General features: G+C 65.0%; 48 protein-coding genes (2 of these 48 cut by a window edge). 27 read left to right on the top strand and 21 right to left on the bottom strand.

Annotated elements, in window-relative coordinates; genetic code table 11:
- From ACMG4O_RS02990 to serA, 6 genes are all read right to left on the bottom strand, one after another.
- Positions 1-1,696, bottom strand: the 5' portion of a protein-coding gene (locus ACMG4O_RS02990) for a monovalent cation:proton antiporter-2 (CPA2) family protein (RefSeq protein ID WP_414434415.1). It extends 86 nt beyond the left edge of the window; 1,696 of the gene's 1,782 nt are visible here — the first part of the coding sequence; the start codon lies at positions 1,694-1,696; its stop codon lies beyond the left edge, outside the window.
- A gap of 42 nt (positions 1,697-1,738) precedes the next feature.
- Positions 1,739-3,037, bottom strand: a complete 1,299-nt coding sequence (locus ACMG4O_RS02995; RefSeq protein ID WP_414434416.1) for a CsgG/HfaB family protein — start codon at positions 3,035-3,037, stop codon at positions 1,739-1,741.
- Between the two features lie 26 nt (positions 3,038-3,063).
- Positions 3,064-3,657, bottom strand: coding sequence for a penicillin-binding protein activator LpoB (lpoB, locus tag ACMG4O_RS03000; protein ID WP_194855275.1), 594 nt, complete (start codon positions 3,655-3,657; stop codon positions 3,064-3,066).
- Between the two features lie 38 nt (positions 3,658-3,695).
- Positions 3,696-4,085, bottom strand: coding sequence for a YcfL family protein (locus ACMG4O_RS03005; protein ID WP_142947940.1), 390 nt, complete (start codon positions 4,083-4,085; stop codon positions 3,696-3,698).
- On the bottom strand, positions 4,082-5,431 hold the full coding sequence (locus ACMG4O_RS03010; protein ID WP_414434417.1) for a COG3014 family protein: 1,350 nt from the start codon (positions 5,429-5,431) through the stop codon (positions 4,082-4,084). The genes ACMG4O_RS03005 and ACMG4O_RS03010 overlap by 4 nt, the downstream gene beginning before the upstream one ends.
- 90 nt (positions 5,432-5,521) lie before the next feature.
- Positions 5,522-6,751: a phosphoglycerate dehydrogenase gene (serA, locus tag ACMG4O_RS03015; RefSeq protein ID WP_414434418.1), complete on the bottom strand. Its 1,230-nt coding sequence runs from the start codon at positions 6,749-6,751 to the stop codon at positions 5,522-5,524.
- A 127-nt stretch (positions 6,752-6,878) separates the two neighbouring features.
- Between serA and ACMG4O_RS03020 the strand changes: the two genes are divergently transcribed.
- Positions 6,879-8,273, top strand: coding sequence for an FAD-binding oxidoreductase (locus ACMG4O_RS03020; protein WP_214012820.1), 1,395 nt, complete (start codon positions 6,879-6,881; stop codon positions 8,271-8,273).
- Positions 8,266-8,967, top strand: coding sequence for a fumarylacetoacetate hydrolase family protein (locus tag ACMG4O_RS03025; RefSeq protein ID WP_414434419.1), 702 nt, complete (start codon positions 8,266-8,268; stop codon positions 8,965-8,967). The genes ACMG4O_RS03020 and ACMG4O_RS03025 overlap by 8 nt, the downstream gene beginning before the upstream one ends.
- Positions 8,968-9,000: 33 nt before the next feature.
- On the opposite strand, the gene ACMG4O_RS03030 is transcribed toward ACMG4O_RS03025, so the two are convergent.
- Genes ACMG4O_RS03030 through ACMG4O_RS03040 form a run of 3 tightly spaced genes read right to left on the bottom strand, consistent with a single transcriptional unit; the run spans position 9,001 to position 12,127 of the window.
- Positions 9,001-9,558 carry an ATP-dependent zinc protease gene (locus tag ACMG4O_RS03030; RefSeq protein ID WP_335628259.1) on the bottom strand — a complete coding sequence of 186 codons (558 nt, stop codon included), beginning with the start codon at positions 9,556-9,558 and terminating at the stop codon, positions 9,001-9,003.
- 50 nt (positions 9,559-9,608) lie between these two features.
- Positions 9,609-11,480: an MFS transporter gene (locus ACMG4O_RS03035; RefSeq protein WP_414434420.1), complete on the bottom strand. Its 1,872-nt coding sequence runs from the start codon at positions 11,478-11,480 to the stop codon at positions 9,609-9,611.
- Complete coding sequence (locus ACMG4O_RS03040; RefSeq protein ID WP_414434421.1) at positions 11,477-12,127, bottom strand: acyltransferase; 651 nt, start codon at positions 12,125-12,127, stop codon at positions 11,477-11,479. Before ACMG4O_RS03040 ends, ACMG4O_RS03035 begins: the two co-directional genes overlap by 4 nt.
- Positions 12,128-12,199: 72 nt before the next feature.
- Here ACMG4O_RS03040 and ACMG4O_RS03045 point away from each other — a divergent pair, with 72 nt between their 5' ends.
- A complete protein-coding gene (locus ACMG4O_RS03045; RefSeq protein WP_414434422.1) occupies positions 12,200-12,907 on the top strand; it encodes a DUF4197 domain-containing protein in 708 nt (235 codons plus the stop codon).
- A 15-nt stretch (positions 12,908-12,922) separates the two neighbouring features.
- Here ACMG4O_RS03045 and ACMG4O_RS03050 read toward each other — a convergent pair whose 3' ends face one another.
- A complete protein-coding gene (locus tag ACMG4O_RS03050) occupies positions 12,923-13,645 on the bottom strand; it encodes a glutamine amidotransferase (protein ID WP_194855286.1) in 723 nt (240 codons plus the stop codon).
- An 85-nt stretch (positions 13,646-13,730) separates the two neighbouring features.
- Positions 13,731-14,291: a DNA-3-methyladenine glycosylase I gene (locus ACMG4O_RS03055; protein ID WP_286855106.1), complete on the bottom strand. Its 561-nt coding sequence runs from the start codon at positions 14,289-14,291 to the stop codon at positions 13,731-13,733.
- A gap of 114 nt (positions 14,292-14,405) precedes the next feature.
- Between ACMG4O_RS03055 and glyQ the strand changes: the two genes are divergently transcribed.
- The 6 genes from glyQ (at position 14,406) to ACMG4O_RS03085 (ending at position 20,312) form a co-directional block, all read left to right on the top strand.
- Complete coding sequence (gene glyQ / locus ACMG4O_RS03060; RefSeq protein WP_142947954.1) at positions 14,406-15,389, top strand: glycine--tRNA ligase subunit alpha; 984 nt, start codon at positions 14,406-14,408, stop codon at positions 15,387-15,389.
- Positions 15,390-15,391: 2 nt separating this feature from the next.
- Positions 15,392-17,479 carry a glycine--tRNA ligase subunit beta gene (glyS, locus tag ACMG4O_RS03065; RefSeq protein WP_414434423.1) on the top strand — a complete coding sequence of 696 codons (2,088 nt, stop codon included), beginning with the start codon at positions 15,392-15,394 and terminating at the stop codon, positions 17,477-17,479.
- Positions 17,480-17,742: 263 nt separating this feature from the next.
- Positions 17,743-18,537: an SDR family NAD(P)-dependent oxidoreductase gene (locus ACMG4O_RS03070; protein ID WP_414434424.1), complete on the top strand. Its 795-nt coding sequence runs from the start codon at positions 17,743-17,745 to the stop codon at positions 18,535-18,537.
- A 31-nt stretch (positions 18,538-18,568) separates the two neighbouring features.
- Positions 18,569-19,123 (top strand): D-glycero-beta-D-manno-heptose 1,7-bisphosphate 7-phosphatase, encoded by a 555-nt coding sequence (gene gmhB, locus ACMG4O_RS03075; protein ID WP_142947956.1) that lies wholly within the window; start codon positions 18,569-18,571, stop codon positions 19,121-19,123.
- On the top strand, positions 19,120-19,878 hold the full coding sequence (locus ACMG4O_RS03080; RefSeq protein WP_142947957.1) for a lysophospholipid acyltransferase family protein: 759 nt from the start codon (positions 19,120-19,122) through the stop codon (positions 19,876-19,878). The genes gmhB and ACMG4O_RS03080 overlap by 4 nt, the downstream gene beginning before the upstream one ends.
- A 71-nt stretch (positions 19,879-19,949) precedes the next feature.
- Positions 19,950-20,312, top strand: a complete 363-nt coding sequence (locus ACMG4O_RS03085; protein ID WP_142947958.1) for an H-NS family nucleoid-associated regulatory protein — start codon at positions 19,950-19,952, stop codon at positions 20,310-20,312.
- 60 nt (positions 20,313-20,372) lie between these two features.
- On the opposite strand, the gene gyrB is transcribed toward ACMG4O_RS03085, so the two are convergent.
- The 4 genes from gyrB to dnaA all read right to left on the bottom strand — a co-directional run bounded on the left by gyrB (position 20,373) and on the right by dnaA (position 26,500).
- A complete protein-coding gene (gyrB, locus tag ACMG4O_RS03090; RefSeq protein WP_142947959.1) occupies positions 20,373-22,787 on the bottom strand; it encodes a DNA topoisomerase (ATP-hydrolyzing) subunit B in 2,415 nt (804 codons plus the stop codon).
- Positions 22,788-22,796: 9 nt separating this feature from the next.
- A complete protein-coding gene (gene recF / locus ACMG4O_RS03095) occupies positions 22,797-23,897 on the bottom strand; it encodes a DNA replication/repair protein RecF (RefSeq protein ID WP_414434425.1) in 1,101 nt (366 codons plus the stop codon).
- A 72-nt stretch (positions 23,898-23,969) separates the two neighbouring features.
- Positions 23,970-25,070, bottom strand: a complete 1,101-nt coding sequence (dnaN, locus tag ACMG4O_RS03100; protein ID WP_142947961.1) for a DNA polymerase III subunit beta — start codon at positions 25,068-25,070, stop codon at positions 23,970-23,972.
- Between the two features lie 26 nt (positions 25,071-25,096).
- Complete coding sequence (gene dnaA / locus ACMG4O_RS03105; RefSeq protein WP_142947962.1) at positions 25,097-26,500, bottom strand: chromosomal replication initiator protein DnaA; 1,404 nt, start codon at positions 26,498-26,500, stop codon at positions 25,097-25,099.
- 457 nt (positions 26,501-26,957) lie between these two features.
- Between dnaA and rpmH the strand changes: the two genes are divergently transcribed.
- The 11 genes from rpmH (at position 26,958) to gdhA (ending at position 41,572) form a co-directional block, all read left to right on the top strand.
- Complete coding sequence (gene rpmH, locus ACMG4O_RS03110) at positions 26,958-27,092, top strand: 50S ribosomal protein L34 (RefSeq protein WP_083209650.1); 135 nt, start codon at positions 26,958-26,960, stop codon at positions 27,090-27,092.
- A gap of 48 nt (positions 27,093-27,140) precedes the next feature.
- Entirely contained in the window at positions 27,141-27,518 is a 378-nt protein-coding gene (gene rnpA / locus ACMG4O_RS03115) for a ribonuclease P protein component (protein ID WP_255442246.1), read from the top strand.
- Positions 27,519-27,560: 42 nt separating this feature from the next.
- Complete coding sequence (gene yidC, locus ACMG4O_RS03120; RefSeq protein WP_335628250.1) at positions 27,561-29,297, top strand: membrane protein insertase YidC; 1,737 nt, start codon at positions 27,561-27,563, stop codon at positions 29,295-29,297.
- A gap of 105 nt (positions 29,298-29,402) precedes the next feature.
- Positions 29,403-30,779, top strand: a complete 1,377-nt coding sequence (gene mnmE, locus ACMG4O_RS03125; protein WP_335628249.1) for a tRNA uridine-5-carboxymethylaminomethyl(34) synthesis GTPase MnmE — start codon at positions 29,403-29,405, stop codon at positions 30,777-30,779.
- A gap of 110 nt (positions 30,780-30,889) precedes the next feature.
- Positions 30,890-31,930 carry a sensor domain-containing diguanylate cyclase gene (locus tag ACMG4O_RS03130; protein WP_370203457.1) on the top strand — a complete coding sequence of 347 codons (1,041 nt, stop codon included), beginning with the start codon at positions 30,890-30,892 and terminating at the stop codon, positions 31,928-31,930.
- Positions 31,931-32,025: 95 nt separating this feature from the next.
- A complete protein-coding gene (locus ACMG4O_RS03135) occupies positions 32,026-33,390 on the top strand; it encodes a class II fumarate hydratase (protein ID WP_142947967.1) in 1,365 nt (454 codons plus the stop codon).
- 57 nt (positions 33,391-33,447) lie between these two features.
- Complete coding sequence (locus ACMG4O_RS03140; RefSeq protein WP_067606278.1) at positions 33,448-35,082, top strand: fatty acid--CoA ligase; 1,635 nt, start codon at positions 33,448-33,450, stop codon at positions 35,080-35,082.
- Between the two features lie 256 nt (positions 35,083-35,338).
- A complete protein-coding gene (locus tag ACMG4O_RS03145; protein ID WP_370210828.1) occupies positions 35,339-36,427 on the top strand; it encodes an efflux RND transporter periplasmic adaptor subunit in 1,089 nt (362 codons plus the stop codon).
- The gene (locus ACMG4O_RS03150) at positions 36,427-39,531 is read left to right on the top strand and encodes an efflux RND transporter permease subunit (RefSeq protein WP_194855296.1); all 3,105 of its coding nucleotides are present in this window, start codon (positions 36,427-36,429) and stop codon (positions 39,529-39,531) included. Before ACMG4O_RS03145 ends, ACMG4O_RS03150 begins: the two co-directional genes overlap by 1 nt.
- Positions 39,503-40,177, top strand: a complete 675-nt coding sequence (locus tag ACMG4O_RS03155) for a M48 family metallopeptidase (protein ID WP_414434426.1) — start codon at positions 39,503-39,505, stop codon at positions 40,175-40,177. The genes ACMG4O_RS03150 and ACMG4O_RS03155 overlap by 29 nt, the downstream gene beginning before the upstream one ends.
- Positions 40,178-40,240: 63 nt before the next feature.
- The gene (gene gdhA / locus ACMG4O_RS03160) at positions 40,241-41,572 is read left to right on the top strand and encodes an NADP-specific glutamate dehydrogenase (protein WP_414434427.1); all 1,332 of its coding nucleotides are present in this window, start codon (positions 40,241-40,243) and stop codon (positions 41,570-41,572) included.
- A 7-nt stretch (positions 41,573-41,579) separates the two neighbouring features.
- On the opposite strand, the gene ACMG4O_RS03165 is transcribed toward gdhA, so the two are convergent.
- The 3 genes from ACMG4O_RS03165 to ACMG4O_RS03175 all read right to left on the bottom strand — a co-directional run bounded on the left by ACMG4O_RS03165 (position 41,580) and on the right by ACMG4O_RS03175 (position 44,532).
- Positions 41,580-42,671, bottom strand: a complete 1,092-nt coding sequence (locus tag ACMG4O_RS03165; protein ID WP_335628241.1) for a glutathione S-transferase — start codon at positions 42,669-42,671, stop codon at positions 41,580-41,582.
- Positions 42,672-42,752: 81 nt separating this feature from the next.
- Positions 42,753-42,956 carry a cold-shock protein gene (locus ACMG4O_RS03170; RefSeq protein ID WP_142947974.1) on the bottom strand — a complete coding sequence of 68 codons (204 nt, stop codon included), beginning with the start codon at positions 42,954-42,956 and terminating at the stop codon, positions 42,753-42,755.
- Positions 42,957-43,158: 202 nt separating this feature from the next.
- Positions 43,159-44,532 (bottom strand): WS/DGAT/MGAT family O-acyltransferase, encoded by a 1,374-nt coding sequence (locus ACMG4O_RS03175; protein ID WP_142947975.1) that lies wholly within the window; start codon positions 44,530-44,532, stop codon positions 43,159-43,161.
- Positions 44,533-44,748: 216 nt separating this feature from the next.
- Here ACMG4O_RS03175 and ACMG4O_RS03180 point away from each other — a divergent pair, with 216 nt between their 5' ends.
- From ACMG4O_RS03180 to ACMG4O_RS03190, 3 genes are all read left to right on the top strand, one after another.
- Positions 44,749-47,160, top strand: a complete 2,412-nt coding sequence (locus tag ACMG4O_RS03180; RefSeq protein WP_414434428.1) for an ExeM/NucH family extracellular endonuclease — start codon at positions 44,749-44,751, stop codon at positions 47,158-47,160.
- A 66-nt stretch (positions 47,161-47,226) separates the two neighbouring features.
- Entirely contained in the window at positions 47,227-47,604 is a 378-nt protein-coding gene (locus ACMG4O_RS03185; protein ID WP_228547914.1) for a MarR family transcriptional regulator, read from the top strand.
- 35 nt (positions 47,605-47,639) lie between these two features.
- Positions 47,640-48,245 carry an HAD family hydrolase gene (locus tag ACMG4O_RS03190; protein WP_194855299.1) on the top strand — a complete coding sequence of 202 codons (606 nt, stop codon included), beginning with the start codon at positions 47,640-47,642 and terminating at the stop codon, positions 48,243-48,245.
- Here ACMG4O_RS03190 and ACMG4O_RS03195 read toward each other — a convergent pair.
- The 3 genes from ACMG4O_RS03195 to ACMG4O_RS03205 form a co-directional block, all read right to left on the bottom strand.
- Positions 48,236-50,050, bottom strand: a complete 1,815-nt coding sequence (locus tag ACMG4O_RS03195) for an acyl-CoA dehydrogenase C-terminal domain-containing protein (protein ID WP_142947978.1) — start codon at positions 50,048-50,050, stop codon at positions 48,236-48,238. The two genes, ACMG4O_RS03190 and ACMG4O_RS03195, sit on opposite strands and share 10 nt — an antisense overlap.
- Before the next feature lie 188 nt (positions 50,051-50,238).
- Entirely contained in the window at positions 50,239-51,054 is an 816-nt protein-coding gene (locus tag ACMG4O_RS03200) for an SDR family NAD(P)-dependent oxidoreductase (RefSeq protein WP_414434429.1), read from the bottom strand.
- Between the two features lie 26 nt (positions 51,055-51,080).
- Complete coding sequence (locus ACMG4O_RS03205; protein ID WP_142947980.1) at positions 51,081-52,784, bottom strand: potassium/proton antiporter; 1,704 nt, start codon at positions 52,782-52,784, stop codon at positions 51,081-51,083.
- Between the two features lie 204 nt (positions 52,785-52,988).
- Between ACMG4O_RS03205 and mnmG the strand changes: the two genes are divergently transcribed.
- The 4 genes in view from mnmG to ACMG4O_RS03225 are tightly spaced (at most 16 nt apart) and all read left to right on the top strand, a layout consistent with a single transcriptional unit that may run on beyond the window.
- A complete protein-coding gene (gene mnmG, locus ACMG4O_RS03210; RefSeq protein WP_414434430.1) occupies positions 52,989-54,875 on the top strand; it encodes a tRNA uridine-5-carboxymethylaminomethyl(34) synthesis enzyme MnmG in 1,887 nt (628 codons plus the stop codon).
- Positions 54,872-55,504: a 16S rRNA (guanine(527)-N(7))-methyltransferase RsmG gene (gene rsmG / locus ACMG4O_RS03215; RefSeq protein WP_142947982.1), complete on the top strand. Its 633-nt coding sequence runs from the start codon at positions 54,872-54,874 to the stop codon at positions 55,502-55,504. The genes mnmG and rsmG overlap by 4 nt, the downstream gene beginning before the upstream one ends.
- A 10-nt stretch (positions 55,505-55,514) precedes the next feature.
- On the top strand, positions 55,515-56,330 hold the full coding sequence (locus ACMG4O_RS03220; RefSeq protein WP_142947983.1) for a ParA family protein: 816 nt from the start codon (positions 55,515-55,517) through the stop codon (positions 56,328-56,330).
- Between the two features lie 16 nt (positions 56,331-56,346).
- Positions 56,347-57,217, top strand: partial view of a ParB/RepB/Spo0J family partition protein gene (locus ACMG4O_RS03225; RefSeq protein ID WP_142947984.1) — the 5' portion only. 50 nt of this gene lie beyond the right edge of the window; 871 of the gene's 921 nt are visible here — the first part of the coding sequence; its start codon is at positions 56,347-56,349; the stop codon falls past the right edge of the window.

Raw genomic sequence — 57,217 nt, forward strand, 5'->3', positions numbered from 1 at the left:
TCAGTTTGTCGAGCTTGTCGCGGTGGGCGAACTGCTCGCGCAGCAGGCGTTCGTCCACGTCGCGGAAGGTGCGCACCAGGTCGATGGCGGTGGTTTCCGGCATGCCCAGCTGGGCCAGGGTGGTCTGGGCGGCGCGCAGGCTGGAGTCCAGCGTTTCGCGGATGACGTGCTCGACGCCTTCGGCCATCAGGGAATAGGCGTGGTAGCGGTCGCGGGCGCGCACGATCAGGGTGATGTGCGGGAAGTGCTCGCGGATCAGGCGCACGGCGCGCAGCGACGCCTGCACGTCGTCGATCGCCAGCACCATGATGCGGGCGTGCTGCAGCCCGGCGGTGTGCAGCAGGTCGAGCCGGGTGACGTCGCCGAAGTACACCTCGTTGCCGAACCGGCGCACGGTGTCGATGTGGTCCGGGTTGGAGTCCAGCGCGGTGAACGGAATGCGGCGGCTGACCAGGATCCGGCCGATGATCTGCCCGAAGCGGCCGAAGCCGGCCACGATCACCGCCGGCTGGCCGTGCGGCGCGGGCTCGTCCTCGGTGCTGCGGTGGCCGGTCTTGGGCGCCGGCCAGAGCCGCTGGACCAGTTTCAGCAGCAGCGGCGTGGCGGCCATGGAGAGGGCCACCACCAGGTTGAGCCGGGCGATCATCTCCGTCGGCAGCAGGTTGAGCGCCCCGGCCTGGGTGAACAGCACGAAGGCGAATTCGCCGCCCTGGCTGAGCAGCAGGCCGACCCGCAGGGCGTCGCGGCCGCCCACCTTCAAGGCCCGGGCAATGCCGAACAGCACCAGGGTTTTGATCCCCAGCAGGGCCGCGCCCATGGCCAGGATCGACCAGGGGGACGCCGCCAGCAGGCGCAGGTCCATGGTCATGCCGATGGCGATGAAGAACAGCCCCAGCAGCATGCCCTTGAACGGCTGAATATCGGTGTCCAGCTGCTCCCGGTAGGGGGAGTTGGCGAGCAGCATGCCGGCCACGAAGGCGCCCAGACCCATGGAGAGATGCAGGGTTTCCATCAGCTCGGCGGCGCCGAGGACCAGCAGCAGGGCGGTGGCGGTCATCAGCTCCCGGTTGTGCAGCCGCGCCAGCCAGCCCAACCAGGGGTTGAGCAGGTAGCGCCCGGCCAGCCACATCAGGGCCAGCACCAGCACGCCCACCAGCAGGTTGGGCTGGGCGTCGCCGGCGCCACCGCCGGCCAGCACCGGCAGCAGCAACAGCAGCGGAATCACCGCCAGGTCCTGGAACAGCAGAATCGAGAAGGCGTTACGGCCCTGGGGCGTACCCAGCTGATTGGTTTCCACCAGCATCTGTACCGCGAAGGCGGTGGACGACAGCGCCAGGGTGGCGCCGATCGCCAGGGCGGCCGGGCCGGGCTGGCCCAGGGCGAAGAAGAAACCGGTGAGCAGGGCGGCGCTGAACAGCATCTGGCTGGCGCCCAACCCGAGCAACCGCCGCCGCTGCGCCCAGAGCTGCTCCGGGGCCAGCTCCAGGCCGACCAGGAACAGCATCAGCACCACGCCCAGCTCGGCGAAATGCAGCACCGCCTCGGCGCCGGGGATCAGCCCCAGGCCCAGCGGCCCGATGACGATGCCGGCGGCCAGATAGCCGAGAATGCTGCCCAGCCCGAGACGCTGAAACAGCGGCAGCAGCAACACCGCCGCCGCCAGCAACACCAGCGCCTGATTGAAGTAACCACCCATTGTCGATCCCCCACGGCGGGGCGGCGGGTGCCGCCCGCGGTCCTAATCCCAGTTCAGCGGCATGGGTGAAGAGCCGGGGCTCTCCGGTTGCCCGGCGGGCGGCTCCATGTCACCGGTGTCGCCCTGACGGTTGCCCGGCGCGCGCACACGGTCACCGGGGCGCGGTTCGCCGCCGCCCTGGGTGATCCGGGCCACCGCGTAATCCGGGCGCACTTCGATCACCTCCAGGCTGGCCAGGGCGTCGCTTTCCATACGAATGGTGAGCCCGGTCTGCGGGTCTTCCAGGGACTCCACCGGCCGGTACACATTGAGGATAGTGTCCGCTTCCAGGCGGCCCTGGCCGTGGCTCAGGTAGACCCGGTCGCCGTCGCTCTTGAGCACCTGCACCGGGTACAGGGTGTCGGAGGCCGCCGCCGCCAGGGCCCGGGCGATGCGCGGGTAGACCAGGTCGGCGAGCCGCTCCGGATGGTTGCGGTGGTCGAGCTTCTGCCGGCGGGCCAGCTGCCGCACGCTGGCTTCCGACTGCTGCCAGTCGTAGAGGCCGGCCTCCAGCACTTCGCCGCCGGCGGCGTCGATCAGCCGGTAGCGCAGACGCACATAGGGTTCGTACCCCTGGAAGCGGGCGCCGTAGAAGGTGCGCTCGTCGTCGCCGATGTCGAACGCCTCGATGTGACCCACCAGCAGCAGGTCGGCGCCTTTGGTCTTGCCCAGGCGCAGCAGTTCCCGGGGCTCGCCGGCGCCGTCGCGCAGCAGCGCCTGCTCGGCCTCGCGCAGACCCAGGTTGGCGCGGTCGAGCACGCGGAAACGGCCGGACTGGGCGAAGACGTCGATCAGATTGGCGTGCAACTGGCGGCGCACCTCCGCCGCCGGCAGGGTGGTCTCACCCAGGGTGTATTCGCTGGCGTCGCTGGTGAACGGCGCCACCACGATGGCCGGCAGATGGGAGCGGTCCGGGCCCGGCGCCTTCTGGAGCAGCAGCACCGCTTTCACGTCCGCGCGCCACAGGGCGTTGTCTTCCTGGGTGACGGCCGTCACCTCGTAGCTGTCCAGGCTGCCCAGCGTGGGCAGGCGCGGCTCCGCCACCGAGGTGCGGCTGCCGGTCCAGGTGGTGACGTCGCCCTGGCGCTGGATCACCCATTCGCTCACCTGGCGGCGGAAATCCGGGTTCACCGACAGCGTCACGCCGCCGGCCTGGCGCACCGCCGCCACCAGCGCATTGGTGACCGCCTGTTCCGGGTTGTCGCCGTAGCCGCGGGCGGTGACCTCGCGGGTCTGTGCCGCTGAGGCGGTGCCGGCGGCCAGCGCCGCCATCAGCACGAGCAAACAAAAACGCTTGAACATGGTTCCTCTCCCTGGTGCCAGGGTGTTCAGAAGCCGAACAGGCTGCGTTTGCGGGTCTTGCGGATTTCCTTCTCGCCGGACCACTCAATAATGCCGCTCTGGATGTTCAGCAGTTTCAGGGTGAACTTGTAGTAGACATCCTTGGTGCTGTCGTCGCGCTTCACGATCGAGGACAGGTTGCCGTAGAGCATGAACTCGGCGCCGATCTGGCGGCCCATCTGGGCGGCGCTGGCCTGGTCCACCATGCCGGAATCCTGCTGGTACTCCAGTTGTTCGCGTACCCGGTCGACCACGGACATATCCACGAAGCGGAACTTGCCGGAGTTGATCAGCTTGGACTGGATGGTGTCGGTGACGGACTCGGTGTCGATGTGCTCGCTGGTCTTGTTCTTGATGCGATCAACGAACAGTACCGGGCGGCGGTCGCGGGTCATTTCCACGATCGGCGGGAACACCATCATGTCGTCCACCATCTTGGTGGCGATCATCTGCAGATCGGTGGAGCCGAAATCGGCGGTCACCGTTTCACGGGCCTGGGCGTCGCCGTAATCCACCCGGGACGCACAGCCGGAAAGCATCAGCGCCATAGCCAGGGCGAGCAGTGAAAATACGCGAACCATGTGTTTCTCCTTAAGGAACCTGAATGGCGTCCGGGGCGTTATTCGCGCACCCAGATTTCATAACGGACGGCGCTGGGGTTGGGGGCCACCGCCTGGACATTGTTCTGGCTGCGACCGGCCATCACCAGTTGCCGCCAGGGCTGGGATTCCGGAGCCACTTCAAACCCGTCCCGATCGAACCATTTGATCTTGTATTGGAAATCCAGTTCAAATTTCCAGCCGTTTTCCAACGTCGCCTGCACGTACAGCAGGTCGCCGACTTTTTTGTCCTGCAGCGCTTCCACCGAAAGGCGGTTGGCCAGGGTGCTGTTGTTGGAGTACAGGCGCGGTTCGCCGTCGTCGCCGGGGCGGGCCATATTACTGGCGGAACAGCCCGCCAGGACCACCGCCAGCACGACGGCGGCCAGAGCGGTAAACGGAGCTTTCATAACGGGCCCTCCTGAACGGGTAACACGCGGGTTATAAGGCGGCCGGGGGTGGCCACCACGTGAATCACGGTCACGCCCTGTTCCACCACGGGAACCGTCAAACTAGCACCGCCACCGGGTGTGCTCAACTGAAGGCGGTGCTCGCCGAGCGGCAACATCAGGCGGGTGGCCTGGGCGTAGGCGGGCAGGCTCAACCAGCTGCGCAGGTCGGCCTGCTCGCTGACCACATTGAAGATCTGCGTGAGGATGGCGCCCACCGGACCGAAATCGTCGTTGGCTTTCTTCTGCAGATTGTACTTGGTGGTGGCACGCAGCGTCTGCCGCACCAGCATGCCGGGCAGTTGTTCGCGCAAATGGCGCGCGGCCAGCCCGCCCACGTCGGTGAGCACTTCGGTGCGCGCCGTGGTGTCGCCGACGGCCACGGTGAGCGGCGCCGGGCGCGGCTTGTCGGCGGCGCTGTAGGTCGGGAAGGCCACCGCGAAGAGGCCGTGCGGCGTGGGGATCGGCAGGCTCAGCTCGCGGCGGGCGGGCACCAGACCCTGCTCATAGACCACCGCCACCAGGCCCTTGTCGCGTTCCACCCGGCCGTCCTGGGCGCGGGACAGGCGCGCCACATCCTCCTGCAGCATGGCGGAATCCGGGTGGATCTCCAGCGCTTTCTTGTAGTCCACCAGGGCGTCGTTGTATTCGCCGTGGGCCTCCCAGAACAGGGCCGAGAGATAGAAGGTCCAGGCGTTCTGGAAGCTCGCCTTGACCTCGCCGGCGGCGGCGTCCAGGCCGGCGAAGTGGCTGTCGAAATCGGCCGGTTGCACCCCTTCGTCCCGCGCCGCCTCCTGGGCGGCGGCGATCTCGTCATCGCGCCGGTTGGCGGCCGCCCGCTGCTCGTTGGCGGCGGCGCGCAGTTCCACGGCGGTGGCGGTGACGTCGTTCTCACGCCAGTAATTCAGGGCCTGGTAGGCGTGCGCGAAAATGCGCTCGTAGTCCGGCGCCACGTAGGGGCGGGCGTTGTCGTTAACCAGCAGGGCGCCGGTATTGCTCACCAGGCTGGAGGCGCGCAGCCGGGCGGCGGCGTCCGTTTCGTCGTAATGACCGAAGGCGCGGCGAAAGGCGCTCTCGCTGTCTTCGATGGCGCCGCTCAGCTGGCGCACCCGGCCCAGTTCCTGCAGGTAGAGCACGCCGTCCCGGCTGTCGACACCTTTTCTCAGCAACGGGGCGGGCCCGTCCGCCGCCATGTCGGCGGTCCAGGCGCGCGCCTGGGACGGGTAGGGCTGGAACAGGGAGCGGGTGGCGCAGCCGCTCAATAGCACCATGGCCAGCAACAGCGCGACGCCGTTTCTGACCAGCACGTATCCTGGCGGGCTTATTCTCATAGACCGCGGCGCCATAAAAAAACCGGAGCGGGCAAGGTAGCCCGGCTCCGGCTTATTGTCGAGACGCTAGAACAGCACGCGGGTACGGATGGTGCCTTCGATGGTGCGCAGCTTTTCCAGGGCCAGTTGGCTGTAGCCCTTGTTCACGTCGATCACCACGTAGCCGATCTCTTCATTGGTCTGCAGGTACTGGCCGCAGATGTTGATGTCGTTCTCGGAGAACACGGTGTTGATCTGGGTGAGGATGCCGGGAATGTTGCGGTGGATATGCAGCAGACGGTGCATGTCCGGGTGCGACGGCAGGGCCACCTCCGGGAAGTTCACCGCGCTCAGGGTGGAGCCGTTGTCGGAGTAGCGGATCAGCTTCTCGGACACTTCGGTGCCGATGTTTTCCTGGGCCTCATGGGTGGAACCACCGATGTGCGGGGTCAGGATCACGTTGTCGAATTCGCGCAGCGGGCTGATGAACTCGTCGTCGTTGCCCTTGGGCTCTTCCGGGAACACGTCGATGGCGGCGCCGAGCAGGTGCTTGTCGCGCAGCGCGGCGGCCAGCGCCTCGATGTCCACCACCTTGCCCCGGGCGTAGTTGATCAGATAGCTCTTGGGCTTCATGGCGCGAATCTGCTCTTCGCGGATCATCCAGCGGGTGGCGGCGGTGTCCGGCACGTGCAGGCTGACCACGTCGGCCAGGCCGAGCAGGTCATTGAGGCTGCCCACCTGTTCCGCGTTGCCCATCGGCAGCTTGGAGACCACGTCGTAGAAGTACACCTTCATGCCCATGGATTCCGCCAGCACCGAGACCTGGGCGCCGATGTTGCCGTAGCCGACGATGCCCAGCTTCTTGCCGCGGATCTCGTAGCTGTCCTTGGCGGATTTCAGCCAGCCGCCGCGGTGGGCCACCGCGTTCTTTTCGGGAATGCCGCGCATCAGGTTGACGGTGTGAGCGATCACCAACTCCGCCACCGAGCGGGTGTTGGAGTAGGGCGCGTTGAACACCGGAATGCCGCGCTTGAGGGCGGCCTTCAAATCCACCTGGTTGGTGCCGATACAGAAACAGCCCACGCCGATCAACTTTTCGGCGGCCTGGAAGACCTCCTCGGTGAGCTGGGTGCGCGAGCGGATGCCGACAAAATGGGCGTCCTTGATGGCGTCCTTGAGGTCGTCGCCGGTGAGCGCGGTGGGCAGAAGCTCCACGTTGCTGTAGCCGTGCGCCTTCAGATTATCCACCGAGTTCTGGTGGACGCCCTCGAGCAGGAGGATGCGGATCTTGTCCTTCTCAAGAGAAGTGTTGGCCATGGGTGGTCTCTGTAGCGGGTTAAATGGGCGCGTATGGTATCATAGCCCGCCCCGGATGAGACCCATTCCGGAGCCCCCGTGCACATGTTGAATGCTCAAGTTGACTTGAAGACCTTTGGAGTTGCCGATGACCTCCCTCGCCCACGCCGCCCTGGACCAGCTCAGCGCGCTTCTTGGCAAGCGCTGCCTCACCGATCCGGACAGCGCCCAGCGCTACGGGGTGGACTGGACCAAGGTCTGGGCGCCGGCGCCCAGCGCCGTGGTGCTGCCGGAAACCACCGAAGAAGTGCAGCAGATCGTGGAGATCGCCAATGAACACGGCCTGCACCTGGTGCCCTCCGGGGGCCGCACCGGCCTGTCCGCCGGGGCGGTGGCCGCCAACGGCGAGCTGGTGGTGGCGTTCGACCGGATGAACCGGGTGCTCGACTTCAACGAGTACGACCGGTCGGTCACGGTGCAGCCGGGGGTGGTCACCCAGCAGCTGCAGGAATTCGCCGACAGCAAGGAGCTGTTCTACCCGGTGGACTTCGCCTCCGCCGGCTCCAGCCAGATCGGCGGCAACATCAACACCAACGCCGGCGGCATCAAGGTGATCCGCTACGGCATGACCCGGGACTGGATCACCGGCCTCAAGGTGGTCACCGGCCGGGGTGAACTGCTGGACCTCAACAAGGGCCTGATCAAGAACGCCACCGGCTACGACTTCCGCCACCTGTTCATCGGCTCCGAAGGCACCCTGGGCTTCGTGGTGGAAGCCACCGTGAAGCTGGCCCGCCGGCCCAAGGACCTCACCGCCCTGGTGCTGGGCGCGCCCGGTTTCCGCGAAGTCATGAAAGTGCTGCACGCGTTTCAGAAGGACATTGATCTGACCGCGTTTGAGTTCTTTTCCGATAAGGCCATGGCCCATGTGCTCGAGCACGGGGTGGCCAAACCCTTCGACAGCGATTGTCCGTTCTACTGCCTGCTGGAATTCGAGCAGCTTTCCGAACACACCGGCGAACGGGCCATGGAGATTTTCGAGCACTGCGTGGAGCAGGGCTGGGTGCTGGACGGGGTGATGAGCCAGTCGCTGGGCCAGCTGGAACAGCTGTGGCAGTTGCGCGAACGTATCTCCGAATCGATCGCGCCGCACACACCCTATAAAAACGATATTTCCGTGACCGTCTCCAAGGTGCCGGATTTCGTCGAGGACGTGGACAAAGTGGTGCAGGACGCCTACCCGGATTTCGAGATCGTCTGGTTCGGGCATATCGGTGACGGCAACATGCACCTGAATATTCTCAAGCCGGCGGACCTGCCCAAGGAAGATTTTTTCCGCCAATGCGGCGATGTGTCCAAATGGGTGTTCGAGATCGTGCAGAAGTACGACGGCTCGATTTCCGCCGAGCACGGCGTGGGCATGACCAAGAAGCCTTATCTGTCGTATTCCCGCAGTGAAGAGGAAATCGCTTATATGAAAGCGGTGAAAGCGGTTTTCGATCCCAACAACGTGATGAACCCCGGAAAATTGTTCGATGTTTGATGCCCACACGCTGAAAGCGCGACCGGAATCCGCCTACGTTCATCGCTGGATCGACGGCTCGCCCATGGAAATGCCGCTGGGCAAGTGCGTCTGCGTGGGAAGAAACTACGCGGAGCACGCCCGCGAGCTGGGCAATGACGTGCCCGAGGAACCTCTGCTGTTCATGAAACCGGCCACCGCCCTGTGCAGCCTGCACGAACCGCTGGTGCTGCCCCAGGGACAGGGCCCGGTGCACCACGAGGTGGAAATGGTGGTGATGATCGGTGAGCGCCTGAGCGGCGAAACCGACCTGGAAACCATTCGCTTCGCCATCGCCGCCTACGGGGTCGGCCTGGATCTGACCCTGCGTGACTTGCAGAGCCGGCTAAAGGAAAAAGGCCATCCCTGGGAACGGGCAAAGGGTTTCGACGGCGGCGCACCGGTGTCCGGGTTTATCGACGCCCGCGGCATTTCAGTGCGGCAGAATCTGGAAGTGTCTCTGGAAGTGAACGGCGAAAGCCGCCAACACGGCCATACCGGGCAGATGCTGTTCCCGACCTTTGAACTGATCGCACAGATCAATCAGGTGTTCACGCTGGAGCCCGGCGACCTGATCTTTACCGGCACGCCGGCCGGGGTCGGCCCGCTGGCCTCCGGCGACAAGCTCACTGCCCGGCTGGGCAATATCCTGCAGGTGTTCACCCGCGTGGCCTGACGCCGGCCCGTGCCAGTGAGGCGCCTGGTTTACTCAGGCGCCGATGTCTTCGTCGGTGTTGTCCTTGTCGAATTTTTCCACCGGGCTGTCTTCATCGCACTGCGGTTCGTGCATGAAGGTGTTGGTCACGTCCACCACACCCAGATGTTGGATGGTGCGGCGGCCGATCAGCACCGGATAGATCATGTCGCTGCGGTTTTCCAGGCTGAACTGCTCTTCGTGCACGGTATCGCCGAAACAGATTTCCATCAGCACCACCGGACGGCGCTCTTCACCACCGGCACCGCGAATAATCACATCGCGATAGAGCGGGCGCTCGAACTTGCGCGACACTTTTTCGTCTTCGTCCTGGTCTTCCACGTTCACTTCAAAGCGCACCCACTCCTCGCCGTCTTTTTCAAAACGTTCAATGTTGCGGGCGTGCAGGGAAGACGTGAGGGCACCGGTGTCGAGTTTGCTTTTCACTTTCACGCCCCAGGGTTCCAGCGTGGCGTTTTCGATCCAACCGAACACATGCTGAATTTCCACATTGCTCGCGTGGCTGGCCGTGAAGGTGAAAAGCAGACTCAGAGCTATCAGAATACGTCGCATGGTTATCCTCTTTAATCGTATCGGTTCTTGGATCCTGAGACCCGGGCGGATCACGGGCGTTCCCGTAACCCGAGCACCCGACGCCGCATGTCCTGCGACGCCACCTGGTCGGCGGTTACCGCTTCGCCCACGTTGAGCTTCACGCGGGACCAGAAACGCTTCGGCAGCCGGGTCAACGCCGGGCCGCCCTTGTGGCTGAAGAAGCTACCCCATAGACCGGAGAGTGCCATGGGAATTACCGGAACCCGATTTTCATTTACAATTTTTTCCATCCCGGTTTTGAATTCCGCCAGCTCACCGTCCCGGGTCAGCTTGCCTTCCGGGAAGATGCACACCACCTGGCCGTCCGCCAGTTCCTCGTTGATGCGCTCGAACGCCTGCTGGTAAATCTCCGGATTACGCTCCTTGGAATCGATCGGAATCGCCTTGCCGGTCCGGAAGATATAGTTCATCAACGGCAAATCGTAGATCGGCTTGGCCATCACGAAACGCACCGGCCGGCGCACGGCGCCGCCCAGCAGCAACGCATCCACATAGCTGACGTGGTTGCACACCAGCAGGCAGGGGCCTTCGTCCGGAATGTTCTCCATGCCCTGTTCCTTGATGCGGTACAGCACATTGGTGAGCATCCACACCAGCAGGCGGATCAGGAACTCCGGCACCCGGGTGTAGATGTAGGCGGCCACCAGCACATTGGCCAGCGACAGCACCAGGAAGAACTCCGGTACGGTGAGATTGAGCACGCCGACCAGCACGATACCCGCCACCGCCGAACCCACCATGAACAGGGAATTGAGAATATTGTTGGCGGCGATGATGCGCGCCAGATGGCTGGGGTTGGAACGCTGCTGGATCAGCGCGAACAGCGGCACGATATAGAAGCCGCCGAACACCCCGATGCCGAGCAGATCCACCATCACCCGCCAGCCGGCCGGCTGTTGCAGGAAGGCGGCGATGTCCACCGACACATCCTTGGGCAGGCCGGCGTAGGAGAAGAACAGGTCAATGCCGAAGGCGCTCAGGCCGATCGAACCCAGCGGCACCAGGCCCAGCTCCACGCGGTGGCCGGACATTTTCTCGCACAGGTAGGAGCCCAGCCCGATGCCCACGGAAAAGGTGCCCAGCAGCAAGGCATAGAGGCCGTCGGTGCCGAGCAGATAGTCGTCCACGTAGACCTTGAGCTGGGTGGTGTAGGCGGCGCCGAGAAACCAGAACCAGCAAATGCCCAGCACGCACATCCACACCGATTTCACCTCCCGTGCGTAGCCGACGATATGCCAGGTTTCCCGCCACAGATTCCAGTTGATCTTCATCCCCGGGTCGGCGGCCGGCGCCTTGGGAATGCCACGGGCGGCCAGATACCCCAGCGCCGCCAGGCCCACCACCACCGCGGACACGATCAGCGGGTCGGCGGCGTCCATTTTCAGCAGCACCCCGGAAATCGAGCCGAGCAGAATCGCCAGAAAGGTGCCCATTTCCACCAGAGCGTTGCCGGACACCAGCTCCCGGGACGGCAAGTGCTGGGGAATGATCGAGTACTTGATGGGGCCGAAGAAGGTGGACTGCAGGCCCATGCAGAACAGCACCGCCAGAAGGAAATAGACGGCGTTGAAGAAAAAGCCCACCGCCGCGAACGTCATGATGAAGATTTCCACCAGCTTGATGCGCCGCACCAGCATGGCCCGGTCGTACTTGTCGGCGAGCTGCCCGGCCAGCGCCGAGAACAGGAAGAACGGCAGGATGAACAACGCCAGGGCCACGTTGTTCAGGGTGTTCACCTCGGTGCCGGCGACCACCCCGGAGGCGATCAGCAGAATCAGCGCCTGGCGGAACACGTTGTCGTTGAAGGCACCCAGAAACTGGGTAAAGAAAAAAGGCCCGAAGCGGCGTTTTACCAGCAGTGAAAAAACACTGGTACTCATGGCGTCTCTCCGTGTCGCGGGGCACCGCCCCGGTGAATGGGTGCCCCCGGCCGGTGGCCGATCACACGGGCGGGATTGCCGGCGACGATGGTCCAGGCGGGCACGTCGCGGGTGACCACCGCCCCCATGCCCACCACCGCGTGGTCGCCGATGGTGACGCCGTCGACCACGCCCACCCGGGCGCCCAGCCAGACGTCGCGGCCGATGCGGATCCCCCGGGAGCGCACCGGCTGTTCACGCACCAGGGCGGCCGCGTCCATACCGTGGTCGAAGGCGTATAAGGTACAGTAGGCGGCGACGCGGGTATGGTCACCGATCTCAATCCCGGCGGCGCCCCCCTCCAGGGTCACGTGATGGTTGAGGCTGACCGACGCGCCCAGGCGCAGCGGGCCGTGCAGTACACAGTCCGCGGCGATGTGGCTGCCGTCGCCGACGTGGATATCCCGGCCGGGTTCCGCGAACAGCCGTGCCTGGGGCGCCACAAAACAGTGCACGCCGAAGTGCACGGTCTCCAGAATGGACCATTGCCGCTGCAGCTCGGCCTGCCAGGGCACGGCCCAATCGCGGTGGCGGGGCTTGAGACGCGGGTACAGCCAGGGCATGTAAGCGAGCCGCAGTTTGTGCTGCTCACGGTAAAAATCGCTCATTACGGGCTCGTTCTTCTAGCGGCGCGGTCCAGCGGGCATGCTACACCAATTCATCGGAAGGGAAGGAAAGCTATGAAACGGGTTCTACTGGCCAGCGCGGCGTTGTTCACCCTGAGCGCCTGCCAGAACATGGACGCCCTGGCGCCGTGGATCGAGCAGGGCAATCAGGTCGCCAAGGCCGCCGGCTACGACACCGACAGCCGCCTGGCCGGGGCCATCAAGGAGACGCTGTCGATCAGCTCGGACCGGGCCACCAGCAAACTCTCCAGCAGCGGCGCCTTCGACCTGCCGCTCCCCGCCACGGTGGAATCGGTGGCCGGCAATCTCGAGCGTATCGGCCTGGGGCGCTACGTGGACCAGGTCCGCGACGCCATGAACCGGGGCGCCGAGAACGCCGCCGCGGAAGCCGCACCGGTGTTCAAGGACGCGATCCAGGAGATGACGGTGACCGACGCCCTGGGCATCGTGCGCGGCGGCGACACCGCCGCCACCGATTACTTTCGCGGCCGCACCGAAGCCAGCCTCACCGAGCGGTACCGGCCGATCATCGAAAGCAGCCTTCGGGAAACCGGCTTCTACGACCAGTATCAGACGTTGCTGAACGCCTACAACCGCCTGCCGATGGCCGACAAACCGGACCTGAATCTGGAAAACTACGTGATCGACACCAGCCTGGAGCGGCTGTACACGGAGATCGGCACCCAGGAAGCCCTGATCCGGCAGGATCCGGTGAGCCGGGGCAGCGCGCTGATCGGCGCGGTGTTCGGCGGCCAGGACTAAGGCGCCTCTGAACCGCTACGCCGCCGCCGGCACCGCCTGGTTGGCGAAATGCGCCAGCACCGCACCGGCCTGGGGGCACTCGCGGACGCTGGGCAGCAGGTCGTCCACCTGTTGGTCGCTGAGCTGCTGCCCGCGCATCGCCTGCAGATAGGCCCGCGTCACATCGGCGCTGAATTCCGGATGGAACTGGCAGCCCCAGGCGCCGTGACCGTAGCGGAACGCCTGGCAGCTTCCGTGCCCGTTGCTGGCCAGCACCTCGACGCCGGCGGGCGCGGTGAGCACCGATTGGCGGTGCATCATCTGCGCCCAGGGCTGATCGCAGAACGCCGCCAGCAAGGGGTCGCCGCGGGCCGCGCTGGTGGTGCGCAACGCCACGGTCCCCACTTCCATGCCCTGGGGGTGGTCGCCCACTTCGCCGCCCAGGGTGTGGGCGAGAAGCTGGTGCCCGAAGCAGATGCCCAGCAGCGGCGGTGCCTCGGCCAGTTGCAGGGTGGCTTCCAGCCAGTGCATCAGGTGTCGCATCCAGCCGGCTTCGTCCGTGACCATGTGATGGGAACCGGTGATCACCACGCCGCTGAAGCCCGCCGCGCCCGGCAGGGGCTGGCCGTCACGGGCGTCCACCACGGTCACCGGTGCCTGGTCACCGAGACCCTGCCGGATCCAGTCGGGGAAATCGCCGTAATGCCGTTGCAGGGCGGGGTAGGTGCTACCGGTTTGCAGAATCAATAGTGGTTTCATGGGGCCTCCGTTCCCCCGATACACAGCAAGTGCCGTACCAGCTTCGGGCGCCGTTTGTAAAAGTGGGTTGAGGCTGTGACCGGGGTCAAGCCAGCTGGCGGTGCCGGGGGCAGCTGACCAGATGATCGTTGACCAGGCCGGCGGCCTGCATGAAGGCGTACATGATGGTCGGGCCGACGAAACGGAAGCCCTGTTTCTTGAGCGCCTTGCTGAGCGCCTCGGCTTCGGGGGTCACCGCCGGCACCTCGGAGAGGGAGCGGAAGCGGTTGATGCGCGGCTCGCCGTCGACGAAATCCCAGACGAAACTGTCCAGGCTGGTGCCGGCGTCGCGCAGGTCGAGATAGGCGCGGGCGTTGCCCACCGCGGCGCCCATTTTCAGGCGGTTGCGGATCAGGCCGGTGTCCTGGAGCAGGGCGGCGATTTTGGCGTCGTCGTAGCGGGCGATTTTCTCCGGGTCGAAGCCGTCCATCGCCTTGCGGTAGTTTTCCCGCTTTCGCAACACGGTGATCCAGCTCAGACCCGCCTGGGCGCCCTCGAGAATCAGGAACTCAAACAGACGGCGGTCGTCGTGCTCGGGCACGCCCCACTCTTGGTCGTGGTAGGCCACGTAGAGCGGATCCGTGCCGCACCAGGGACAACGCTCCATGGTCAAACCCCCGTGTTTCCAGGCGTATCGGTGGGTAGCACGGTATCACCGGCCCCTGGGGGACGCTATACTTGCCCCTTTATTTTCACAGAGCTTGGAAGAACGGGAACCACCATGGCGGATCAACCGCAAGCGGATACAAGCACCTTCCAGGGCCTGATTCTGGCCCTGCAACAGTACTGGGCGGAGCAGGGCTGCGTGATCGTCCAGCCCCTGGATATGGAAGTGGGGGCCGGCACCTTCCACCCCAGCACCTTCCTGCGCGCGATCGGCCCGGAAAACTGGAACAGCGCCTACGTGCAGCCGTCCCGGCGGCCCACCGACGGCCGCTACGGCGAGAACCCCAACCGGCTGCAGCATTACTACCAGTTCCAGGTGGTGCTCAAGCCGTCGCCGGACAACATCCAGGAGCTGTATCTGGATTCCCTGCGCCGCCTCGGTTTCGATCCGCTCACCCATGACATCCGCTTCGTGGAAGACAACTGGGAATCGCCCACCCTGGGCGCCTGGGGCCTGGGCTGGGAAATCTGGCTGGACGGCATGGAGGTGACCCAGTTCACCTACTTCCAGCAGGTCGGCGGCATCGACTGCTACCCGGTCACCGGCGAGATCACCTACGGCCTGGAACGGCTCGCCATGTACCTGCAGAACGTGGACTCGGTGTACGACCTGGTGTGGTCCGACGGCCCCTTCGGCAAGGTCACCTACGGCGACGTCTTCCTGCAGAACGAGGTGGAGATGTCCACCTTCAACTTCGAACACGCCAACGTGGAAGCGCTGTTCAATCAGTTCGACCTGTTCGAGGCGGAATCCGGCAAGCTGATCGAGGCCGGGCTGCCGCTGCCCGCCTACGAGTACGTGCTCAAGGCCTCCCACACTTTCAATCTGCTGGACGCGCGCAAGGCGATTTCGGTCACCGAGCGGCAGCGCTTCATTCTGCGCGTGCGCACCCTGGCCCGGGCCGTGGCCCAGGCCTATTTCGACGCCCGCCGCGCGCTGGGCTTTCCGATGGCCGCCGACGACATCCGCCAGGAAGTGGAGGCGCAGCTGCAGCAACAGGACGATAAAGCCGCCAAGAAACAGAAAGGGGGCAAGTAATCATGGCGAACGATATGGCCAAGCGGGATTTGTTGATTGAACTGGGTACCGAAGAGCTGCCCCCCAAGGCTCTGCCGGATCTGAGCGCCGCCCTCACCGAGGAACTGGTGCGCCAGCTGGACGACGCCGGCCTGGCGCACGGGGCGGTGGAAAGCTTCGCCGCGCCGCGCCGTCTGGCGGTGCTGGTGCGCGATCTGGCCGACAAACAGGCGGATCGCCAGGTGGAACGCCTGGGCCCGGCCCTGCAGGCCGCCTACGACGCCGACGGCCAACCCACCAAGGCCGCCGAAGGCTTCGCCGCCTCCGTGGGCCTGAGCGTGGACCAGCTGGACCGCCGCGACACCGACAAGGGCGAGCGGCTGTTCGCCCAACTCACCGAAGCCGGCCGGCCCACCGTGGAGCTGGTGCCGGACTTTCTCGCCCAGGCGGTCAACAAGCTGCCGATTCCCAAACGCATGCGCTGGGGGCGCCGCAAGGTGCAGTTCGTGCGCCCGGTGCACTGGCTGGTGGCGCTGTACGGTAGCGACGTGATTGATTTCGAATTGCTCGATCAGCGCGCCGGGCGCACCTCCCGGGGCCACCGCTTCCACGCGCCGGACGCCATCGAGTTGAGCGAAGCGGGCGACTACGCCACCCGCCTGGAGCAGGACGGCAAGGTAATCGCCGACTTCCCGCGCCGCCGGGAAATGATTCGCCAGCAGGCCGAGCAGGCCGGCCGCGACGCCGGCGGCCAGGCCCATCTGGATGAGGATCTGCTCGACGAGGTCACCGCTCTGGTGGAGTGGCCGGTGGCACTTGCCGGCCGGTTCGACGACGACTTCCTGCGCGTGCCCCAGGAAGCCTTGATCACCGCCATGGAAGAGCACCAGAAGTATTTCCCGGTGCTCGACGCCAACGGCAAGCTGACCCCGCATTTCATCACCATCAGCAATATCGAATCCCGCGATCCGCAGAAGGTGATCGCCGGCAACGAGAAGGTGATCCGCCCGCGCCTGGCCGACGCCGCCTTCTTCTACGACAACGACTGCCGCAAGCCCCTGGAACAGCACGCCCAGGGCCTCGCCCAGGTGGTGTTCCAGCAGAAGCTGGGCACTCTGGCGGACAAGTGCGACCGCATCGGCTGGCTGGCCGGCGAGATCGCCGACCGCATCGGCGGCGACGCCAACCTGGCGCGCCGCGCCGGCGCCCTCAGCAAGGCGGATCTGAACAGCGAGATGGTGTACGAGTTCGACACCATGCAGGGCGTGATGGGCTATTACCTGGCCCGCAATGAAGGTCTGCCCGAAGAGCTGGCCCAGGCGCTGCACGAGCAGTATTTGCCGCGCTTCGCCGGCGACGGGCTGCCGCGCACCAAAACCGGCCAGGCGGTGTCCCTGGCGGACAAGATCGACACCCTGGTGGGCATCTTCGGCATCGGCCAGAAGCCCTCCGGCACCAAGGACCCCTACGCGCTGCGCCGCGCCACCCTGGGCATCCTGCGCATCATCATCGACAACCAGCTGCCGCTGGACCTGCGCGACCTGCTCGACCAGGCGGCGGTGGCCCTCGGCCAGCGCATCGACGCCGACCGGGTGGACGAGGCCTTCGACTTCGTCAAAGGCCGCTACCGCGCCATGTACCAGGAGCAGGGCTTCGCCACGCCGGTGATCCTGTCGGTGCTGGCCCTCGACGAAGCCTGCCGCCGACCGCTGGATTTCGACCGCCGGGTGCGGGCGGTGGCGGCGTTCCAGAACCGCGACGAAGCCCAGGCCCTGGCGGCCGCCAACAAGCGCGTGTCCAACATCCTCGCCAAACTGGACAGAGCGCCGCCGGAAGAGATCGACGGTGCCCTGCTGGAGGAAGAGGCGGAGCAGACCCTCACCGACATGGTGGTGGACGCCTACGCCCGCTCCGAGCCGTTGCTGGAAGAGGGCAACTACGAAGCGGTGCTGGCACTGCTCGCCGAACTGCGCGAGCCGGTGGACGCCTTCTTCGACCAGGTGATGGTGATGGCCGAGGACCCGGCGGTGCGCGACAACCGCCTGGCGCTGCTCACCTTCCTGCGTGACCTGTTCCTCAACGTGGCCGACATCAGTCTGCTGCAGGAATAGGAGCGTTCTACCCATTTAGCGGCTTCGTAGCGCGGTTCGCTCTCGGTGCCGGTGTCCAGGACCCGCCGTGAATCCATCCCTGGAGGCTTGTGTTCGGCTCCCTGCCTCACACAGTCCTGGACACCGGCACCGAGATCGAACCTCCATTGGGAGCACACCGCAATGGGCGTCTACGAAGCAAGATTTGTGGGGCTTGGCCCTTGAGAAGTTCTCACCTCGGCGCCACTGCATAGGGTAATTCCGCTTAACTCGAAGGAGTCCCCATGCGCATTGACCTCTCAGGCAAGAAAGCGATCGTTTCCGGCTCCACCGCCGGTATTGGTTTCGGTATCGCCCGCGGCCTGGCCCTGGCCGGCGCGGACGTGGTGATCACCGGCCGCACCCAGGAACGGGTGAACCAGGCGATCGACGCTCTCAAGCAGGAGACCAAGAGCGACGGCATCGAGGGCGTCGCCGCCGATCTGGGCCGGGCCGACGGCTGCCAGGCGCTGATCGACGCCCATCCGGACGCGGATATCCTGGTCAATAACGTGGGCATCTTCGAGCCCAAGGGCTTCTTCGATATCGACGACGACGACTGGGAGCGGTTCTTCCAGATCAACGTGATGAGCGCGGTGCGGCTGTCCCGCCACTATGCCCGGGGCATGCGCGACCGGGGTTGGGGCCGCATTCAGTTCCTGTCCAGCGAATCGGCGCTGAATATTCCCACCGAAATGGTCCACTACGGCATGACCAAAACCGCCGTGCAGTCCATTTCCCGGGGCCTGGCCAAGGTGCTGGCCGGTACCGGTGTCACGGTGAACGCCATCCTGCCCGGGCCGACCCGCTCCGAGGGCGTGCGCAAGATGCTGAAGAGCATGGCGGAGCAGCGCGGCCTGTCCGAGCAGGAAATGGAGAAGCAGTTTATCCAGGAAGCGCGCCCCAGCTCGATCATCCAGCGGGTGGCCGAAGTGGAAGAGGTGGCCAATATGTCGGTGTACGCGGCCTCGCCCCAGGCGTCCGCCACCACCGGGGCGGCCCTGCGGGTGGAAGGCGGAATCGTCGACACCATGGCCTGATACGGTGCCCGGGCCTGATATACTGCCGCCCATGAACGCATCCAAACTGGTTATTCTCGACCGCGACGGGGTGATTAACGAAGACTCCGACGCCTACATCAAAACCCCCGAGGAGTGGCGCCCGCTGCCCGGCAGCGCGGCCGCCATCGCCCGGCTTAACCACGCCGGGTACCGCGTGGTGGTGGCCACCAACCAATCCGGGCTGGCACGGGGCTATTTCGATCAGGCCGGCCTGGACGCCATTCACCGCACCATGGCGGCCCACCTGGAGGGCGCCGGGGCCCGGCTTTCCGGCGTGTTTTTCTGTCCCCACGGTCCGGACGACGGCTGCGCCTGCCGCAAACCGTTGCCGGGACTGATTGACCAAATTGTTGCCGAGTATGGCGATGTCACCGGTGTCCCCATGGTTGGTGATAGTCTGAGGGACCTGGAAGCCGGCGTCGCGCGCGGCTGCCGCCCGGTGCTGGTGCTGACCGGCAAGGGCCGGCGCACCCTCGACAAAGGCTTGCCGGAAACCCTGGGCCCGGTGGATGTTTACGATTCCCTGGCCGGGTTCGTCGATCAGTTTCTCAAGGACCCTTCATGAAAGAACCCGCCGGTGGCCCGCCCAGTTGGGGCATCCGCATTCGCAGTGTGCTGTTTTTCGTTATCTACAACGCGGTGGGCATTGTCCATGGTCTCAACTGCCTGCTGATTGGCTGGTTTCTCCCCCGCGATCAACGTTACCGTTTTGTGAATATCTGGACCCGCTTCGCCATGTGGCTGCTCGGCCGTCTCAACGGCGTGCGTATTCGGGTGGAGGGCCGCGAGCATTTGCAGGACGGGCCGATGGTGATAATCGCCAACCACCAGAGCAGTTGGGAAACCTTTTATCTGCAATTATTGATCTCACCCCAGGCCACGGTGCTGAAACGGGAACTGCTGTGGCTGCCGTTTTTCGGCTGGGGCCTGGCGCTGCTTAATCCGATTCGCATTGATCGCGGCAAGGGCAGGGCGGCACTGAAAGCGGTTTTGGAGCAGGGCGCCGAGCGTCTTAAGGACGGCATTCCGGTGGTGATTTATCCGGAAGGCTCCCGACAGAAACCCGGTACTTTGGGCCATTTTAATCACGGCGGTTCGTTACTCGCCTGCCGTAACAAGGTGCCGGTGGTGGCGATCAGTCATAACAGCGGCGATTGCTGGCCGGCCCGTTCCTGGCTGCGCTTGCCCGGTGAAATTATTTTGCGTATCAGCCCGCCCATTAATACCGAGGATAAAGACGCAAAAACCGTTACCCGGCTGGCGGAACAATGGATTTTTGAACATTATCCCGGTGAACCGGCCAAAACCCCGAAAGCGTAATTGCGTTTTTTTCTAATAATAACTACAGTTTCCCGCACAAGGCCGACCCTATCTATTAAGGACCACCGAAAATGACTATCAATCTTGACGATCTTTCTGTCGCGGAACTGGAAAAACTGATCAAGCAGGCTGAGAAAAAGCTCGAGAAGAAACGTCTCGACGCGGTGAAAAGCGCCCAGGCGGAAATTTCCAAGATCGCCAAGGATCTCGGCGTTTCCGTGGATGACCTGCTGCAGGAAAAAGCCAGCCGGCAGAAGAAGGCGGCTCGCAAAACCACCGCCCGCAAGAAGAAAGCAGGCGTTCGCAAGCCCGCCAAGGTGAAATACCGCAACCCGAACGACAGCTCGCAAACCTGGACCGGCCGTGGCAAGCGCCCGGTGTGGCTGCGCGAAGCCCTGGAAAACGGCGCCAAGCTGGAAGATTTCGCGGTTTAACCCCGCCGGTTTGAGAGCCAGGCAACCGGGCGCCCGCCCGGTTGCTCCCTTCTGTTTTTTCTAGATATCCAGATTGGACACCTGCAGCGCATTGGACTCAATGAACTTGCGGCGCGGGTCCACGTCGTCGCCCATCAGGGTGGTGAAGATCTGATCCGCGGCAATCGCATCCTCCACCGTTACCTGCAGCATCCGACGGGACTCGGGATCCATGGTGGTTTCCCACAGCTGGTCCGCGTTCATCTCCCCCAGACCCTTATAGCGCTGCACACTGGTGCCGCGGCGGGCCTGTTGCATCAGCCAGGCCAGGGCCTCGGCGAAGTGGCGGATCGGTTTGCGGGTTTCACCGCGCTCCACGGCCGCGTCACTGGCCAGCAGCCCCTCGAGCGTCTCGCCCAGGTGCTTGATGCGCCCGTAATCCGGCGATTGCAGGAAGTCCAGTGACACCCGGTACTCCCGGGGCACCCCGTGGGCGATCACCTTCACATGGGGCAGATAGAGGCCTCTCTCGGTGTCCAGCTCCGGGCTCACGGTGAACGTCTGGCTGCCGTCGGTGAGGGCGTCCACGCGGGCGCCCAGATCGGCGCACCACTGCTTCATGAAGGCTTCGTCGGTGAGCTTGCTCTCGTCCACGGACGGCATGTAGATCATCTGCTCGAGCACCAGCGCCGGGAACACCCGGGACTGGCGGTCGACGATGCGCATCACCTGGCGGTATTCGCCGATCAGGTTGCCCAGGGGCTCACCGCTCACCGGCGGGGCGTCGTTACCCGGGTAGAGGGCGGCCTTCTCCAGCGCCAGGTTGGTGAGGTAGTCCTCCAGGGCCGGGTCATCCTTGATGTAGGTTTCCTGCTTGCCCTTCTTGACCTTGTAGAGCGGCGGCTGGGCGATATACACATGGCCGCGGGCAATCAGCTCCGGCATCTGCCGGAAGAAGAAGGTGAGCAGCAGGGTGCGGATGTGGGAGCCGTCCACGTCCGCGTCGGTCATGATGATGATGCGGTGGTAGCGCAGTTTTTCCACGTTGTATTCATCACGGCCGATCCCGCAGCCCAGTGCGGTAATCAAAGTGCCTACCTCTTGGGAGGAGAGCATCTTGTCGAAGCGGGCTTTCTCCACGTTGAGAATCTTACCCTTCAACGGCAGGATCGCCTGGTACTTCCGGTCGCGGCCCTGCTTGGCGGAGCCGCCCGCGGAATCACCCTCCACGATGTAGAGCTCGGAAAGCGCCGGGTCTTTTTCCTGGCAGTCCGCCAGCTTGCCGGGCAGGCCGGCGATATCCAGGGCGCCCTTGCGGCGGGTCATGTCGCGGGCCTTGCGGGCCGCGTCCCGGGCCCGGGCCGCGTCGATGATTTTCTGGACGATCTGCTTGGCTTCCTGGGGATGCTCCAGTAGGTAATCCTGAAATTTCTCGGACATGGTCTGCTCAACGGCGGTCTTCACCTCGGAGGAGACCAGCTTGTCCTTGGTCTGGCTGGAAAACTTGGGATCCGGCACTTTCACGGAAATCACCGCCGTCAGGCCTTCACGGGCGTCGTCGCCGGTGGGGTTGGCTTTTTCCCGCTTGAGGAAGCCTTCCCGGTCCATGTAGTTATTCAGCGAACGGGTCAGCGCGGCACGGAAGCCCGCCAGGTGGGCACCGCCGTCGCGCTGGGGAATATTGTTGGTGAAGCAGAAAATATTCTCCTGGTAGGAGTCATTCCACTGCATGGCCACTTCCACGGCGATGCCGTCTTCCCGGTCGAACTGGAAGTGGAACACCTCATTGAGCGCGGTCTTGCTCCGGTTGAGGTAGGTGACGAAGGCACTCAGACCACCTTCGTACTCAAAGATGTCCTCGTCGCCGGTGCGCTCGTCCTTCAGGTGGATTCGCACGCCGGAGTTCAGGAAGCTCAGCTCGCGCAGCCGCTTCGCCAGGATGTCGTAGTGGAATTCGATATTGGTGAAGGTCTCGGACGACGGCCGGAAGTGAATCGCGGTGCCGGTGCTGTCCGTGGTGCCCACCGTATCCAGCGGCTTTTCCGGCACGCCGTGGCGGTAACTCTGCTCATACACGTTGCCGTGGCGACGGATGGTCAGCTTCAGGGATTCGGACAGGGCGTTGACTACGGAAACGCCCACGCCGTGCAGCCCCCCGGAGACCTTGTAGGAGTTGTCGTCGAACTTACCGCCGGCGTGCAGCACGGTCATGATCACCTGAGCGGCGCTGACACCCTCTTCGGTGTGCATGTCCACGGGGATGCCGCGGCCGTTGTCCGATACGGAGATGGATTCATCCGGATGGATGACCACCCGGATCTCGGAACAGTGCCCGGCCAGGGATTCGTCGATGGAGTTATCGACCACCTCGAAAACCATGTGATGCAAACCGGTGCCGTCATCCGTATCACCGATGTACATGCCGGGACGTTTGCGAACGGCGTCCAGACCCTTCAGCACCTTAATGCTGGATGAATCGTAGTTTTGTTCCGCCATGTCTTTACCTTATGGATCGTCCGATATCCGCTGAACACGGCCATGTTCCACGTGGAACATTCGGGCCGCAGCGCCCTTATGCTCATCAAAAGCGGGGTCCAGGTGCTCCCTGTCCACCGCCGTTATCAATGTTTGGTGTGATCCCGCCGCCAGAAACCCCAGCAACGTGGCCCGGTGGGTCTGATCCAGTTCAGAGCCCAGATCATCCACCAGCAGCGTGCAGACCTTCCCGGCCTCCTGGATCAGGGGAAGCTGGGCCAGCACCAGGCCGTAGGTCATGATCTTGGCCTGGCCTCGGGACACCCGGTCCCGGGCAAGGCTGCCACCCGCCGTGATCTTGAGCTCGGCACGGTGAAAGCCGGTGTGGGTAAACCCGCGACGCAAATCTTCATCGCGGGAGCGGGCCAGGGCGTCCAGATAGGATTCGCCCTCCCGGCGCCCGGTCTGCAAAACCAGCCCGCCTTTGATCTCCGGAGCGAGCAACGCCATCGCTTCCAGCCAGCGGCTTTTCAGCCGCTGCAGATACCCATCACGTAACCGTTCAATACTATCAGAACTGGCCGCCAGTTTCTGGTCCCAATAGCCCAACTCCCGGGGGGTTACCCGGCCGCTGCGCAGCAGGGCATTGCGCTGCTTCAGGGCGGCGCTGGCTTCCTTCCACACCGGCAGGAAGGAATGTTCCACGTGGAACATTCCCCAGTCCAGAAACCGCCGGCGCAGAGCGGAGGGCCCGAAGATCAACTCCACCGACTGGGGGTGCAACGCCAGCACAGGAAGCAGGGCGGCCACATCGCTCAGGGCACCTGGCGTGGCGCCATTGAGCTTCAGCGACTGGATGCCGCCGGGGGCGCGGCGAATGCCAAGCCGGTGATGGTTTTCACCAATCTCCACGCGGGCGAACAGGGTGGCGGCGTCGGCGCCGTCGCGGACCAGCCGGGACAACCGGCCGCCGCGAAAGGAGCGGCCGCCACTGCCGATAAAGTAGATGGCTTCCAGCAGACTGGTTTTGCCGCTGCCGTTGGCGCCGACAATCAGATTCAGTCCCGGCGCCGGCGAAAGCTCCGCCTGCTGATAGTTACGGAAATCCGTGAGTCGCAGATCAGCTAGCATGAAAGGGCAAGAAGGCGGGGAAGAGTGGGCGCCCGCTGAAAGCAGGCGCCGGTGCTTGGCAGGGGGCGCGCCCTAGAGGCGCATCGGCATAACCACATAAATGGCCGCCTCGTGCTCCGGATCGGTGATCAGAGCACTGCTGTTGCTGTCGCCCAGTTCCAGGCGGGCCTGGGTGCCGTCCATGGTGTTGAGGACATCGAGCAGGTAGCTGACATTGAAGCCGATCTCCAGGGGGCCACCCTGGTAGTCCACGGACACTTCCTCTTCCGCTTCTTCCTGCTCCGGGTTGTTGGCGACGATACGCAGGCTGCCTTCGGAAAGCTGCACCCGCACACCGCGATACTTCTCGTTGGAAAGAATCGCCACCCGGCTCAGCGCCTGGCGCAGCGTTTCCCGATCAGCCATCACCACCCGGCTGCCGTCCTTGGGAATCACGCGTTCGTACTCCGGGAACTTGCCGTCCACCAGTTTGGAGGTAAAGGTAATCGATCCGGCTACAATGCGAATGTGGTTACGGCCCAGGGTGAGGCGTGCGTTCTCCGCCGCGTCGGACAGGATCCGCGCCAGCTCCATGACACCCTTGCGGGGCAGGATCACGCCGGCTTCCTCGCTCTGGCCTTCCAGGGCCGCGTCGCACAGCGCCAGGCGGTGACCGTCGGTGGACACCGCCCGCAGCATACCGGAGCGCAGCTCGAACAGCATGCCGTTAAGGTAGTAGCGGACGTCCTGCTGGGCCATGGAGAAAGCGGTATGGTCGATCAACTGACGCAGGGTATGGGGCGCGATCTCCAGCACCGAACCGCTGTTGTCCTCTTCCTGATTGGGAAACTCGGACGCGGGCAGAGTGGCCAGGGAGAAACGGCTGCGGCCGGAGCGCACCAGCATTCTCTCGCCGTCCACCTCGAAGCGGATGTCCGCCTCCGCCGGCAGGCTCTTGGCGATGTCCACCAGCTTGCGGGCCGGCACCGTGGTTTCACCGGCCTGGTGTTCACCTTCCAGCGGCAACCGCGCCACCAGCTCCAGTTCCAGGTCGGTGCCGGTCAAGGAAAGTTGGCCGTCCCCCACTTCCATGAGCACATTGGACAAAACCGGCAGCGTTTGGCGTTTTTCGACCACCGCGGCAACTTGCTGTAGCGGTTTGAGCAGTTGTTCACGGTTGATGGAGAATTTCATGTCGCTTTCCCGTTTCAGTTGATCCGTCAGGACGTCAGGGTCCTCAGGAGGTTTTGATAATCTTCTTCTATTTCCGGATTGGATTCGCGCAGCTCCAGCACCTTCCGGCAGGCATGCAATACCGTGGTGTGGTCCCGGCCGCCGAAGCTTTCCCCGATCTCGGGCAGGCTATGGCTGGTCAACTCCTTGGACAACGCCATCGCCACCTGGCGCGGCCTGGCCACCGAGCGGGTACGCCGCGGTGAGTGCAGGTCCGGCACCTTGATCTTGTAGTACTCCGCCACCGTGCGCTGGATATTGTCGATGCTGATCTGGCGGGCCTGCAGGGCGATCAGATCCTTGAGCGCTTCCTTGATCAGGCCGATATCGATCTGCGCCCCGGTGAAGCGCACATGGGCGATCACACGGCGCAGCGCGCCTTCCAGCTCCCGCACATTGGAACGGATCCGCTGGGCGATAAAGAAGGCCGCGTCATTGGGCAGCTCGACCCGCGCCTCTTCCGCCTTTTTCTTCAGGATCGCGACCCGCGTCTCCAACTCCGGCGGCTCCAGCGGTTGCGACAGCCCCCACCCGAACCGGCTTTTCAGCCGTTCCTCAAGGCCGTCCACTTCCTTAGGGAATTTATCGCATGTCAGGATGATTTGCTGCCCGTTTTCCAACAACGCATTAAAGGTGTGGAAAAACTCCTCCTGGGACTGCTCCTTACCTGCAAAAAACTGAATATCATCAATCAGCAGGGCGTCCACCGAACGGTAGAAGCGCTTGAACTCGTTGATGGTCTTATTCCGCAACGCCGAGATCATGTCCGCCACGAACCGCTCACTGTGCAGATAGACCACCTTGGCGTTGGGGTTGCGGCGCATCAGCTCGTTGCCCACCGCATGCATCAGGTGGGTCTTACCGAGCCCCACACCGCCGTACAGCAGCAGCGGGTTATAGCCGTGGCTGGCCGGGTTCTCCGCCACCTGCTGGGCCGCCGCGCAGGCCATGCGGTTGGACTTGCCTTCCACGAAAGTCAGAAAGGTGAAGCCCGAATTCAGATTGCTGCGGTGTTTGGCGGCACCGCCCAGCTCCGGCGACACCGCCTTGGCGCGGGGCTCGATCACCGGCGCCGCGCGGCTGTCGGCGGGGCGGCCACGGGCGGCACCGGCTTCCGGTTGCCGGGGCGCCGGGGCGGCCCGGGAGCTGCCCACTTCCAACCGTAACTGGGGCAGGGGGCCGCTCTTCAGCTCGCCCAGCACCTCGCTGATACGTTCCACGTATTTGTCGCGAACCCAGTCGACCACGAAGCGATTAGGCGCGAAAAGCGTCAATTCTCCGCCATCCTCGGAAGCCGTCACCTGTAACGGCCGGATCCACATGTTGAATTGCTGGGACGGCAGTTCGTCTTCCAGCCGAGTCAAACAGCGATTCCAAAGCTCCTCGGACACATCCCCGCCTTTACCGTCGATGGTGAATAAGACGTTGCATTCTATACCCCCGTCCGGCCAATTATCCACAGCTCCCGGGACCTTTTTCTTTTCACTTTTCCTGTGGATAACTACGGCGGTAACCCTGTGCGCACCCGGGCTCACAACTCTGGGGATAACCAGGTGGATCAATTCCGTCCCCAATTGACCACCGACTGTCCCCCGTTCGTCCCCGTGACTTACACACAGTTATACGTCAGTTGCCAACAGGCTAAATCATTGCTTTATATGGCTTTTTCCCGCTTATCCACAGAATCGGCCTTCCCTTACTATTACCACTGCTACTAAAAACATATAAATATTTAATTCTTTTAGTAACACCCCGACCCGCTCCGGAAAGCCCGGTTGACAGCCAGCCCCCGCACGACTATTATCCGCGGCCTCTTAAGCCCATGACTTCCTATTTGGGGATGACGCCATGAAACGGACATTCCAGCCGAGCAACATCAAGCGTAAGCGTAACCACGGTTTCCGTGCCCGCATGGCCACCAAAAATGGCCGCAAAATCGTCGCGGCACGTCGCGCCAAAGGTCGTAAACGGCTGACAGCCTGAGTCAGCCGCCGGCGCTGACCGCTGTCTTCCGTTTTCGCCATGGTGCCAGTGTCAGCGCCCGATACCCCGTCCTTCCGCTTCACCCGAGAACAGCGCCTGCTTGACGGCGCCCAGTTCCAGGCCGTGTTCAACGCCCCAGACTGGCGGGTCTCCGACCGCTATTTTCTCATTCTTGCCCGCCGTAACGACCTGCCCCAGGCACGACTGGGTCTGGTGATCGGCCGTCGTAAAGCACGCCACGCCGTGGACCGCGCCGCGATCAAGCGCCGTGCCCGCGAACAGTTCCGTTTGCGCCAGCATGAGCTGGCCGGCCTGGATCTGATCGTGCTCCTGCGGGGCCCTTGTCCCAAGGAAGGGGGGCGTTCGTTGACACCGGCCCTGTCCGAGCTGCTGGACAAGCTGCTTGCCAAGCGTGGGCAAGACTGAGAAACTGCCGTCCGCTTTTTCTCGCCAGAACCCAATCGAATTATGGATATCCCTCGCGCGTTAGTGATCACTGGTATTGCCGTTGTTTCCTACCTGATGATCCAGGCGTGGCAACGGGACTATATGTCCCCGCAGACCACGCCGGTGGCCCAGGAACAAACCCTGGCCGACGACACCGCCCCCGCCAATGACAGCGACCCGCTGCCGCAGCCGGACAGCGCCGAGGGCACCGTGCCGGAACCCGCCGGCGAGCAGCAGGCCGAGGCGCCGGCCCCGGACTCCCAGAGCGGTGACGCCGAGCAGCGCATTGAAGTGAATACCGATGTGCTGGCCCTGGAGATCGATCCCCTGGGCGGCGACATCGTTCGCGTGGCCCTGCCCGAATACCCGCGCCACGCGGACACCCCGGATCAGCCGTTCGTTCTGCTGCAGAACGACGCCGGCCGGACCTATGTGGCGCAAAGCGGGCTGGTCGGCAAGAACGGCACCGACACCGCCGAAGGCCGCCCCACCTGGCAGGCCGGGCAGGACCGCTACCGCCTGCAGGACGGCGAGAAAGAACTCAACGTGGATCTCACCCTGAGCCAGAGCGGCGGGGTGGAGATCATCAAACGCTATACCTTCGAGCGCGGCAGCTACCTGGTCCGGGTCAGCCATATTGTCCGCAACAACAGCGGCGAGGCCTGGCAGGGCGCGCTCTACGGCCAGATCAAACGGGACGGCAGCGAAGACCCGGGCAAAAGCACCCAGGGCTTTATTCCCATGCCCACCTACCTGGGCGCGGCGTACTGGAGCCAGGACAAGCCCTACAACAAGCTGCCGTTCGACGACATGCAGGACGAGCCGCTGCGGCTCACCCAGGAGGGTGGCTGGATTGCCATGCTCCAGCACTATTTCGTGTCCGCCTGGATTCCCGATGCCCAGGGGCGCTACACCTACTCCACCCTGTACCGCGAGAACCGCAACGAATACCTGCTGCGCTTCGTGTCCGCCTCGGCGGAAGTTCAGCCCGGCGAGGAAAAGGTGTTCTACGCGGAGTTCTACACCGGTCCCAAGATCCAGGATCGCCTGGAAGCGATCAGCCCCGGCTTTAACATGACCGTGGACTACGGCTGGCTGTGGTTCCTGGCCCAGCCGATCTTCCACCTGTTGGTGTTCCTGCAGAGCGGCGAGCTGGATATCTTCGGCCTGCAGATGGATCTCGGCTTCGGGGTCGGCAACTGGGGCGTGGCGATCATCCTGCTGACGCTGGTGATCAAGTCCCTGTTCTTCAAGCTCAGCGCCACCAGCTACCGGTCCATGGCCAAGATGCGCAAAGTGGCCCCCGAGATGCAGCGCATCAAGGAAGAGAACAAGGGCGACCGGCAGAAGCAGCAGCAGGAAACCATGAAGCTGTTCCAGCGGGAGAAGATCAACCCCCTGGGCGGCTGTCTGCCGATTCTGGTGCAGATGCCGGTGTTCATCTCGCTCTACTATGTGCTGCTGGAATCGGTGGAACTGCGCCAGGCGCCGTTCTTCCTGTGGATCAACGACCTGTCGGTGATGGACCCGTACTTTGTCCTGCCGATTCTGATGGGCGCGTCCATGTTCCTGCAGACCCGTCTCAACCCGACGCCGGCGGATCCCACCCAGGCCCAGGTAATGAAATGGATGCCGGTGATCTTCTCGGTGTTCATGCTGTGGTTCCCGGCGGGTCTGGTGCTGTACTGGCTGACCAACAACCTGTTGTCGATCGCCCAGCAGTATCTGATCACCCGCAAGATCGAACGCGGCGGGTGATCACCCACCGCGGCGAAGAAACCCAAGCCGGCCCGACAAGGCCGGCTTTTTCTTTTCACCGTCCCTGTCTGGCGTCCCACCGCCAGGGCTCCCTATAATCCCGCCATGTCCGCAGCCAGCTCCGACACCATCGTCGCCATCGCCACCGCCCCCGGCCGGGGAGGCGTGGGTGTGCTGCGTCTGTCCGGTGATCGCGCGCTCGACATTGCCAGATTACTCATTGGTGAGCGCTCACTTTCGCCGAGAAAGGCGCATTTCAGCACCTTCAAGGATCCGGAAGGCCAGGTGATCGACGAGGGGCTGGTGCTCTGGTTCCCGGCACCCGGCTCCTTCACCGGCGAAGAAGTGGTGGAACTGCAGGGCCACGGCGGCCCGGTGATCCTGGATATGCTGGTGGCCGCCTGCGTGCACCACGGCGCCCGCCAGGCCCGCGCCGGGGAGTTCTCCCAGCGGGCCTTCCTCAACGACAAGATGGACCTCACCCAGGCGGAGGCGATCGCCGATCTGATCGACGCCGGCACCCGGGAATCCGCCCGCGCCGCCCTGAACTCCCTGCAGGGCGCGTTCTCCCGGGAAGTGAACACCCTGGTCGAGCAGCTCATTCAGTTGCGCATCTATGTGGAAGCGGCCATCGACTTCCCCGAGGAGGAAATCGATTTCCTCTCCGAAGGCGGGGTGGCCGACGACTTGCGCGGGCTGATCCGTCAGGCGGAGGAGGTGCTGGCCAGCGCCCGCCAGGGGCGCCTGGTCCGGGAGGGCCTGACCCTGGTGATCGCCGGCCGGCCCAACGCGGGGAAATCCTCGCTGATGAACGCCCTGGCCGGTTTCGACGCCGCCATCGTCACCGAGGTGGCCGGCACCACCCGGGACGTGCTGCGCGAAGCGATCCAGCTGGACGGCATGCCGCTCAATCTGATCGACACCGCCGGCCTGCGGGAAAGCGGCGACCAGATCGAGCAGGAGGGCATCCGCCGGGCGTTCGCCGAAATCAAGAAGGCGGACCGCTTGCTGGTGGTGGTGGACGCCCAGGAAACCCCGGACAACCTGGATGATCTGGCCACGCTGCTGCCGCAGAGCCAGCAGCAACTGGACGATCTGGATCTGCCGGTGACCCTGGTGCTCAACAAGGCCGACCTGAGCGGCGACCCGCCGGGCCCCCACCCGGAGCGGCCGGATACCTTCATTCTGTCCGCCGCCAGCGGCGCCGGCATGGACGCGCTGCGCCGGCATCTCAAAGCCGCCGCCGGCTACCAGGGCGAGGCGCAAAGCCGTTTCTCCGCCCGCCGCCGTCATATCACCGCTCTCCAGGACGCCCTCGCCGCCCTGGCCAAGGGCGCCGACCAGCTGCACCGGCACGCCGCCGGCGAGCTGCTCGCCGAGGACCTGCGGGCGGCCCAGCAGGCGCTGGAAGAGATCACCGGCGCCTTTACCGCCGACGACCTGCTGGGACGTATTTTTTCCTCCTTCTGCATCGGTAAATGAACCCGGACGGTATTTTAGGTATCTTGCGTACTGGCTAAATGCCAGCACCGGCCCGGTTCCGGTCGGGGGAACAGGCAGGATGCGCATGCTCGTGGGGGGCGAATGACGCAATGGGGACAAACGAAACGCTTGACGTGCAGGGCGCCCAGGGGCAACGCCGGGCGCTGCTCAAAGCACTGCTGATCATCACCGGGGTGTCCGGTGCTTTATTCTTCGTGATCAACACGCAACGGGGGCTGCACCTGCTGGCCACCATTGAGCTGGTCACCGGCGCGGCGTCGATGATGCTGTACGTGGTGGTCAGCCGTACCCGCAATCTGCGGGTCTGGACGCTGGTTTATCTGATTCCCTTTCTGACCATCATGATGGTGGCGATGTACCTGCCCGGCACCTCACCGACGGTGTTCCTGTGGGTCTACATTATTCCGGTGATCTCCCATCTGTTGTTGGGGCTGCGGCTGGGTTTCGCGGTGGCGGTGTTCTTCATGCTCACCGCCTTCGCCATTTTCGTGCTCAAGCATCCGCGTTTGCTGTACGAATTTCACTTCGCCAGCCTCGCCAATATTCTGATTTCCTGCGCGGTGGCGCTGGCCTTCGCCTACGTCTACGAGCGGGGCAGCGAAAAGGCCCGCGCCGGGCTGATGGTGATCGCTTCCACCGATCCGCTCACGCGGCTGGCCAATCTGTACCGCTTCCGTGAATCCTTCCAGCAGGAGCGGCACCGGGCGCAGCGCTACGACGCCGACCTGACCCTGCTGGTGCTGGATCTGGATTACTTCAAGAAGGTCAACGACACCCACGGCCACGCGGTCGGTGACCAGGTGTTGATTCACGTGGCCAATATCCTGCGCCGGCGGCTGCGCGCTTCCGACCTGGTGTGCCGGGTCGGCGGCGAGGAATTCACCGTGTTACTGCCGGACACCGGGCTCGAGGAAGCGATCAAGGTGGCGGACAGCCTGCGCCGCTTGATCCGCGACACCCCCTACCGGGACCAGGCGGTGACGGTCTCGCTGTCCTGCAGCATCGGCGTGGCCCTGTGGGGCCGCGACGGCGACACCCTGGAACAGCTTATGGAGACCGGCGACAAACGCCTCTACCAGGCCAAGCAGGCCGGGCGGGACCGGGTGGAAAGTGGCCCGGTGGCGGGCTGACGCCGCGGCGAAGGTGGACCCGTCGCACCCGGTTGCCGATACTGAGTGCCGACCAAAACCCGTCGCCGGCCGACACCGGGCCGCAAGGAGAAGTCATGAGCGATACCCGTTTGGAGAAGGATTCCCTGGGAGAGATTGAGGTTCCCGCCGAAGCACTCTGGGGCGCCCAGACGCAGAGGGCGGTGGACAACTTTCCGATCAGCGGCCGGCACCTGCCGGACCGCTTTATCCAGGCGGTGGTGCGTGTGAAGCGCTGCGCCGCCAACGTCAACGCCGACCTGGAGTTGCTTGACGACCAGCGCCGCCGGGCCATCGTCGCCGCCTGCGACGAACTGCTGGGCGGCGCCCACACCGACCAGTTTCCGGTGGACGTGTTTCAAACCGGTTCCGGCACCAGCACCAATATGAACGTCAACGAGGTGATCGCCCGGCTGTGCGGCGACGCCGGCGTGCACCCCAACGATCATGTGAACCTGGGGCAGAGCAGCAACGACACCATTCCCACCGCCATGCACCTGTCCTCGGTGATGGCGGTCAGCGAGCAGCTGCTGCCCGACCTGGAACACCTGATCGCCACCCTGGGCCTGCGCGCGCGGGAGGGGAAGGACCTGGTGAAAACCGGCCGCACCCATCTGATGGACGCCATGCCGGTGACGGTGGAGCAGGAACTGCGCACCTGGGTGCTGCAGCTGCAGGCCGCCAGCGAACGCCTGGCGCGCGCCCGCAACGAGCTGCACGCGCTGCCCCAGGGCGGCACCGCGGTGGGCACCGGCATCAACGCCCATGCGGAATTCGGTGACCGCTTCGCCGCCGCCCTGGCGGACGACACCGGTGAACCCTTCACCGCCTTGCCGTATCCTTCGGTGGCGCAAAGCGCGGTGGACGCGCCCTTGAACCTGTCCGCCGCCCTGCGGGGCCTGGCGGTGGTGCTGATGAAAATCAGCAACGACCTGCGCTGGATGAATTCCGGGCCGATTCACGGGTTGTCGGAGCTGCAACTGCCGGCCACCCAGCCCGGGTCGTCGATCATGCCCGGCAAGGTAAACCCGGTAATCTGCGAGTCCGCCACCATGGTGGCGGCCCAGGTCATGGGGCTGGACCAGGCCAACACCGTGGCGGCCCAGAGCGGCAACTTCCAGCTCAACGTGATGCTGCCGCTGGTGGCCACCAATCTGCTGGATATGACCCGCTGGCTGGCCAACAGCTGCCGTAATCTGGCCGACCAGGCCATCGAAGGGCTGACCTGGAACCAGGAGCACCTGGCGGAAGGCGTGGGCCGCAACCCGATTCTGGTCACCGCCCTGAATCCGGTGATCGGCTACGAAAAGGCCGCCGCCATCGCCAAGGAAGCGTTTTCCACCGGTCAGCCGGTGATTGAGGTGGCGCTTGCGCACACCGATCTGGATCGCCAGCGTCTGGAAGCGCTGCTGGATCCCCTTAAACTGACCGGCCCGGGCTGAACCCGGGACCGTGACCCTGTTTCACTTTTTAATTTTTGTTTGGTGATGGAGAGAGCAATGAGTAACGACCTGACCATTCAGCGCACCGCCGAAGCGGTGGAATCGCCGCTGGTGATCAACAGTATTCTGGAATCCGGCGTGCGTAACGCTCCCGAGCAGGAGATCGTCTACGCGGACCAGCGTCGCATGAGCTACCGGGATCTGGAAGAGCGGGTCAACCGGCTCGCCGGCGCGCTGGCGGAGTGCGGGGTCAAGCCCGGCGACACCGTGGCGGTGATGGACTGGGACACCCACCGTTACCTGGAAGCGTTCTTCGCCATCCCGATGATGGGCGCGGTGCTGCACACGGTGAACGTGCGCCTCAGCCCGGAACAGATTCTCTACACCCTGAACCACGCCGAGGACGACGTGATTCTGGTGAACCGGGAGTTTCTGCCGGTTCTCGAGGAGCTGAAAGACCGCATCGAAACCGTGAAACGCTATGTGCTGCTGGACGACGAAGGCGGCAACCTGGATTCCCAACTGGACATCGCCGGCGAGTACGAAGCCCTGCTGCAACAGGCCCCGGCTGAATTCGATTTCCCGGAGCTGGACGAAAACACCCGCGCCACCACCTTCTACACCACCGGCACCACCGGCCTGCCCAAGGGCGTGTACTTCTCCCACCGGCAGCTGGTGCTGCACACCTTCGCCGGCCGCGCCGCGCTGTCCGGTTCCGGGCACGGACGTTTCAACCAGGACGACGTCTACATGCCGATCACGCCCATGTTCCACGTGCACGCCTGGGGCGTGCCCTATGTGGCGACGCTGCTGGGCGTCAAGCAGGTGTACCCGGGCCGCTACCTGCCGGAGACCCTGCTCAAGCTGCTGGTCACCGAGAAAGTCACCTTCTCCCACTGCGTGCCCACCATCATCCAGATGCTGCTGCAGGCCGAGGCCGCCAAGAACGTGGACCTGAAAGGCTGGAAGGTGATCATCGGCGGCTCGGCGCTGCCCAAGTCCCTGGCCAAGGGTGCCCTGGAGCGAGGCATCGACATCTACACCGGTTACGGCATGAGCGAAACCTGCCCGCTGATTTCCCTGGCGTTGCTGCCCCCGGAGCTGGAAGACGCGGACCTGGAAACCCAGGTGGACTACCGCACCCGCACCGGCCGCCCGGTGCCCATGGCGCAGATGCGGATCGTCGACGACAACATGAACGAAGTACCCCGCGACGGTAAAACCCAGGGCGAGCTGGTGCTGCGCGCGCCCTGGCTGACCCAGGGCTACCTGAAGGACGAGGACAACTCCAAGAAGCTGTGGCACGGCGGCTGGATGCACACCGGGGACATTGGCGTGATCGACGCCGACGGCTGGCTGAAGATCACCGACCGTATCAAGGACGTGATCAAGACCGGCGGCGAGTGGATCTCTTCCCTGGATCTGGAAGGGCTGATTCTGCAGCACGACGGCGTGGCCGAATGCGCGGTGGTCGGCGTGGAGGACCAGAAATGGGGCGAGCGCCCGGTGGCCCTGGTGGTCAAGGGCGGTGAAGTGGACGAAGACGCGATCAAGGAACTGGTCAGCCAGTACGCCGACAAAGGCGTGATCAGCCGCTACGGCATCCCCGACCGGGTGGTGTTCGTGGACGAGCTGCCCCGCACCTCGGTGGGCAAACTGGACAAGAAGAAGATGCGCGCCGAAATGGTGTGACACCCCCTGCCCGGGCCGGCGTCCGCCGGCCCGTTTTTCCTTCCCGTTGATCCGAATTTTCACCCTGCCAGAAGCGGAAACCGTGTAGGCTGCGGGAACCACGCTCACCGGACCGGGTCTGTTACCTGGCAGGCCCGGGGCGTTCGCGCGTGGGCCCGGCCAGGGACGGGCCGATATCCTAATGATAAACCGAGCGCACCTTAAGCCGGGCCGGCCTCAACAGGCACCGGGGTGCCTGTGAGCCTGGAGTAGAATAATGTTGCGAGTGATCGCGGGTCTGGCGGTGATCGCCGTACTGGCCGCCGCCGGTTGGTGGTGGTTGAGTGATGGGGAGAGCGCCGCCGCGCCGCAGCGTCCCGCCACGACGGTGAACGTGGTGCCCGCCATCAGCCGGCCGCTGAGTGACAACCTGGAAGTGGTGGGCACCGCCCGCGCCACCCGCGCCATTGTCCTGGTCACCCAGGTGGACGGCCGGGTCGACAAGATCCATTTCCAGGAAAGCCAGGAAGTGGAAGCCGGCGACCTGCTGGTGACCCTGGACGACCGCGCCGCCCGCGCCGAGACCGACCGCACCCGCGCCGACTACCAGCGCGCGCTCTCCGATTACCAGCGCGCGTCACGGCTGGTCGGCGGCAGCGCCATTTCCGAAGCGGAAGTCGCCAACCTGAAAACCACCATGGAGTCCGCCCGGGCGACCATGGAGTCCAGCCGCGTGGCACTGGATGACCATTACCTGCGCGCGCCCTTCGACGGCGTGGTGGGGCTGCGCCAGGTGGACGAGGGGGCCTTCCTGCAGGTGGGGGCGCCGATCACCACCCTGGACAGCGTGCGCAACCTGGAGGTGAACTTCCAGGTGCCGGAACGCTACCTGTCCGAGATCCGCCCCAATCTGACCGTGGAGGTCACCAGCGACGCCTACTCGGGCAAGGTGTTCCGCGGCAGAATCGCCATGCTCGACAGCCGCGTGGAGGCCGCCAGCCGCAGCCTGACGGTCAAGGCGCTGCTGGATAACGCCGACTCCCTGCTGCGCCCGGGCCAGTTCCTGCAGGTGTCGGTGTTGCTGGCGGAGCATCCGGCGCTGCTGGTGCCGGAGCAGGCGGTGATCTCCCAGGGTGCGCAGAGCTATGTGTTCACGGTGAGCAACGACGATGTCGCCGAGCGGCTGCCGGTGAGTCTGGGCGGGCGCCGCGACGGCTGGGTGGAAATCACCGCCGGCCTGGACCAGGGGCAACCGGTGATCGTCAACGGCCACAGCCGCCTCGGCAGCGGCGCGCCGGTCAAGGTGGTCGAGGATGAGGGGGCTCTGATGCCCGCCCAGCGCGCGCTCCTGGAGGAGCCGGCCTGATGGTACTCAGCGATGTGTCGGTCAAACGGCCGGTCTTCGCCACCGTGGTCAGCCTGCTGATCGTGGTCTTCGGCATCAGTGCGCTGATGAAGCTGCCGATCCGCGAATATCCCGACATCGACCCGCCCCAGGTGTCCGTGGAAGTCACCTACGAAGGCGCCGCCCCGGAGGTGCTGGATACCCAGATCATCCAGGTGGTGGAAGGGGCCATCGCCGGCGTCGAGGGCGTCAGCCGCATAGAGTCCCGCTCGCGGCTGGGCTCGGCGCGCACCTCGGTGGAGTTCGATCTGGACCGGGACCTGGATATCGCCGCCAACGACGTGCGCGACGCCGTCTCCCGCATCATCAATCAGCTCCCTGAAGAAGCCGAAGCGCCGGTGATCGCGAAGAGCGATTCCGACGCCCGGCCGATCATCTGGGTGACGCTCAGCAGCGACACCCTGGCCACCCAGGAACTCACCGACTTTGCCGAACGCAGCCTGGTGGACCGCTTCGCGGTGCTCGACGGCGTGTCCGAGGTGAACATCGGCGGCGAGCGCCGCTACGCCATGCGGGTCTGGCTGGACCGCCAGCGCATGGCCGCCAACGGCATCGCGGTCAACGACATCGCCACGGCGCTGCGCGCCAATAACGTGGAGCTGCCCGCCGGACGCCTGGAGTCCGACAGCCGCAGCTTCACGGTACGCGCCGACAACCGGCTCGCCACCGTGGAGGAATTCCGCGATCTGGTGCTGCGTCAGCAGGGCAGCTACCAGTTGCGGGTGGGCGACGTGGCGCGGGTGGAGCTGGGGGTCGAGAACGACGACACCGAGCTGCGCGCCAACGGCGAGACCGCCGTGGGCCTGGGCATTATCCGCCAATCCAAGGCCAACACCGTGTCGGTCTCGGACAACGTGCGCGCCGAGATCGAGCGGATCCGCGAGAACCTGCCCGCCGACATCGCGCTGGACGTCAATTACGACGAATCCCTGTTTATCCGCGCCTCCATCCGGGAAGTGCTGATCACCCTGGGCCTGTCCATGACCCTGGTGATCCTGGTGATCTTCGCGTTCCTGGGCAACTTGCGCGCCACCCTGATCCCGGCCGTCACTATTCCGGTGTCGGTGATCGGCGCCTTCATGGGCCTGGGGGCGTTGGACTTCTCCATCAACGTGCTCACCCTGCTGGCGCTGATCCTCGCCATCGGCCTGGTGGTCGACGACGCCATCGTCATGCTGGAGAACATTCAACGCCGTATCGACGAAGGCGAATCCCGACTGGTGGCCGCCTACCTGGGGGCACGCCAGGTGGCGTTCGCGGTGGTCGCCACCACCCTCACCCTGGTGGCGGTGTTCGTGCCGATTTCGTTCATGGGCGGCGACGTGGGGCGGCTGTTCGGCGAGTTCGGCTTCACCCTGGCGGCGGCGGTGGTGATTTCCAGCGTGGTGGCGCTCAGCCTGGCGCCGATGCTGTGCTCGCGCTGGCTGCACCGCCACCGCAAGGAAGATGAAAACAAACACCTGCTCGAGCGGGGTCTGGCCCGTCTTAACGGTGGCTACGCCAGGGGCCTGAAGCGTTGCCTGGCCAACCCCTGGCCGGTGCTGGGCGTGGCGGCGCTGATCTGTGTGCTGGCCGGCCTGGCGTACACCGGTGTGCCCCGGGAGCTGGCGCCCACCGAGGACCGGGGCGTGTTCATCGTGCCGGCCACCGCGCCCCAGGGCGCCACCGCGGACTACACCACCCACCACATCAAGGAGGTGGAAGCCCTGATGCAGCCGTTGGTGGACAACGGCGAGGCCGAGCGGGTGCTGTCCATCGTCGGCTTCCGGGGGCAGCCGGAAAACGCCTTTATGATCACCCGGCTCAAACCCTGGGGCGAGCGCCAGCGCAGCCAGCAGGAGATCGTCCAGCAACTGCGCGGCGAGCTGGGCCAGGTGGCGGGCCTGCGCGCGTTCGCGGTGAACCCGCCGGGCCTGGGGCAGAGCGCCTTCAACCAGCAGCTTGAAGTGGTGATCGGCGGGCCGGACTACGAATCGGTGCAGCGCTGGAGCGAATCGGTGATGGCCTCCATGGAGGACAACCCCAACCTGCTCAGCGTGGATACCAACTACGAGGAAACCCAGCCGCAACTGAACGTGGAACTGAACCGGGAGCGGGCGGCGGACTTCGGCCTGTCCGCCGAGGACGTGGGCCAGACCCTGCAGGCCATGTTCGCCACCCTGCAGGCCTCCACCTATGTGGATAGGGGCCGCGAGTACGATGTGCTGCTGGAGGCCAACGAAAGCGAAGCGCGGGTGCCCGACGACGTTAATCCGATTTACGTGCGCACCGACGCCGGCGAGCTGGTGCCGCTGTCCAGCGTGGTGGATCTGAAAACCGTGGGCGCCTCACCGGAACTGCGCCGGGTGGACCGGCTGCCGGCGATCACCCTGTCCGCCAACATGGCCGAAGGCTACGACCTGGGCCGCGCCATCGACTTCGTGGAGCAGACCGTCAACGACACTCTGCCCCTGGAAGCGCGCCTCAGCTACAAGGGCATGGCGGAGGAATTCACCGAGGCGTCGTCGGCGATCTTCATCACCTTCGGCTTGGCCCTGCTGATCGTCTTCCTGGTGCTGGCGGCCCAGTTCGAAAGCTGGATCCACCCGCTGATCATCATGCTCACGGTGCCGCTGGCCATCGCCGGCGCGATCCTGGCGCTGCGGGTCACCGGTAACAGCCTGAACATCTACAGCCAGATCGGTATGATCATGCTGCTCGGCCTGATGGCGAAGAACGGCATTCTGATCGTCGAGTTCGCCAACCAGCTTCGGGATCAGGGTTACAGCGTGGCCGAGGCGGCCTACCAGGGCGCCATCATCCGCTTCCGGCCGGTGTTGATGACCGGGGTGTCGACCATCTTCGGCGCCGTGCCTTTGGTGCTGGCCACCGGCGCCGGCGCGGAAAGCCGCATCACCATCGGCGTGGTGATTCTCGGTGGTCTGTTGTTCGCCACCGTGCTCACCCTGTTTATTATTCCGGTGCTGTACGCCTGGCTGGCGCCCTACGCCAAATCCGCCGACGCCGTGAAACATCAATTGGAACAGGAGCTGCCCGGTGCACCGCGACAGTCCCCCGCCTCTTGAATACGAACTGGTGCGCAGCCGGCGGCGCTCTCTGGAAGTGCGGGTGCGCGTGGACGGCAGTGTGCAGGTGCGCGCTCCACTAAAACTGGCTGCCTACCGGGTGGAAGCCTTCGTGGACTCACGCCGGGACTGGATCCGTGATCAGCAGCAACGCATGGCGGCCCGGCCCCGGGTGCGCTGGCGCGACGGCGACCCCTGCCAGTACCTGGGTGAGCCGCTCACCCTGCGCGTCGCCGCCGCCGCCAGGGCGCGGGTGGCACGCCACGGCGACGAACTCCACGTGGGCGTGCCCGACCCCCACGACGAAGCCGCCGTCAGCCACGCGGTGCACGAGTGGTGGCGCGGGCTGGCGCGGACCCGCTTCCAGGAGAGCATCGAACGGCAGTTTCCCTGGTTCGCGGAACGGGGGCACCGGATGCCGGTGCTGCGGGTGAAAAAGATGCGCAGCCGCTGGGGCTCGCTGTCCCGGCGCGGCTACATCAACCTGAGCCTGGCACTGATGCAGTACCCGCCGGCGGTGATCGACTATGTGGTGATGCACGAGCTTTGCCATCTGGAATACATGCACCACGGCCCCGCCTTCCACGCCTTGATGGACCGCCGGATGCCGGACTGGCCGGCCCGCAAGCGGCGCCTGGACGGCTGAGGTTTTACCCTTTTTAAACGCACGCCGACTTGTATTTCACCCGCCTTCCTTTTCCATGGTGGCATGGATATGTCAGCGCTTTTAAAAGAGATCAAACAACGCGACCCCCACCACACCCATTTTCACCAGGCCGCGGAAAGCCTGCTGAACAGTGTGTCCGGGTATCTGGATCAGCACCCCGAGCTGCGCACCCAGGGGCTGCTGGCCCGGCTGCTGGAGCCGGAGCGGGTGATCCGTTTCCGCGTGCCCTGGGTGGACGACCAGGGCGAGGTGCGGGTGAACCGGGCCTACCGGGTGCAGATGAACGGTGCCCTGGGCCCCTACAAAGGCGGGCTGCGGTTCCACCTCTCGGTGAACCTGGACGTGCTGTCTTTTCTGGCCCTGGAACAGACCATCAAAAACGCGCTCACCGGCCTGCCGCTGGGCGCCGGCAAGGGCGGCGCCGATTTCGACCCCAAAGGACGCAGCGACGCGGAAATCATGCGTTTCTGCCAGGCCCTGATGGCGGAATTCCACCACCACATGGGGCCGGACATCGACGTGCCCGCCGGTGACATGGGCGTGGGCATGCGCGAAGTGGGCTATCTGTTCGGCATGTACCGCAAACTTTCCCGTTCCTTCGGCGGCGCGTTTACCGGCAAAAGCCTGGATTTCGGCGGCAGTGTCCTGCGGCCGGAAGCCACCGGCTACGGTTTGATCTACTTCCTGCAGAGCATGCTGACGCACCAGAACGAAAGCCTGAGCGACAAGACCGTGGCGGTGTCCGGCGCCGGCAACGTGGCCCGGCACGCCGCCGCCAAGGCCATCGAGGAGGGCGCCACCGTGGTCACCCTGTCCGATTCCCGTGGCACGGTTCACGCCCCCGAGGGCCTGGACGACGCCCACTTGGACGCGGTGGCGCGCATCAAGGCGGACGGCGGCGGCCTGGACCGGCTCGCTGAAGAGTTTGACGGTATCAAGCATTATCAAGGGGAGCGGCCGTGGCGGTTCGACTGCCAGGTGGCGCTGCCCTGTGCCACGGAAAACGAATTGGAGGAAGACGACGCCCGGCGGCTGGTGGACAACGGCTGTCGCTGGCTGGCGGAAGGCGCCAATATGCCGTGCACCGCGGCGGCGGTGGCGGTGTTCAAGGACAGCGACATGCTGTACGCGCCGGGCAAGGCGGCCAACGCCGGCGGCGTGGCGGTGAGCGGCCTGGAAATGAGCCAGAACAGCCGCCGCGAATCCTGGTCTGCCGGCGAGGTGGACCGGCGGTTGCGCGACATCATGGAGCGCATCCACCGCCGCTGTCTGGAACACGGCGGCGATGACGCCCGTCCGGATTACCTGACCGGCGCCAGTGTCGCCGGCTTTCAGCGCGTGGCGCGGGCGATGCTGGGGCAGGGCATTATCTAGCCCGGCGTCAGGCCGGGCGCACGGTGAGCTTGTGCTGGGCCAGGCGCGGCGGGTCCGGGAAGTCGATCAGCGCCTCGGCGCCGATATCGCGCAGGAACGTATCCGCCCGGCGGCGGCTGTCCGCGTCCAGGCCGTTCAGGTGGTCGCGCACCCGCTGGATCATCCACAGGCTGTAGGGGCGGATGATACGGCTGCCTTCGCGGCCCTCCAGGGTAAAGGCGTGACTGCCCAGCGCCCGGGGCAGGGTCTCGCCGGGGTGTTCCGCCATCCAGGCGCGCACGTGATGGGCCACGTCCACCATCGCCGGCAACATTTCCCTGGCCAGGCGCTTGAGCACCGGCAGCAGGGTTTCCGGGATGCTGTCGTTGTCGTCCAGCGGGGCGCGCAGGCCGCCGGGCTCGAAATGCAATTGCTCCACCCAGCGTGCCACGTTCGGCGCCCGTTCGCGCATCAGTTTGCCGGCCGTGGGGTCCCGGTACAGGTGGGCGTAGAGCGGCCCGATCAGGCCGAAATCCGCGATCGTCGCCTGGCTGCCCAGCAGGGCCGGGTGCTCGGCGAAATGGGCGTCCAGCTCGGCGAGCAGGTTCTCGTAGGCGGTCTCCACCGCGGGCACCATGTCCTCGGTGGCGCCCAGCAGGGTGGCCGCCTTGGAGAACGGCACCGCCAGTTTCTGGCCGATGGCCAGCTGGTTTTCCGCGGACTCATCGGGGGCGTTCATGGCGCCGAATTCCGCCATCGCCCAGTCGCGGTCGTAGAACCACCGGTAATGCATGGCCGGAATCACCAGCCACTCGTCCCCGTAGGCTTCCAGCATCAGCGCCACCAGCTTGCGCAACGGCGTGGCCGGGTGCAGCGCCGGGCCGTCGTCGGTTCGCGCCTGTTCCAGGGTTTCGATGATCACCGTGCTGTCCTGGAGGATGCGACCGTTCCCATCGCGCAGCACCGGGATCACCGGCGCGCCCACCGCCGGCACGATCACCTGGCGGTAGACGTCGGCGGTGGAGAGTACCTCCTCGAACGGTATCGCGGCCCAGCGCAGGTAGGCGCGGACTTTTCCGGTGAAGTAACTGACTTCGGCCCCGTACAGCGTGGTGGTCATGGTCTGGTTCCTGGTTCCGTTTTTGGCGGGCAAGAAAAAACCCCGCATGAAGCGGGGTTCTTCCCGGTCGTTGAGGTCGTCTTATTCGCCGACGACGTTCGCGGCCTGCGGTCCCTTGGGACCTTGCTGAATGTCGAAAGTGACTTTCTGACCTTCCGCCAGAGTGCGGAAGCCCGAGCCGTTGATCGCGCTGAAATGCACGAACACATCCGCGCCACCGTCATCCTGGGAAATAAAGCCGAAACCCTTGGATTCGTTGAACCATTTCACGGTACCAGTAGCCATTGAATCAATACCTCGAAAAAACTGAACATAGGGTGTTGCTTGCAAACCAGGAGGGGGTGTTCGGAGACTTCTTGGGCTTCACGCGAAGGAAGGCAACTACCAAAACCAACCACTGCCAAATCTGCAGCAATTTGACTTTACTACCCTTTTTTGCGCCGTTCCAAGCCTTTTTTTGTTAAACGCGGCCGGCGCCGCGCCGGGTTTATTTAAACCCGGCGGCGATCTCCAGTTCGCGGATCGATTGCTCCAGATAATCCAGCAGACGCTGCATGGACGGCAGCGTCCGGCGGCAGGCAATCAAACCGAATTCGATCTGACCCCGGTAACTGGTCAGCGTCATGTTCAAGGCGATCCGGTCCAGCACGATGGACACCGGGTACATGCCCTCCAGCCGCGCACCGTTCCAGTACAGCGGCTCGCGCGGCCCCGGCACATTGGAAATAATCACGTTGAAGGCACGCCATTTCGGCGCCAGGCCGGTGAGCAGATTCAAGCCGGTGGGCGCCATGCTGAGCGCGGTGAAATTAAGAATTTCTTCCGGGCTCATTTGCGAGAAACGCTTCTTCGCCTCGCGCACCGACGCCTGCACCACACGCAGACGGTTGGCCGGGTCGCAGATGTGCGTGCCCAGGTTGGCGAGGATCATCGCGATCTGGTTGCCGCCGGCGCTGTCGTCCTTGCGCAGGGACATCGGCACCATGGCGATCAGCGGGCGGTCGGGCAGGGCGTTCTGGCTGATCAGGTATTCCCGCAGCGCGTGCCCGCACATGCTCAGCACCACATCGTTGAGTGTGCAGTTAAAGGCGCCGGACAAACGCTTGAGGCGATCCAGCGAATAACTCTGCGCCGCGAACCGCCGGGACCCGGTGATGCACTGGTTCAAAATGGTGTCCGGGGCCTGGAAGATGGAGACGAAATTCGGGTCGTCCTTGGCTTTCTGGGTGACGCTGTAGATCTCCCGGGCGAGGGCCGGCACCGTGGCGATCTGGCGGCTGGCGCCGGTGGTCAGACGGGCCAGGCTGCTGACCGCGTCGACCGGGTTGCTGGGCAGGCCGCGGCCGCGCTTCTTCGGCTTGTAGGCCCACACCGGCGGCAGATCCCTTTCTTCCGGGTCCGGCGACAGCGCGCGCATGCCCATGCGCATGGCGGAGATACCGTCCACCACCGAGTGGTGCACCTTGGTATACAGCGCGAACTGACGGCCGCGGATGCCCTCGATCAGATGGGCTTCCCACAGTGGCCGCTCCCGGTCCAGCAGGTTGGAGTGCTCCGCGGACACCAGCGACAGCAGCTCACGGATGCGACCGGGTTTGGGCAGCGCTTCATGGCGGAAATGGTGATCCATGTCGAACTGCTGGTCTTCCATCCACTGGTACTGGCCGAAGCGGCGGGTCAGACGCTGGTTGAAGGGCGGTTCCGGCGAGGAATACTCGCGGATCGAGCGCGCCAGCTCGCTGACGTACTTGGGGCCGGCGCCCTCCGGAAATGAAAACAACTGCAGTCCCGCCACATGCATCGGCTGCTGGCGTTTCTCCAAATACAGAAACAGTTGATCCACGGGACTCAACGTTTTCATGCCATCCCCTTTTTATTATGGAAAGTGGTGATTGCTTTCATATTAGCAGAGCCTTTCCGGCCTGACTGTGCCTTCCTTGTAAGACTTCCAAGGTACCCCGGCGGTGCGGGTAACGCTTGTAAAATCATGGGTTGCAAGATATCTGCCATGGTCTCGCCACCCGCCGGTCATACCGCGTCTTCAGGCTGAGCATGACATCCAAAGGCGGAGCCAGACATGAAGGCGTTATCCTGGGTAATCGCCGGCACCTTGATGGCCGGTGGCGTTCACGCGGACGTTCTGATCAGTGAGTATGTGGAAGGCAGCGGCTTTAACAAGGCCCTGGAGCTGTATAACGGCGGCGCCGACACCGTCAGCCTGGACGGCTACCGCCTGGAACGCTACTCCAACGGCGGCACCGACGCCTCCGGCGTGCTCGAGCTGGACGGCGAGAGCCTGGCGGCCGGGGCGGTAATGGTGATCGTCAGCAGCCAGGCCGGCGCGCCGCTGGACGGGCTTGGCGATATCAGCAGCGGCGTGATCAGCCACAACGGCGATGACGCCTATGTGCTCCGCGATGCCAACGGCGTGGTCGACAGCTTCGGCCGTGTCGGCGAGGACCCGGGCAGCGCCTGGGGCAGCGGCGACACCACCACCGTTAATCAGACCCTGCGCCGGCTGGAAACCGTCACCACCGGCGACACCGTGATTGATGACGCCTTCGACCCCGCCGACCAGTGGCGGGCCTTTCCCCAGGACGCCCTGGACGGCCTGGGCGTCTATGGCGAAGGGGCCGGTGACGGTGGCGACGACGGCGGCGATCCGCCCCCGGCGCTGGGCGCCTGCGGCGACGCCGACACACCGCTGTCGGTGGTGCAGGGCAGTGGCGCCAGCACCCCCCTGGACGGCGAAACCGTGGTGGTGGAATCCGTGGTCAGCGCCGTCTACCCGGACCTGGACGGCTTCTTCCTGATGGAACCGGTCGCCGACCGGGACGACAACCCGGCCACCTCGGAAGGCCTGTTCGTGTACGCCCCCGACGCGGCGGTGAACCCCGGTGAGCGGGTCCGGCTGGCGGGCACCGCCGGCGAATACTTCGAGCAGACCCAGGTGAGTCTGCAGGGGGAGCCGCTGGTCTGCGCGGTGGAGCAAACCCTGGAGCCGGTGGCCTTCACGCTGCCGTTCGCCGATTGGAGCGCCCCGGAAGCCCTGGAAGGCATGCTGGTGAATGTCAGCCAGACGCTCACCGTCACCGAGGTCTATGATCTGGCGCGTTTCGGCAGCGTGGTGCTCGCCGAAGAGCGCCAGTGGATCCCCACCCAGGTGGCGGAACCGGGCGCCCCGGCGAAGGCGGTGGCGGACCGCAACGCCCTGGGCAGTATCGTTCTTGATGACGGCCTCAACATCCAGAACCCGGAGCCGGTGCGCTATCCCGAGGGCGGTCTCTCCGCCACCAATACCCTGAGGGTGGGCGACCGGGTCGACCCGGACTTCCGCGCCGTTGTCAGCTACAGCTTTGAAGAGTGGCGGCTGCAGCCGGTGGACGAAATCTCCTTCCGCGCCGCCAACCCGCGCCCGGCGGCGCCGCCCCGGGCGCCGGGCAGCAACCTGCGGGTGGCCGCCTTCAACGTGCTTAACTTTTTCAACGGTGACGGCCAGGGCGGCGGCTTCCCCACCGCCCGCGGCGCCGACAACGCCGAGGAGCTGGCGCGCCAGAAAGCCAAGCTGGTGGCGGCGCTCACCGCCCTGGACGCGGACATCATCGGTCTGATGGAAATCGAGAACGACGGCTACGGACCGGATTCGGCGATCGCCGAACTGGCCGAGGCCCTGGGGCCGGCGTGGCGCTTCGTGGCCCACGGCGAGGCCGGGCTGGGCAGCGACGCCATCGCCGTGGGGCTGCTCTACCGCGATGATGTGGTGGCCGAGGCCGGCGAGGCCGCGACCCTGGACACCGGCGCCTTCGGCAACGAGACCAACCGCCAGCCGCTGGCGCAGAGCTTCCGCCTGCTCAACAACGACCAAGTGCTGACGCTGGTGGTGAACCACTTCAAGTCCAAGGGCAGTTGTCCGGACGACGGCGTCAACGCGGCCCAGGACGATGGCCAGAGCTGCTGGAACGCGGAGCGCACCCAGGCGGCCGAGGACCAGCTCGCCTGGCTGGCCGGGCAGCCCACCGGGGTGGCGGACGAGGATGTTCTGGTGCTCGGCGACCTGAACGCCTATGCCCTGGAAGACCCGGTGCGGGCCTTCCAGGACCAGGGCTTCGTGGATCTGCTCACCCGCTTCCAGGGCGACCAGGCCTACAGCTACCTCTTCGACGGCGAAACCGGACATCTGGATCACGCCCTGGCCAGCCCGTCCCTGGATGCCCGGGTGGTCGACGCCGGCGCCTGGCACATCAACGCGGACGAACCCCGGGCGCTGGATTACAACCAGGACTTCAAAAGCGATCAGCAGATCGACGACTTCTTCGCCGCCGATGCCTACCGGTCGTCCGACCACGACCCGCTGCACGTCGACCTGAACCTCACCGCCGACGACGGCGAGGCGGCCCCACCGGCCGACGACGACAGCGGCGGGGGCGGCGGCCTGGGCTGGCTGTGGCTGGCCCTGGTGTTGGCCGCCGGGCGCCGCCGCCGCGCCTGATCCGGCGTCGAGACCCTTCCCGCTTTCCGTTATCATCGGCGATTCAACGGAACGGGAAGGGCCCTAATGCCAAAAAAATACGCCGACCGTCGTCGCCGCGCCTTTGTGATCGCCTTGCAGGAATCCGATGCCCACTGGGGCGCCCTGTTCGGTGATGAGGTGTTCTACGATCTGAACTATTCCGATCTGTTCACCCGCATGTGGCTGGCCCGGGACCGGGCGTTCACCAAAACCGAGCTCTACCGTTTCATGCCCAAGGTCAGCCACCGCACCGCGGTGAAGTACGTGCAGACCGCCATTGAGAAGGGTCTGCTGGACGAGACCGTGGACGACCAGGACCGCCGCCGGCGGCGCATCACCATGTCGCCGCAGCTGCTGAAAGTGATCGAGGATTTCCTCGACGCCTCCCTGCAGACCTTCGAGAAGCGCCGGGTCTTTTCTTGACGACGCCTTGCGGGCGCCGGCCGCAGACTGCCGGAATGACGACTGCGACCCCCCAACGGTTCGCCGCCGTGCTGTTCGATCTGGACGGCACCCTGGCGGACACCCGGCTTGATTTCACCGCCATCCGCGCCGAGGTCGGCGTGCCCGAGGGCATCGGCGTGCTCGAGTACCTGGACCGGCTGGAGGACGCCGCCCGCGCCGAGCAGGGCCGCCAACGCCTGCACGAGTTCGAGATGCGCGGCGCCGACGCCGCCGAATGGATCGACGGCGCCGAGTCCCTGCTGCAACGGTTGGCGCGGGCGCGGGTGCCCACCGGCATCCTCACCCGCAACAGCCGGGCCGCGGTGGCCCGCACCGGCGAGATTCTGGATCTGGCGGTGGACTGCATTCTCACGCGGGAGGATTGTGCCCCGAAACCGGATCCGGAGGGGCTGTTGATGCTCAGCCGGCGATTGAGCGTGCCGCCCGAGGCGTGCGTGTACGTGGGGGATTTCGTCTACGACCTGCAGGCCGCGCGCAACGCGGGCATGGCCGCGTGTCTATTGCGCAACCCCGGCAACCAGCGGTTCGTCGATCAGGCCGATCTGGTGATCGACCGTCTCGACGAACTGCTGCCGCTGGCCGGGCTGGATCACTCGTAGTCGAACGAGAAGTGCTCCGGCGCCAGCTGCATGGTGCTCTTGGTGGGTTTCAGGGCCGCTTCCGCGTGGCCCTTGGCGGTGGGCAGCATGCGCTCGAAGAAGAACTCCGCGGTGGCCAGCTTGGCCTGGTAGAACTCCTTCGGCTCGGCGCCGCCGTGCTCCAGCTTGTCCGCCGCCACTTTCGCCTGCAACGCCCAGAAGTACGCCATCATCGCGTAGCCTGAGTACATCAGGAAATCGTGGCTGGCGGTGCCGACCATCTCCCGGTCCTTGGCGGCGTTGAGCATGATGCGGGTGGTCAGGTAGTTCCACTCGGCGGCGATCTTCAGCAGCTTCCAGGCGTAGGGACGCAGCTGGCCGTCGCGCAGGTTCTTGGTGCCGAAATCCACCAGCTTCTTGGAGAAATCGCGGACGCACTTGCCGCGGCTGGAGAGCAGCACCTTGCGGCCCAGCAGGTCGAGGGCCTGAATGCCGGTGGTGCCCTCATAGAGCGTGGCGATGCGCGCGTCGCGCACGATCTGCTCCATGCCGTGTTCCTTGATGTAGCCGTGGCCGCCGAAAATCTGCATGGCGTCGTTGGCCACTTCCAGGCCCTTCTCGGTGAGGAAGCCCTTCAGGATCGGCGTCAGGAAGCCCAGCTCGCTGTCCCAGCGATCGTATTTTTCCTGATCGTCTTCCAGCATCCCGGAGATCATGTTGTCCGCGTACTGGGCGGCGAAGTAGATCATCGCCCGGCCGCCCTCGGCGATCGCTTTCTGCTTGAGCAGCATGCGGCGCACGTCACCGTGGTGGATCAGGGCGTCGGCCACCGCGTCCGGGTCTTTCTTGCCGGACAGGGCGCGCATGGAACGGCGTTCCTTGGCGTAGGGCAGTGAACCCTGGTAGGCCAGCTCGGCGTGGGCGATGCCCTGGCAGGCGGTGCCGATGCGCGCCGAGTTCATGAAGGTGAACATGCACTCCAGGCCCTTGTTCTCCTCGCCGATCATAAAGCCGGTGGCTTCGTCGAAGTTCATCACGCAGGTGGCGGACGCCTTGATGCCCATCTTCTTTTCCAGGGAACCGCACACCACGCCGTTGCTCTCGCCGATCTTGCCGGGCAGGTACTTGGGCACGATGAACAGGGAAATGCCCTTGGTGCCCTTGGGCGCGTCCGGCAGACGGGCCAGCACGATGTGAACGATGTTCTCGGTGAGATCGTGGTCGCCGGAGGAAATGAAGATCTTGGTGCCGGTGATCTTGTAGGAGCCGTCCGCCTGGGGCTCCGCCTTGGTCTTCACCTGACCCAGGTCGGTGCCGCACTGCGGCTCGGTCAGGCACATGGTGCCCGCCCAGGTGCCTTCGGTGAGGGGCGTCAGATAGGTGGCCTTCTGATCCTCGTCACCGTGCAGCTGAATGGTGTTCATGGCGCCCAGCGACAGGCCCGGGTACATGGCGAAGGGCCAGTTGGCGGTGCCCATCATTTCCTGCTTGAACAGGCCCAGCGACATGGGCAGGCCCTGGCCGCCGTACTCCGCCGGGTGGGACAGGCCCTGCCAGCCGCCGGCCACGTACTCCTGGTAGGCTTCTTTATAGCCCTTGGGCGTGGTGACCTGGCCGTCTTCCAGCTTGCAGCTCTCGTGATCGCCACTGTGGTAGAGAGGACCGATGGTGTTCTCGCACAACTTGGCCAGCTCGCCAAGGATCGCTTCCACCATGTCCGGCGTGGCTTCCTCGCCGTTGGGCAGCGTCTTGTAGTGGCTCTCGAAGTCGAACACTTCATTGATCAGAAAGCGCATATCGCGCAGGGGGGCCTTGTAGGTCGGCATAACACACCCTCGTCAGCAATTCCGGACGCGAACCGGAGGGTTCGCTTCACAACAGCCCGGCATTCTTAGCGAACAAGCGTTGACTGACATTGACGGAGCAGCGGCGTGTCGCGGCTACAGGGTGAATCGGCGCTTTGTAAGCGCCTTGAGAACGGCTATACACAGAGTTGAACGGCCGGAGGCCGGGCTCAGCCCTTGTCCTTGCCCTTCCAGCTGTACATGGAGGTGGAAACGCCGGTGCGCCGCGCCACCTGATCCCAGAGCTTGCGCGGCAGCACCCCCTTGAGCAGCTCCACGGAGCGGGCCATGGGCGGCTCGATCACGAACGCTTCCCCCTTGGCCACCCCGTTGAGAATGCTGTCGGCCACCCGGTTGGGCGTCAGCATGGGCGAGAACAGCGGCGTTTTAACGCCCTTGAACATGCCCGTGGCGATATAGCTGGGGCACACGGTGGTCACCTTCACCTGTTTCAGGCCGCGCTCCAGCATCTCCAGGCGCAGGGATTCGGAAAAGCCCACCACCGCCCATTTGCTGGCCGCGTAGGTGCTGCCGTAGGGCAGGCCGATAAACGCCGAGGCGCTGGCGATATTGACCAGATGGGCGCGCGGCGCGGCGATCAGATCGTCCATGAAGGCGTGGGTGCAGGCCATCAGCCCTTCGCTGTTGACCTTGAAGGTGTCCAGGTGGCGCTGCAGGTCGACCTGTTCGAATTCGCCGCCGAACACCACGCCGGCGTTGTTGATCAGCATGCTGATCGGGCCGCGCTCTTCGTGCAGCTTGTCGCGGAAACGGGCGATGGTGGCGATCTTGCTCACGTCCAGGGTGTAGGCGTGGGCGTTGCCGCCGGCGTTACGAATGCACTCCACCACCTCGCGGGCGGCGGCGATGCGCCGCGCGGTGACGATCACTTCGGCGCCCCGGGCGGCCAGCCTCTCCGCCATCAGGCGGCCGATGCCGGCGCCGGCGCCGGTGATCACAACACGGTGGTTATCGAATCGGGTCATGGGCGCTCCAGTGAAGGTTGCGAAGATTATTTGGGCAGTTTGATGCCGATCAGCAGCACGCGGCCCTGCTCCACGGTGCGGGCGCGCAGCTTGAGGCCGCCCAACCGTACCGTGTCGCCCACCACGGCTTGCTGGCCGAACTGCCGCTCGAACACCGCCTCCACGGTCAGGCCGTGCAGCAGAGGGTCGATCTGCTCGATGCCGTACACCGCCACCAGCTGCTCCACCGGCACGCCGCCGCGCACGAAGAAATCGCCGTAGAAGCGCTTCTCGTCCTTGGAGAGACGGTGGCACAGATCCGATAAATAGTCGCGCTCGCCCACCGGCGCCAGCCAGGTGACCAGATCACCGGCCTCGATCACCGGGTCCTCGGCCAGGTTGCGGAACTCCTTATTGCGGATGATCAGCAACGGCGTGATGCGCGGCGTGGTGATCGCCCCCAGCCGCTGGCCTTCCGCCTTGGCGGAGGCGTCCACCTCGAACTGCATGACATAGCGGTCGCCGGTGGCCGCCAGTGGCACCATCTGTTTGGGCGGTGTGGTGGCCGGCACCGATACCTTCAACCAGCGCGCCATGTAGCGCAGGCTGGCGCCCTGGGCGAGCAACGAAATCAGCACCACCACCAGGGTGATGTCGAACAGCAGCCGGGTCTGGCCGACGCCGGCCAGCAACGGGAACACCGCCAGCACAATGGGCACGGCGCCGCGCAGACCGGTCCAGGAGATAAACAGCTTCTCGCGCCACTTGAAACGGAACGGCAGCAGGCTGACCCACACCGACAGCGGGCGTGCCACCACCATCAGGAACAGCGCCACCAGCAGGGCATTGATCAGGCCGTCGCCGATCAGCTCCGAGGGCGTCACCAGCAGCCCCAGCATCAAAAACATGCCGGACTGGGCCAGCCAGGCCAGGGAATCCATCGAGCGCAGCACGTTGTCGCCGGTGCCGCCGCGCCGGTTGCCCGCCACCAGGCCGGCCAGGTACACCGCCAGGAAACCGCTGCCGCCGGCCAGGTTGGTGGTGGCGAACACCATGGCGCCGCCGCTGCACAGCAGCAGGGCGTGCAGGCCTTCGTTGCTGCGCGCGCGCAGCAGAATCTCGCTGAGCAGCGCGCCCAGACCCAGGCCCAGCAGCATGCCCAGGCCGAACTGCTGGATCAGGGTAATCAGCATTTCCCAGCCGAAGCTGACCTCCGGGTTCATCATCACCCCCACCAGCATCAGGGTAATAAAGATCGCCATGGGGTCGTTGAGGCCGGATTCGATCTCCAGGGTGCTGGCCACCCGCTCGTTGATGGTCACGCCGGCGCCCTTGACCACATTGAAGACTGCGGCGGCGTCGGTGGAGCCGATGATGCCGCCCAGCAGCAGGCCCAGGCGCCAGTCCACGTCCATCAACCAGGTGGCGAAGGCGCCCACCAGCGAGGCGGACAGCATCACGCCCACGGTGGCCAGGCTGAGCGCCGGCTTCAACGCCAGGCGGAAGGTGGTCAGCCGGGTGCGCAGGCCGCCGTCGAGCAGAATAATCGCCAGGGCGATGTTGCTGACCACATAGGCCAGCGAGAAATCATCGAACTGAATGCCGCCGATACCGTCTTCGCCGGCCACCATGCCCACCACCAGGAACACCAGCAGGGAGGGCACGCCGATGCGCGCACTCAGGGTGCCCAGCAGCAGCCCCACGAACATCAGGCCGGTGCCGATCAGCAGGAAAACGTTCAGTGATTCCAAATGCGCTCCGGGAATATCAGGGGTAAAACGAACACAGCATCAAGTATATAGAAAGGCCGGTGTCGACTCACTGTCGGACCGGCGCCGCCGACGCGCTTTTTACCCGCCCTTTATTTTGTTTGGGTTCGGACTATACTAGCGCGCCCGATCTGATCATATTTTAAGCGGCGGGCCTTCCGGGGCGTGTCGCGAGCGAGCTTGACTATGGATTACCCCCAGCGATTCGGCGTTTTGGTGATTGGTGGCGGCCACGCCGGCACCGAAGCGGCTCTGGCGTCCGCCCGCATGGGCGTGGACACCGTGCTGCTGACGCACAATATCGAGACTCTGGGCCAGATGAGCTGCAACCCGGCCATCGGCGGCATCGGCAAGAGCCACCTGGTGCGGGAAATCGACGCCCTGGGCGGGGCCATGGCCCGCGCCACCGATAAGGGCGGTATCCAGTTCCGCGTGCTCAACGCCCGCAAGGGCCCGGCGGTGCGCGCCACCCGCGCCCAGGCCGACCGGGTGCGCTACAAGGCGGCGATCCGCGCCACCCTGGAGAGCCAGCCCCACCTGACCCTGTTCCAGCAAAGCGTGGACGACCTGATCGTCGAGAACGGCCGCTGCGTGGGGGCGGTGACCAACATGGGCCTGCGCTTCCACGCCGACGCCGTGGTGCTGACCGCCGGGACCTTCCTGGGCGGTGTCATCCATGTGGGCCTGGACCACCACCAGGGCGGCCGCGCCGGCGACCAGCCCTCCAACGCCCTGGCGCGCCGGCTGCGCGAGCTGCCGTTCCGCGTCGACCGTCTGAAGACCGGCACGCCGCCGCGCATCGACGGCAAGACCGTGGACTTCTCGGTGATGGAAGAGCAGTGGGGCGACCAGCCGCTGCCGGTGATGAGCTATCTGGGCAAGGTGGAAGAGCACCCGCGCCAGACCTGCTGCTATATTACCCACACCAACGAGCGCACCCACGACATCATCCGCTCCGGGTTCGACCGCAGCCCCATGTTTACCGGCGTGATCGAAGGTACCGGGCCGCGGTACTGCCCGTCCATCGAGGACAAGGTGAGCCGCTACCCGGACAAGAACAGCCACCAGATCTTCGTCGAACCGGAAGGCCTGGATACCTTCGAGCTGTACCCCAACGGCATTTCCACCAGCCTGCCGTTCGATATCCAGCTGGAGGCGGTGCGTTCCATCCGTGGTTTCGAGAACGCCAGCATCACGCGGCCCGGCTACGCCATCGAGTACGACTACTTCAATCCCCAGGACCTCAAGCACAGCCTGGAGACCAAGCACATGCCCGGGCTGTTCTTCGCCGGCCAGATCAACGGCACCACCGGCTACGAGGAAGCCGGCGCCCAGGGGTTGCTGGCGGGCCTGAACGCGGCCCTGCTGAGCCAGGAAAAAGAGGCCTGGACGCCGCGCCGCGACGAAGCCTACGTGGGCGTGCTGGTGGACGACCTGATCACCATGGGCACCCAGGAGCCCTACCGCATGTTCACCAGCCGCGCCGAATACCGGCTGCTGCTGCGCGAGGACAACGCCGACCTGCGCCTCACCGAGAAAGGCCGGGAGCTGGGCCTGGTGGATGATGAGCGGTGGGCGGCCTTCGAGGCCAAGCGCGAAGGCATGGAGCGTGAGCAGGCGCGGCTCAAGGCCACCTTCGTGCGCCCCGGCACCGCGGAAGCGGAGCGCGTCAACGCGCTGCTCGACAAGCCGCTGCCCCACGAGTACACCCTGATGGATCTGCTCAAGCGTCCGGAGCTGAGCTACCGGCCGCTGGCCGAGGCGGCGGGCCTGGCGCCGGCCGCGCCGGCGGTGATCGAGCAGGTGGAGATCGTCGCCAAGTACGCCGGCTACATCGACCGCCAGGAAGCGGAAATCGCCAAGCTGCGCGCCGCCGAGGACCAGGCCCTGCCGCTGGACTTCGACTACCGGGCGGTGCAGGGGCTGTCCAACGAGGTGAAGCAGAAACTCGAGGACGTGCGTCCGGAGACCATCGGCCAGGCCGGCCGCATTCCCGGGGTCACCCCGGCGGCGATCTCGCTGCTGCTGATCTTCCTTAAGAAGCATCGTCACCAGGCGGCCCGGCAGGCATGACCGACCGGGACCGCCTGGCCGGCGGGCTCCAGGCACTGGGTGTGTCGCTGAACGACGCCCAGCAGCAGGCGCTGCTCGATTACCGCGACCTGCTGGTGAAATGGAACCGCGCCTATAACCTCACCGCGGTGCGCGACCCGGGCGAGATGATCCAGCGCCATCTGCTGGACTCGCTGTCGGTGCTGGCGCATCTGGACGACCGCGATACCCTGGACGTGGGCACCGGCGCCGGCCTGCCCGGTATTCCGTTGGCCATCGCCCGGCCGGATCTGCGTTTCGTGCTGCTCGACAGCAACGGCAAGAAAACCCGCTTCGTGCGCCACGCCCGCCGGGAATTGGGGCTTTCCAACGTGGAGGTTGTGAACACCCGCGTGGAACAGTACCGTAATGCTCCATCGCAGATCATCAGCCGGGCGTTCGCCGCCCTGCCGGACATGCTGCAGGCCCTGGCCCCCCTGATCACCGACGGCAGCCGCGTTCTCGCCATGAAAGCGGCCGCCGCCGACCAGGAACTGGCCGGCCTGCCCGCCGGCTGGCGGGCCCGGGTGGCGCCTCTGTCGGTCCCCGGACTGGCGGAGGCCCGCGTGCTGGTGATCGCCAGCCGGGCCGGACCGCACGTGCCGGAATAAGGAGACCGCAGTGACCACCGTTTTTGCCATTGCCAACCAGAAAGGTGGAGTGGGCAAGACCACCAGCAGCGTCAATCTGGCCGCTTCCCTGGCGGCGACGCGCAAGAAGGTGTTGCTGGTGGACATTGATCCGCAGGGGAACGCCACCAGCGGCGCCGGTGTGGACAAGTACGAGCCGGAATACACCATCCACGACGTGCTGATGGGCGAAGTGAACGTGGAAGACGCGGTGGTCGACACCCCCAAGGATTCCGGCTTCGACCTGATCGCCGCCAACGGCGACCTGACCGCCGCCGAAGTGCAGCTGCTGGACATGAAGATGCGGGAATTCCGCCTGCGCAACGCGCTGGCGCGGATCCGCGGCAACTACGATTACATCATCGTCGACTGCCCGCCGTCGCTGAACATGCTCACCGTCAACGCGCTCACCGCGGCGGACTCGGTGATCGTGCCGATTCAGTGCGAGTACTACGCGCTGGAGGGTCTCACCTCGCTGATGAACACCATCGAGAAGATCCGCACCGTGCTCAACCCCAAGCTGCATATCGGCGGCCTGCTGCGCACCATGTACGACCCGCGCAACAGTCTGTCCAACGACGTTTCCAACCAGCTGATCAGCCATTTCGGCGACAAGGTGTACCGCACCATTATTCCCCGCAACGTGCGCTTGGCGGAAGCGCCCAGCCACGGTGCGCCGGTGATCACCTACGACCCCAAGTCCCGGGGCGCGGTCAGCTACCTGGCGCTGGCGGGCGAAATCCTGCGGCGCGAACAGGCCATGCAAAATGCCAAGGCCTCTCCGCAAACTCCGCAATCCCAGGCATGAGGTAGAGGCACCGACTATGGCGGCAAAGCGTAAACGCGGTCTCAGCAAGGGTCTCGACGCCCTGCTCAGCAGCAACGAGGCGTACCAGCGCCAGCCCGAGGAAGTCAGCGTCGAGGGTGACGGCGAGGCGTCGGAGCAGCAGGCCCAGCGCCCGCCCCGCGACGGCGACCTGCGCCACCTGCCGGTGGAACTGATGCAGCGCGGCCGCTACCAGCCGCGCAAGGACATGTCCGCCGATGCGCTCGAGGAGCTGGCGGAGTCGATCCGCGCGCAGGGCGTGATGCAACCCATCGTGGTGCGCCCGCTGGGCGACAACCGCTACGAAATCATCGCCGGCGAGCGCCGCTGGCGGGCCGCGCAGATGGCGGAGCTGGACGCGATTCCGGCGGTGATCCGGGAGGTGCCGGACGAAGCCGCCATCGCCATGTCGCTGATCGAGAACATTCAGCGCGAAAACCTCAACCCCATGGAAGAGGCGCTGGCGCTGTCCCGGCTCAAGGAAGAATTCGGCCTCACCCACCAGCAGGTCGCCGACGCGGTGGGCAAGTCCCGCGCCATGGTCACCAACCTGCTGCGGCTGATGAGCCTGGAAGCGGACGTCAAAAAGCTGCTCGAACACGGCGACCTGGAAATGGGCCACGCCCGTGCCCTGTTGTCGCTGACCGGCGCCAAGCAGGTGGAGGCCGCGCGCACCGTGGTCGCCAAGGGGTTGTCGGTGCGCCAGACCGAAACCCTGGTGCGCGAATTCGAAAAGGAAAAGCCCGCCAAGCCGGCGCCGGCCAAGGAAGACCCCAATGTGCGGCACCTGATCAACGACCTGTCCGACCGTCTCGGCGCCCCGGTGCAGATTCAGCAGGGCAACGCCGGCAAGGGCAAGCTGGTGATCA

It is taken from the genome of Alloalcanivorax venustensis (assembly GCF_047495515.1).
GTDB lineage: Bacteria > Pseudomonadota > Gammaproteobacteria > Pseudomonadales > Alcanivoracaceae > Alloalcanivorax > Alloalcanivorax venustensis.

Bases quoted from the DNA above. Each gene is read 5' to 3' on its own strand.
- recF (WP_414434425.1), bottom strand. From the start codon at position 23,897: ATGCTAGCTGATCTGCGACTCACGGATTTCCGTAACTATCAGCAGGCG.
- ACMG4O_RS03145 (WP_370210828.1), top strand. From the start codon at position 35,339: ATGTTGCGAGTGATCGCGGGTCTGGCGGTGATCGCCGTACTGGCCGCC.
- gmhB (WP_142947956.1), top strand. From the start codon at position 18,569: ATGAACGCATCCAAACTGGTTATTCTCGACCGCGACGGGGTGATTAAC.
- ACMG4O_RS03135 (WP_142947967.1), top strand. From the start codon at position 32,026: ATGAGCGATACCCGTTTGGAGAAGGATTCCCTGGGAGAGATTGAGGTT.
- yidC (WP_335628250.1), top strand. From the start codon at position 27,561: ATGGATATCCCTCGCGCGTTAGTGATCACTGGTATTGCCGTTGTTTCC.
- glyQ (WP_142947954.1), top strand. From the start codon at position 14,406: ATGGCGGATCAACCGCAAGCGGATACAAGCACCTTCCAGGGCCTGATT.
- ACMG4O_RS03180 (WP_414434428.1), top strand. From the start codon at position 44,749: ATGAAGGCGTTATCCTGGGTAATCGCCGGCACCTTGATGGCCGGTGGC.
- lpoB (WP_194855275.1), bottom strand. From the start codon at position 3,657: ATGGTTCGCGTATTTTCACTGCTCGCCCTGGCTATGGCGCTGATGCTT.
- ACMG4O_RS02995 (WP_414434416.1), bottom strand. From the start codon at position 3,037: ATGTTCAAGCGTTTTTGTTTGCTCGTGCTGATGGCGGCGCTGGCCGCC.
- ACMG4O_RS03190 (WP_194855299.1), top strand. From the start codon at position 47,640: ATGACGACTGCGACCCCCCAACGGTTCGCCGCCGTGCTGTTCGATCTG.
- ACMG4O_RS03040 (WP_414434421.1), bottom strand. From the start codon at position 12,127: ATGAGCGATTTTTACCGTGAGCAGCACAAACTGCGGCTCGCTTACATG.
- ACMG4O_RS03020 (WP_214012820.1), top strand. From the start codon at position 6,879: ATGACCTCCCTCGCCCACGCCGCCCTGGACCAGCTCAGCGCGCTTCTT.
- ACMG4O_RS03070 (WP_414434424.1), top strand. From the start codon at position 17,743: ATGCGCATTGACCTCTCAGGCAAGAAAGCGATCGTTTCCGGCTCCACC.
- dnaN (WP_142947961.1), bottom strand. From the start codon at position 25,070: ATGAAATTCTCCATCAACCGTGAACAACTGCTCAAACCGCTACAGCAA.
- rsmG (WP_142947982.1), top strand. From the start codon at position 54,872: ATGACCGACCGGGACCGCCTGGCCGGCGGGCTCCAGGCACTGGGTGTG.
- ACMG4O_RS03025 (WP_414434419.1), top strand. From the start codon at position 8,266: ATGTTTGATGCCCACACGCTGAAAGCGCGACCGGAATCCGCCTACGTT.
- glyS (WP_414434423.1), top strand. From the start codon at position 15,392: ATGGCGAACGATATGGCCAAGCGGGATTTGTTGATTGAACTGGGTACC.
- rpmH (WP_083209650.1), top strand. From the start codon at position 26,958: ATGAAACGGACATTCCAGCCGAGCAACATCAAGCGTAAGCGTAACCAC.
- ACMG4O_RS03200 (WP_414434429.1), bottom strand. From the start codon at position 51,054: ATGACCCGATTCGATAACCACCGTGTTGTGATCACCGGCGCCGGCGCC.
- ACMG4O_RS03150 (WP_194855296.1), top strand. From the start codon at position 36,427: ATGGTACTCAGCGATGTGTCGGTCAAACGGCCGGTCTTCGCCACCGTG.
- ACMG4O_RS03195 (WP_142947978.1), bottom strand. From the start codon at position 50,050: ATGCCGACCTACAAGGCCCCCCTGCGCGATATGCGCTTTCTGATCAAT.
- ACMG4O_RS03050 (WP_194855286.1), bottom strand. From the start codon at position 13,645: ATGAAACCACTATTGATTCTGCAAACCGGTAGCACCTACCCCGCCCTG.
- ACMG4O_RS03080 (WP_142947957.1), top strand. From the start codon at position 19,120: ATGAAAGAACCCGCCGGTGGCCCGCCCAGTTGGGGCATCCGCATTCGC.
- ACMG4O_RS03140 (WP_067606278.1), top strand. From the start codon at position 33,448: ATGAGTAACGACCTGACCATTCAGCGCACCGCCGAAGCGGTGGAATCG.
- mnmE (WP_335628249.1), top strand. From the start codon at position 29,403: ATGTCCGCAGCCAGCTCCGACACCATCGTCGCCATCGCCACCGCCCCC.
- ACMG4O_RS03175 (WP_142947975.1), bottom strand. From the start codon at position 44,532: ATGAAAACGTTGAGTCCCGTGGATCAACTGTTTCTGTATTTGGAGAAA.
- ACMG4O_RS03035 (WP_414434420.1), bottom strand. From the start codon at position 11,480: ATGAGTACCAGTGTTTTTTCACTGCTGGTAAAACGCCGCTTCGGGCCT.
- ACMG4O_RS03185 (WP_228547914.1), top strand. From the start codon at position 47,227: ATGCCAAAAAAATACGCCGACCGTCGTCGCCGCGCCTTTGTGATCGCC.
- serA (WP_414434418.1), bottom strand. From the start codon at position 6,751: ATGGCCAACACTTCTCTTGAGAAGGACAAGATCCGCATCCTCCTGCTC.
- ACMG4O_RS03165 (WP_335628241.1), bottom strand. From the start codon at position 42,671: ATGACCACCACGCTGTACGGGGCCGAAGTCAGTTACTTCACCGGAAAA.
- gdhA (WP_414434427.1), top strand. From the start codon at position 40,241: ATGGATATGTCAGCGCTTTTAAAAGAGATCAAACAACGCGACCCCCAC.
- ACMG4O_RS03030 (WP_335628259.1), bottom strand. From the start codon at position 9,558: ATGCGACGTATTCTGATAGCTCTGAGTCTGCTTTTCACCTTCACGGCC.
- mnmG (WP_414434430.1), top strand. From the start codon at position 52,989: ATGGATTACCCCCAGCGATTCGGCGTTTTGGTGATTGGTGGCGGCCAC.
- ACMG4O_RS03005 (WP_142947940.1), bottom strand. From the start codon at position 4,085: ATGAAAGCTCCGTTTACCGCTCTGGCCGCCGTCGTGCTGGCGGTGGTC.
- ACMG4O_RS03170 (WP_142947974.1), bottom strand. From the start codon at position 42,956: ATGGCTACTGGTACCGTGAAATGGTTCAACGAATCCAAGGGTTTCGGC.
- ACMG4O_RS03130 (WP_370203457.1), top strand. From the start codon at position 30,890: ATGGGGACAAACGAAACGCTTGACGTGCAGGGCGCCCAGGGGCAACGC.
- ACMG4O_RS03055 (WP_286855106.1), bottom strand. From the start codon at position 14,291: ATGGAGCGTTGTCCCTGGTGCGGCACGGATCCGCTCTACGTGGCCTAC.
- ACMG4O_RS03045 (WP_414434422.1), top strand. From the start codon at position 12,200: ATGAAACGGGTTCTACTGGCCAGCGCGGCGTTGTTCACCCTGAGCGCC.
- gyrB (WP_142947959.1), bottom strand. From the start codon at position 22,787: ATGGCGGAACAAAACTACGATTCATCCAGCATTAAGGTGCTGAAGGGT.
- ACMG4O_RS03085 (WP_142947958.1), top strand. From the start codon at position 19,950: ATGACTATCAATCTTGACGATCTTTCTGTCGCGGAACTGGAAAAACTG.